This is a genomic window from Streptomyces sp. NPDC002788 (genome assembly GCF_053592115.1).
Genome location: NZ_JBSFVB010000002.1, coordinates 134,682 through 191,695, shown reverse-complemented (window position 1 = coordinate 191,695; position 57,014 = coordinate 134,682). Strand labels below are relative to the sequence as shown.

Annotated in this window: 51 protein-coding genes and 6 pseudogenes (1 of these 57 only partly in view); 28 read left to right on the top strand and 29 right to left on the bottom strand. The window is 68.3% G+C overall.

All coding sequences use genetic code 11. The annotated features are described in order from the left end of the window. Positions 1-17: the 3' portion of an XRE family transcriptional regulator gene (locus ACWD1U_RS04140; RefSeq protein WP_451104222.1), read on the top strand. 1,117 nt of this gene lie to the left of the window's left edge; the window shows 17 of its 1,134 coding nt (coding positions 1,118-1,134); its start codon lies off the left edge, out of view; its stop codon occupies positions 15-17. On the opposite strand, the gene ACWD1U_RS04135 is transcribed toward ACWD1U_RS04140, so the two are convergent. Continuing rightward, on the bottom strand, positions 1-795 hold the full coding sequence (locus tag ACWD1U_RS04135) for an NUDIX domain-containing protein (RefSeq protein WP_451104220.1): 795 nt from the start codon (positions 793-795) through the stop codon (positions 1-3). The two genes, ACWD1U_RS04140 and ACWD1U_RS04135, sit on opposite strands and share 17 nt — an antisense overlap. Positions 796-2,085: 1,290 nt before the next feature. Here ACWD1U_RS04135 and ACWD1U_RS04130 point away from each other — a divergent pair. After that, complete coding sequence (locus ACWD1U_RS04130) at positions 2,086-2,460, top strand: hypothetical protein (protein WP_451104218.1); 375 nt, start codon at positions 2,086-2,088, stop codon at positions 2,458-2,460. Between the two features lie 595 nt (positions 2,461-3,055). On the opposite strand, the gene ACWD1U_RS04125 is transcribed toward ACWD1U_RS04130, so the two are convergent. From ACWD1U_RS04125 to ACWD1U_RS04110, 4 genes are all read right to left on the bottom strand, one after another. Next, positions 3,056-3,430: a winged helix-turn-helix domain-containing protein gene (locus ACWD1U_RS04125; RefSeq protein ID WP_451104216.1), complete on the bottom strand. Its 375-nt coding sequence runs from the start codon at positions 3,428-3,430 to the stop codon at positions 3,056-3,058. Next, on the bottom strand, positions 3,427-4,155 hold the full coding sequence (locus ACWD1U_RS04120) for a hypothetical protein (protein ID WP_451104214.1): 729 nt from the start codon (positions 4,153-4,155) through the stop codon (positions 3,427-3,429). The genes ACWD1U_RS04125 and ACWD1U_RS04120 overlap by 4 nt, the downstream gene beginning before the upstream one ends. 488 nt (positions 4,156-4,643) lie before the next feature. Beyond that, the gene (locus ACWD1U_RS04115; RefSeq protein WP_451104212.1) at positions 4,644-5,144 is read right to left on the bottom strand and encodes a YfbM family protein; all 501 of its coding nucleotides are present in this window, start codon (positions 5,142-5,144) and stop codon (positions 4,644-4,646) included. 681 nt (positions 5,145-5,825) lie between these two features. Continuing rightward, entirely contained in the window at positions 5,826-6,581 is a 756-nt protein-coding gene (locus ACWD1U_RS04110) for a hypothetical protein (RefSeq protein ID WP_338779969.1), read from the bottom strand. Positions 6,582-7,021: 440 nt separating this feature from the next. Here ACWD1U_RS04110 and ACWD1U_RS04105 point away from each other — a divergent pair, with 440 nt between their 5' ends. Both ACWD1U_RS04105 and ACWD1U_RS04100 read left to right on the top strand, forming a co-directional pair. Beyond that, a complete protein-coding gene (locus tag ACWD1U_RS04105) occupies positions 7,022-7,543 on the top strand; it encodes a pyridoxamine 5'-phosphate oxidase family protein (protein ID WP_338781643.1) in 522 nt (173 codons plus the stop codon). A gap of 53 nt (positions 7,544-7,596) precedes the next feature. Beyond that, positions 7,597-7,818 carry a hypothetical protein gene (locus tag ACWD1U_RS04100; protein WP_338779972.1) on the top strand — a complete coding sequence of 74 codons (222 nt, stop codon included), beginning with the start codon at positions 7,597-7,599 and terminating at the stop codon, positions 7,816-7,818. Between the two features lie 797 nt (positions 7,819-8,615). On the opposite strand, the gene ACWD1U_RS04095 is transcribed toward ACWD1U_RS04100, so the two are convergent. After that, entirely contained in the window at positions 8,616-8,828 is a 213-nt protein-coding gene (locus ACWD1U_RS04095) for a hypothetical protein (RefSeq protein WP_451104210.1), read from the bottom strand. A gap of 429 nt (positions 8,829-9,257) precedes the next feature. Between ACWD1U_RS04095 and ACWD1U_RS04090 the strand changes: the two genes are divergently transcribed. Then, positions 9,258-10,457 carry an ImmA/IrrE family metallo-endopeptidase gene (locus tag ACWD1U_RS04090; protein WP_451104208.1) on the top strand — a complete coding sequence of 400 codons (1,200 nt, stop codon included), beginning with the start codon at positions 9,258-9,260 and terminating at the stop codon, positions 10,455-10,457. 933 nt (positions 10,458-11,390) lie between these two features. Here the strand turns inward: ACWD1U_RS04090 and ACWD1U_RS04085 are convergent. From ACWD1U_RS04085 to ACWD1U_RS04070, 4 genes are all read right to left on the bottom strand, one after another. Then, entirely contained in the window at positions 11,391-12,209 is an 819-nt protein-coding gene (locus ACWD1U_RS04085; protein ID WP_451104206.1) for a PD-(D/E)XK nuclease family protein, read from the bottom strand. A gap of 1,069 nt (positions 12,210-13,278) precedes the next feature. Continuing rightward, complete coding sequence (locus ACWD1U_RS04080) at positions 13,279-14,478, bottom strand: competence protein CoiA family protein (RefSeq protein ID WP_451104204.1); 1,200 nt, start codon at positions 14,476-14,478, stop codon at positions 13,279-13,281. Between the two features lie 165 nt (positions 14,479-14,643). After that, entirely contained in the window at positions 14,644-14,940 is a 297-nt protein-coding gene (locus ACWD1U_RS04075) for a hypothetical protein (protein WP_451104202.1), read from the bottom strand. 592 nt (positions 14,941-15,532) lie between these two features. After that, positions 15,533-15,811 (bottom strand): hypothetical protein, encoded by a 279-nt coding sequence (locus tag ACWD1U_RS04070; protein ID WP_451104200.1) that lies wholly within the window; start codon positions 15,809-15,811, stop codon positions 15,533-15,535. Between the two features lie 78 nt (positions 15,812-15,889). On the opposite strand from ACWD1U_RS04070, the gene ACWD1U_RS04065 reads away from it, so the two are divergent. Next, positions 15,890-16,645 carry a GntR family transcriptional regulator gene (locus ACWD1U_RS04065; RefSeq protein ID WP_451104198.1) on the top strand — a complete coding sequence of 252 codons (756 nt, stop codon included), beginning with the start codon at positions 15,890-15,892 and terminating at the stop codon, positions 16,643-16,645. A gap of 385 nt (positions 16,646-17,030) precedes the next feature. On the opposite strand, the gene ACWD1U_RS04060 is transcribed toward ACWD1U_RS04065, so the two are convergent. The 3 genes and pseudogenes from ACWD1U_RS04060 to ACWD1U_RS04050 all read right to left on the bottom strand — a co-directional run bounded on the left by ACWD1U_RS04060 (position 17,031) and on the right by ACWD1U_RS04050 (position 18,521). After that, complete coding sequence (locus ACWD1U_RS04060; protein WP_451104197.1) at positions 17,031-17,204, bottom strand: integrase; 174 nt, start codon at positions 17,202-17,204, stop codon at positions 17,031-17,033. A gap of 268 nt (positions 17,205-17,472) precedes the next feature. After that, a pseudogene (locus tag ACWD1U_RS04055) lies at positions 17,473-17,897 on the bottom strand (transposase); the annotation flags it as partial. 303 nt (positions 17,898-18,200) lie between these two features. Continuing rightward, entirely contained in the window at positions 18,201-18,521 is a 321-nt protein-coding gene (locus ACWD1U_RS04050) for a GYD domain-containing protein (RefSeq protein ID WP_184558278.1), read from the bottom strand. 279 nt (positions 18,522-18,800) lie between these two features. Here ACWD1U_RS04050 and ACWD1U_RS04045 point away from each other — a divergent pair. Further along, positions 18,801-18,884: pseudogene (locus tag ACWD1U_RS04045) on the top strand (GntR family transcriptional regulator); the annotation flags it as partial. Positions 18,885-19,035: 151 nt separating this feature from the next. Here ACWD1U_RS04045 and ACWD1U_RS04040 read toward each other — a convergent pair. Beyond that, on the bottom strand, positions 19,036-19,278 hold the full coding sequence (locus ACWD1U_RS04040) for a hypothetical protein (protein WP_451104195.1): 243 nt from the start codon (positions 19,276-19,278) through the stop codon (positions 19,036-19,038). A 419-nt stretch (positions 19,279-19,697) separates the two neighbouring features. Next, entirely contained in the window at positions 19,698-20,060 is a 363-nt protein-coding gene (locus tag ACWD1U_RS04035; RefSeq protein ID WP_451104193.1) for a tyrosine-type recombinase/integrase, read from the bottom strand. On the opposite strand from ACWD1U_RS04035, the gene ACWD1U_RS04030 reads away from it, so the two are divergent. Next, positions 20,045-20,275, top strand: coding sequence for a hypothetical protein (locus ACWD1U_RS04030; protein ID WP_451104191.1), 231 nt, complete (start codon positions 20,045-20,047; stop codon positions 20,273-20,275). The two genes, ACWD1U_RS04035 and ACWD1U_RS04030, sit on opposite strands and share 16 nt — an antisense overlap. Before the next feature lie 76 nt (positions 20,276-20,351). Here the strand turns inward: ACWD1U_RS04030 and ACWD1U_RS04025 are convergent, their stop codons facing one another. Together ACWD1U_RS04025 and ACWD1U_RS04020 are read right to left on the bottom strand one after the other, a co-directional pair. Continuing rightward, positions 20,352-21,068, bottom strand: coding sequence for an alpha/beta fold hydrolase (locus ACWD1U_RS04025; RefSeq protein WP_451105000.1), 717 nt, complete (start codon positions 21,066-21,068; stop codon positions 20,352-20,354). Positions 21,069-21,091: 23 nt separating this feature from the next. Next, entirely contained in the window at positions 21,092-22,063 is a 972-nt protein-coding gene (locus ACWD1U_RS04020) for an alpha/beta hydrolase (RefSeq protein WP_451104998.1), read from the bottom strand. A 327-nt stretch (positions 22,064-22,390) separates the two neighbouring features. Between ACWD1U_RS04020 and ACWD1U_RS04015 the strand changes: the two genes are divergently transcribed. The 4 genes from ACWD1U_RS04015 to ACWD1U_RS04000 all read left to right on the top strand — a co-directional run bounded on the left by ACWD1U_RS04015 (position 22,391) and on the right by ACWD1U_RS04000 (position 26,357). Next, on the top strand, positions 22,391-24,283 hold the full coding sequence (locus ACWD1U_RS04015; protein ID WP_451104189.1) for an amidohydrolase: 1,893 nt from the start codon (positions 22,391-22,393) through the stop codon (positions 24,281-24,283). A 127-nt stretch (positions 24,284-24,410) separates the two neighbouring features. Further along, positions 24,411-25,073 carry a hydrolase gene (locus tag ACWD1U_RS04010; RefSeq protein ID WP_451104187.1) on the top strand — a complete coding sequence of 221 codons (663 nt, stop codon included), beginning with the start codon at positions 24,411-24,413 and terminating at the stop codon, positions 25,071-25,073. Between the two features lie 38 nt (positions 25,074-25,111). After that, entirely contained in the window at positions 25,112-25,639 is a 528-nt protein-coding gene (locus ACWD1U_RS04005) for a DoxX family protein (protein WP_451104185.1), read from the top strand. Beyond that, positions 25,620-26,357: a YoaK family protein gene (locus ACWD1U_RS04000; RefSeq protein ID WP_451104184.1), complete on the top strand. Its 738-nt coding sequence runs from the start codon at positions 25,620-25,622 to the stop codon at positions 26,355-26,357. The genes ACWD1U_RS04005 and ACWD1U_RS04000 overlap by 20 nt, the downstream gene beginning before the upstream one ends. Positions 26,358-26,472: 115 nt before the next feature. Here ACWD1U_RS04000 and ACWD1U_RS03995 read toward each other — a convergent pair whose 3' ends face one another. From ACWD1U_RS03995 to ACWD1U_RS03970, 6 genes and pseudogenes are all read right to left on the bottom strand, one after another. Beyond that, positions 26,473-27,309, bottom strand: a complete 837-nt coding sequence (locus tag ACWD1U_RS03995; RefSeq protein ID WP_451104182.1) for a helix-turn-helix domain-containing protein — start codon at positions 27,307-27,309, stop codon at positions 26,473-26,475. 184 nt (positions 27,310-27,493) lie between these two features. Further along, a complete protein-coding gene (locus tag ACWD1U_RS03990; RefSeq protein ID WP_451104180.1) occupies positions 27,494-28,489 on the bottom strand; it encodes an alpha/beta hydrolase in 996 nt (331 codons plus the stop codon). An 89-nt stretch (positions 28,490-28,578) separates the two neighbouring features. Beyond that, positions 28,579-31,392: a helix-turn-helix transcriptional regulator gene (locus tag ACWD1U_RS03985; RefSeq protein ID WP_451104178.1), complete on the bottom strand. Its 2,814-nt coding sequence runs from the start codon at positions 31,390-31,392 to the stop codon at positions 28,579-28,581. A gap of 219 nt (positions 31,393-31,611) precedes the next feature. Beyond that, a pseudogene (locus ACWD1U_RS03980) lies at positions 31,612-31,794 on the bottom strand (oxidoreductase); the annotation flags it as partial. Continuing rightward, positions 31,790-32,250 (bottom strand): annotated as a pseudogene (locus ACWD1U_RS03975) (LLM class flavin-dependent oxidoreductase); the annotation flags it as partial. The pseudogenes ACWD1U_RS03980 and ACWD1U_RS03975, both read right to left, overlap by 5 nt. Positions 32,251-32,417: 167 nt before the next feature. Then, on the bottom strand, positions 32,418-33,254 hold the full coding sequence (locus ACWD1U_RS03970) for an alpha/beta fold hydrolase (protein ID WP_451104176.1): 837 nt from the start codon (positions 33,252-33,254) through the stop codon (positions 32,418-32,420). Between the two features lie 539 nt (positions 33,255-33,793). Here ACWD1U_RS03970 and ACWD1U_RS03965 point away from each other — a divergent pair. The 4 genes from ACWD1U_RS03965 to ACWD1U_RS03950 all read left to right on the top strand — a co-directional run bounded on the left by ACWD1U_RS03965 (position 33,794) and on the right by ACWD1U_RS03950 (position 37,224). Beyond that, positions 33,794-34,195 carry a hypothetical protein gene (locus ACWD1U_RS03965; protein WP_451104174.1) on the top strand — a complete coding sequence of 134 codons (402 nt, stop codon included), beginning with the start codon at positions 33,794-33,796 and terminating at the stop codon, positions 34,193-34,195. Between the two features lie 64 nt (positions 34,196-34,259). Beyond that, on the top strand, positions 34,260-34,946 hold the full coding sequence (locus tag ACWD1U_RS03960; protein WP_451104996.1) for an ABC transporter ATP-binding protein: 687 nt from the start codon (positions 34,260-34,262) through the stop codon (positions 34,944-34,946). Continuing rightward, the gene (locus ACWD1U_RS03955; protein ID WP_451104172.1) at positions 34,943-36,427 is read left to right on the top strand and encodes an FtsX-like permease family protein; all 1,485 of its coding nucleotides are present in this window, start codon (positions 34,943-34,945) and stop codon (positions 36,425-36,427) included. The genes ACWD1U_RS03960 and ACWD1U_RS03955 overlap by 4 nt, the downstream gene beginning before the upstream one ends. A 14-nt stretch (positions 36,428-36,441) precedes the next feature. Beyond that, complete coding sequence (locus tag ACWD1U_RS03950) at positions 36,442-37,224, top strand: hypothetical protein (RefSeq protein WP_451104170.1); 783 nt, start codon at positions 36,442-36,444, stop codon at positions 37,222-37,224. A gap of 318 nt (positions 37,225-37,542) precedes the next feature. Here ACWD1U_RS03950 and ACWD1U_RS03945 read toward each other — a convergent pair whose 3' ends face one another. Next, positions 37,543-38,514 carry a GNAT family N-acetyltransferase gene (locus ACWD1U_RS03945; protein ID WP_451104168.1) on the bottom strand — a complete coding sequence of 324 codons (972 nt, stop codon included), beginning with the start codon at positions 38,512-38,514 and terminating at the stop codon, positions 37,543-37,545. A gap of 642 nt (positions 38,515-39,156) precedes the next feature. On the opposite strand from ACWD1U_RS03945, the gene ACWD1U_RS03940 reads away from it, so the two are divergent. Then, positions 39,157-39,807, top strand: coding sequence for a DUF6082 family protein (locus ACWD1U_RS03940; protein ID WP_451104166.1), 651 nt, complete (start codon positions 39,157-39,159; stop codon positions 39,805-39,807). Positions 39,808-39,841: 34 nt separating this feature from the next. After that, complete coding sequence (locus tag ACWD1U_RS03935) at positions 39,842-40,609, top strand: transposase (protein ID WP_451104164.1); 768 nt, start codon at positions 39,842-39,844, stop codon at positions 40,607-40,609. Between the two features lie 297 nt (positions 40,610-40,906). Here ACWD1U_RS03935 and ACWD1U_RS03930 read toward each other — a convergent pair. Then, positions 40,907-41,389, bottom strand: a pseudogene (locus tag ACWD1U_RS03930) (SDR family oxidoreductase); the annotation flags it as partial. 312 nt (positions 41,390-41,701) lie between these two features. On the opposite strand from ACWD1U_RS03930, the gene ACWD1U_RS03925 reads away from it, so the two are divergent. Then, a complete protein-coding gene (locus tag ACWD1U_RS03925; RefSeq protein ID WP_451104162.1) occupies positions 41,702-42,667 on the top strand; it encodes a D-2-hydroxyacid dehydrogenase family protein in 966 nt (321 codons plus the stop codon). Positions 42,668-42,819: 152 nt separating this feature from the next. On the opposite strand, the gene ACWD1U_RS03920 is transcribed toward ACWD1U_RS03925, so the two are convergent. The 3 genes from ACWD1U_RS03920 to ACWD1U_RS03910 form a co-directional block, all read right to left on the bottom strand. Continuing rightward, on the bottom strand, positions 42,820-43,686 hold the full coding sequence (locus ACWD1U_RS03920) for a tyrosinase family protein (protein ID WP_451104160.1): 867 nt from the start codon (positions 43,684-43,686) through the stop codon (positions 42,820-42,822). Continuing rightward, positions 43,670-44,143, bottom strand: a complete 474-nt coding sequence (locus ACWD1U_RS03915) for a tyrosinase family oxidase copper chaperone (RefSeq protein WP_451104158.1) — start codon at positions 44,141-44,143, stop codon at positions 43,670-43,672. Before ACWD1U_RS03915 ends, ACWD1U_RS03920 begins: the two co-directional genes overlap by 17 nt. Before the next feature lie 328 nt (positions 44,144-44,471). Beyond that, positions 44,472-44,786: a hypothetical protein gene (locus ACWD1U_RS03910; RefSeq protein WP_451104156.1), complete on the bottom strand. Its 315-nt coding sequence runs from the start codon at positions 44,784-44,786 to the stop codon at positions 44,472-44,474. A 380-nt stretch (positions 44,787-45,166) separates the two neighbouring features. Here ACWD1U_RS03910 and ACWD1U_RS03905 point away from each other — a divergent pair, with 380 nt between their 5' ends. From ACWD1U_RS03905 to ACWD1U_RS03870, 8 genes are read left to right on the top strand one after another with little or no spacing between them, the layout of a single operon-like run. Then, positions 45,167-46,378 (top strand): glycosyltransferase, encoded by a 1,212-nt coding sequence (locus ACWD1U_RS03905; protein WP_451104154.1) that lies wholly within the window; start codon positions 45,167-45,169, stop codon positions 46,376-46,378. Then, positions 46,375-47,847 (top strand): exopolysaccharide biosynthesis polyprenyl glycosylphosphotransferase, encoded by a 1,473-nt coding sequence (locus tag ACWD1U_RS03900; RefSeq protein ID WP_451104152.1) that lies wholly within the window; start codon positions 46,375-46,377, stop codon positions 47,845-47,847. Before ACWD1U_RS03905 ends, ACWD1U_RS03900 begins: the two co-directional genes overlap by 4 nt. A gap of 6 nt (positions 47,848-47,853) precedes the next feature. After that, entirely contained in the window at positions 47,854-49,212 is a 1,359-nt protein-coding gene (locus tag ACWD1U_RS03895; protein WP_451104150.1) for an O-antigen ligase family protein, read from the top strand. Continuing rightward, positions 49,209-50,858, top strand: a complete 1,650-nt coding sequence (murJ, locus tag ACWD1U_RS03890) for a murein biosynthesis integral membrane protein MurJ (RefSeq protein ID WP_451104148.1) — start codon at positions 49,209-49,211, stop codon at positions 50,856-50,858. Before ACWD1U_RS03895 ends, murJ begins: the two co-directional genes overlap by 4 nt. Beyond that, positions 50,842-51,609 (top strand): polysaccharide deacetylase family protein, encoded by a 768-nt coding sequence (locus ACWD1U_RS03885; RefSeq protein ID WP_451104146.1) that lies wholly within the window; start codon positions 50,842-50,844, stop codon positions 51,607-51,609. The genes murJ and ACWD1U_RS03885 overlap by 17 nt, the downstream gene beginning before the upstream one ends. An 18-nt stretch (positions 51,610-51,627) precedes the next feature. Continuing rightward, positions 51,628-52,812 carry a glycosyltransferase gene (locus ACWD1U_RS03880; RefSeq protein WP_451104995.1) on the top strand — a complete coding sequence of 395 codons (1,185 nt, stop codon included), beginning with the start codon at positions 51,628-51,630 and terminating at the stop codon, positions 52,810-52,812. After that, positions 52,809-53,465: a lipopolysaccharide biosynthesis protein gene (locus ACWD1U_RS03875; protein WP_451104144.1), complete on the top strand. Its 657-nt coding sequence runs from the start codon at positions 52,809-52,811 to the stop codon at positions 53,463-53,465. Before ACWD1U_RS03880 ends, ACWD1U_RS03875 begins: the two co-directional genes overlap by 4 nt. Continuing rightward, a complete protein-coding gene (locus ACWD1U_RS03870; RefSeq protein ID WP_451104142.1) occupies positions 53,462-54,586 on the top strand; it encodes a GNAT family N-acetyltransferase in 1,125 nt (374 codons plus the stop codon). The genes ACWD1U_RS03875 and ACWD1U_RS03870 overlap by 4 nt, the downstream gene beginning before the upstream one ends. 30 nt (positions 54,587-54,616) lie before the next feature. Here ACWD1U_RS03870 and ACWD1U_RS03865 read toward each other — a convergent pair whose 3' ends face one another. Further along, a complete protein-coding gene (locus tag ACWD1U_RS03865; protein ID WP_451104140.1) occupies positions 54,617-55,828 on the bottom strand; it encodes a glycoside hydrolase family 26 protein in 1,212 nt (403 codons plus the stop codon). A 566-nt stretch (positions 55,829-56,394) separates the two neighbouring features. On the opposite strand from ACWD1U_RS03865, the pseudogene ACWD1U_RS03860 reads away from it, so the two are divergent. Further along, positions 56,395-57,014 (top strand): annotated as a pseudogene (locus ACWD1U_RS03860) (hypothetical protein); the annotation flags it as partial.

Below are 57,014 nucleotides of genomic sequence, written 5' to 3'. Positions count from 1 at the left end.
TCACACAGCGTTTGTAGACGGAGCTTTAGCACCGCGCACGGAGAGGACATGGAGGAGGGCGACGAGCGTGCCGGAGCCCATGAGTTCACCCCGAGCCATGAGGCCAGGAATGTCGGCGAGCGGCACCCAGGCGATGTGCCCGGCCTCCTCCAGATCGGACGGCTCACCGACGAGCTTGGCGCCCTTGCCTACGAAGATGTCGTGAGGTGAGTCGACCATGCCGACCATGGGCTGATACGTAACTATGTGCTCCAGGGAGTCAGGCCGCCAACCGGTCTCTTCCTCGACCTCACGCATCGCCGTCTGCAACGAGTCCTCCCCCTCGTCGACGATGCCGCCCGGGAGCTCCCATCCGAACGAGTTGGGCACGAAGCGGTAGCGCCACATCATCAGGACACGGTCCTGGTCGTCGATGACGGCCGCGATGGCCACGTGATGAAGCTTCACAACGTGGTGCTCGAAGCGCTCGACTCCTGGAGGCTCGACGTCGACGAGGCTGAGCTTCACCCAGCGGTTGTCATAGAGAGTTCGCTCGCCGTGGATCTGCCAGGGTTCGACGTCCGCCGGCGCCTGAGTCGTCACCGACCGATCCGGCACCCGGTAGGAGCTACGGCCGTGCACCTCAATGGCGCCCTCGGCGACGAGCTTGGCCAGCACCTGGCGGAGAGCCGTACGCCCGATGTCCAGCTCTTCAGACAGGGTTCGCTCTGACGGGATCTTGGAGCCAGGCAGGTACTTCCCCGTCGAGATCCACTCGCGGATCGTGCGGTAGACCCGCTCTGACTTCGGTCCCATCCGGCGAGCACGCTCCTAACCAACCCATAGCCCATGGCGTACCCCATAGCTTAGGGGGATGGTCCGACGGCCGTCAGGGGCTACCAGAGCGCGGTAGAACTTTCCCTACTTCATCAAGCCCCGGCTGCGCTCCGCTCCGCCGGGCGCGCTTCCCGGCTCCGCTCCGGGCGCCGCTCCTGCCTTCGGCCCGCTCCGCCCGGGCTGCGCCGACGCGCGCCCACATGAAACAGGCCGGGCCATGAGTCGAGAACCGCAGTGCGCGGCAACGCTCAAAGCATGCCTCCGGCGGGGGCGCTCAGGCTCCGAGATGGAGGGGGCGCCGTTCGCGAGTGCCGGCCGGAGTAGTGGCGTGCGCGGGGAGCTCCCATCCCGCCTGCCATCGCCCCAGGCAGAGCCGAGCAGACGCGGCCCCTGGCGTCCAGGTCGTTCGTAGAGTGGCGCGCTCCACCTGGACGCCAGGGACCACGCCCGCTCCACGTTGTGTGGGTCGACGGCAGACGGGATGGGAGCTGGGGATGGTGGTGGGTTACTGACGATCGGCAGTGCGGAGTGCGCCGCTGGCAGGCCAGAGGCGGACAGCCTGATGAGGTTGGCGCATGTGCCACCACTGACGTCTACGACCGCACTCGCCGACCCTTTGCCGCCTGCTGTCTTAAAACCATCAGGCGACTTTCAGTCAATTTCAAGCCGCGCCGACGCTAAACGCTGACTCAGAAGACGCATTGCTGCTAAATAGCGAAAGGGAAATTCCGGCATTGTGGACAGAACAACCGCCGAGGTTCCCCAAGCTCAAATCTACCTCAAACAATTCCCATTCAGTTGCGGCACGCATGACAAGTCGTCAGGATTGAGGGCGACCAGATGCACCTTCTGCTGAAGGCATCAGCTATAGGGAAGGGGGATTTACCTTGAAAGCTCTAATTAAGAGCGGTCGCGCTCATCGAACCAGCACCTCTGCGGCACTCGGAGTGATGCTGGCCGGCTTCTTCTTGCTCGGAACTGGGACGACCGCATCAGCTACCAGCGTCGGCATCATGGCACACCCCAGCGGTTGCCACTTCGAGATTGCCGGCAAGTGGGGCACCGTAGCCAATTGCCAAAAGCATAACGGCGGATCCTACCGCGCTTCCGGCACATGCAAATTCCCGGAAGGGAATTTGGTAGAAATCGCAGGCCCGTGGAAGCAGACAGGAACGTCCTACGCCTACTGCCCGGGAGACTCAAAGGCCATCAGCGCGGGCGTCACCACACGACCGTAAAAGAGCAAGATCGACGAAGGAGGGTACGACAATGAAGAAGACCTATTCGACGCTGCTCGCCGCCACCGGGATGGCAGCCTGCCTCACCCTTGGGCTCCAGGGCACGGCCACTGCTGCCCCCGCATCCCCCGCAGGCCATAAGATGGCCTCGGAAGACGTGTCCATCATGGGCTGGCCGGAGGGGTGCACCAACGGCAAGTACGGCAACGGATGGTATGCCCGTTGCACGAAGCCTAATGGCGGAAGCTTCAAGGCGTCCGTGACGTGCAAGCCTTACGACGGCGGCGCTCCCTTCGACCGCTGGGCGGGGCATTGGGAAACCAGCGCGGGCGGGCTTTCCGTCGTCAATTGCCCGCCGATGAGTAACGTCGTAACTGGCGGTTTCGTCACAAGGTCCACCCGCTAGCTTCGATCTTGCATGAGGGCCCGTCAGCATGCTGACGGGCCCTTTGTGGCGAGTGAGCCGTTTCCGTTGTCGGTCTGAGAACGCGCTTGAGATTGAACCGCTGCGCGTTCCGTAGGGATCTCAAATTATGGTTGCGTCCTGGGGTTTCGTGAATTCCATATACTGCTTGGCTTCGCACTAGGCTGAGGGGACGTGTCCTATCGCGTCGCGGGGTCTGCGGCGATTATACCAGTCGATTGATCAACCCGGTTCTGTACAGGCCGATCGTCGATTCCATCAGGGCGTTGTCCTACGCATCCCCGACTGATCCGAAACTCGCCGAAACGTCGTCCGAGTCGAGGTGTTTAGCGAGCTTGAACGACGTGTACTGCCATAGGCGGACGCGGGATGCCTATCTCCCCAGGATGCCGCGGGTGACACCCGTCGTGAAGCCGCTGCCCGAGCTCCGCCTGGAGCTGGTAACCGGACTCGCTGACATCCACGGCTGACATCAACGACAGCGCACACCTACGGTCCCCAGCAGTTTGCAGCGCCCTCGAATCCTCTACCACGGCAGGCCGTGGCACCCTGATTGATCGAACTCCTAAAGCGGTGATCACCCGTCGGGTGGGCCGGGCACGGGACGGGGGGTCTCCAAACGGACCACGAGTGCACGTAGGGCACGGAGTTCTGCGTCCAAGGCCTGCGCACCTTCGCGGGTGAGGGTAACCCACGTTCGGGGGCGCCGACCGGCGTAACCCTTCTCCACGACGATCATTCCCGACTCCTCCAGCACCTTCAGGTGCCGGGAGAGGTTTCCGTCGGTGACGGCCAGTTGCTTCTTCAGGAAGCTGAACTCGACCCGGTCGGCTTCGCGGGCAATGGTGAGGACGCCAAGCCGCACACGCTGGTGGACGGTGTCATCGAGGGCCTGGGTGGGATGCAGCCCCGCTTGGTCGTCCTGCGCAGCGATCGAGTCCTCGACGCTCATGAGACGACCGTACCCGCACCGGCGACACCGGGCGCACCCCGGCGGCGGATTACCGCCCACTCGCACAGACCGGCAAAGAGCAGGATGGTGGCGAGCAGGAGGGCCTTGGCCTGCGGTCCGTCGGCCCAGCCGGGGTCGACGGGGTGGTCCCAGGGGAGCCATCCGCTGCCCCAGGAGGCTCCCAGGTACCCAGTGAGCAGCAGGGCGTGAGCGGTACCGGCCACTGCGGCGAGCCAACTGCGTTCGGCGATGCCGAGGGCGAGAAGTCCGATGCCGACCAGGTACCACGGGGAGGCATAGCTGTTCTCCAGCAGCACGGCTTCCCACGGCTGGTTCCTGCCGAACAGCAGCGCCACGAGGGCTGTCGTGATCACTGTGGTGGCTGCGGCGGTCGCGCGGACCCACGCGCCGCGCCGGGGGACGATGCCCCGGGCCTCACCACGCCGGCGGTACCAGCGGGCGAAGACGAACCATGCGAGGGGAAGGAGCGCGAACCACACGCTCCAGGCCGCGAAGCGCAGGACGGCGCCGTCGAACTCACCCTTCAGGCAGGGGGTTCCCGGTTCGTGGACCACGCACAGACCGGTCAGCTCGGCGTAGGCGAAGGCCGGATAGGAATTGATGTTGCGCCCGTGGGCTCCGAAGTTAAAGGCGTACCGGGCGATCGGAACGGCCGCCAGTGCGAGGAGCCCGAAGCCGAGGAGGGGAGTCCATGCGCCGTTCATCTGCGTGCGGGCTCTGACTCGAAGGCCTTCCGTCGCAGCCAACAAGGCGGCCGCGGCCGCCCTCGGTTCCGATTCCGCGCTGCTCTGTGCGGATGTTCCCATCTTTCCCCCTTGTGATCGGTGCTTTGGCAACGCTCGTGAGCGGACCGCCAGACGGTCGCTCGCCGAAGGCCTAACTTTGCATTACAAAGTACATGGCGATCAAGAGTATGCCGTGCACGGACAGCACCAGAGGGTCCTTCCACGGTGGCAACCCCAGGCAGGCTGGCTGATAGCCCGGAGAGACATCAGCGACTGCTCCGCTCGCAGTTCAGAACGAAGGTTTCGTGCCAGAAACGTGCCAGGTCGTGCGGGGAGCCACGGGGAACAGCGGGGAATCAGGCGACCGTCCATCAAGCGTCTGCGCTCATCCGCCGCAGGTCAGGCCGGGAACAAGAGGTAGATGCCCTTAGCTTCCCAAGCTGAGGTCTCACGGCTGCCTTGGTCTGTCAGTCCAGCCAGACGAGCATCGCGTCGTCAGCCCTGGCAGCAGCGTCGAAGAACTGTGTGAGGCCGTCGTACCAGGGACGCCCCCACTCCAGCGAGTTGGCTTCACTCCATCCGAGCGGATACACCTCGGCGTTGCTCAGCTCAGCAGGATCCACGCCACTGATCAGCTCGGCATAGCTGGTAGCCCGCAGGGCTTCCGCCGCGAGCTGGACCCGCTCAGGTCGCAGGTACCTCGGAGGCCCGTACCCCCAGTCCTCCTCCTCGGCGAACGGTTCCTCACCGTTGATCACGTTCACGGGGAACTCGGCGCGCGCCAGCAAGAAGCGGAGCATGTCCCAGGTCTTGTACGTGCTGAAGTGACGCGCCTTGGCCGGCGCAGGCTCCGTCTCCTCCTCGGCGTCCTGAACCTCTTCGACGAAGTCCAGAGCCCAGTCGGGGTCTCGGATCGCCCGGTCAAGCTCAGCAGCCGTGACACGCAGGTACTCACCGATCATGCTCATGGCCGGAGACTAGGCGAGGCCACTGACAGCGGCCACTGGACGGGCCGTCTCAGTTTCCGTCTCATTCAGCACGGTTCACCGCCGTTCAGCCGAGACCTGGAGCGGATCACAGCCCGGTGACCAGCCGCCCATGAACGCAGGTGAACACCCCTGCACGCACCCCACCACCCCACCAACACAGTTGGAAAGCGTGCACATCCAGGAGATGCGCCGGATGTACTGACCGCGTGCTCGTAGGGCCCCGGGTGCCGCCTGCCATGCGCCCTCCCCTACGTCTGCACGGTCACGCACGCTGGTTGTCGACAGGTGAGCTGGACTGCAGGGGGGTGGACGGTGGGCGAGTGGAAGCAGGGGAAGTGCGGTTGGCCAACGGCGGCTGGCGGTCGCTGCCAGAACAAGACAGTCAAGGGCACGTCGCGCTGCTACCTCCACCAAGGTGACTGGACGAAGCGTGGCCAAGCCGAGCTGAAGAAGAGGGCGAGCAAGCGCCGCAGGAAGTGAGCCGGAGCCGCGGTGAGTGTCTAACTGCGTGACAACGTCGGCGAAGATCGGCGGACGAGCGCGAACGTCTGTGGACCATCTACGCAGGAGAGACGGGCAGTAGCCCAAGGCAGCACCCTCGTCCCAGTTGCTTCGGGACGAAGAGGTCCTGGCTTCAAACCCCACCGCCCCGCGCGGTTCTCAGCTGGAACCGGCGGCAATCTGCCCGACAACGGAAAAGCGCTGCTCACACTCCGGGCAAGTCGCCTCACCGAAGGCATAAGTCAGGGCGCGCACGACTTCCTCGTGGCCGTCAGCCAATGCGAGGTCATAGAGGCGGCGGCCCAGACCTTCCAGGGCGCGGGGGTCGGCCGGATGCAGAGGAACGGTTTCGATGTCATCAGAGAGGGCGTAGTCCTCTGCCGCACTGAAGAAGCCCCGCTCTCCGATGATCACCCATAGCGACGCGCACCCGTCGGGATCCGGGCACTCGAGCTCGTATTCCTCGCTGACGATGCCCCAGATCAAGTCCTCCGCCCAGTGGATGTCGCCCTCCAGGTTCAGGGCCGCCTCAACCAGATAGCAGTAGTCGTTCCGGTCGGCGGTGGCCTGCCTCCACCGGTTCGCAGCGCCCAGTAGGCGTGTGACTTCCGACGCGTACTGGTACCGCAGATTCCGGGTCTCGTAGCGCTGGTCGGCCTGGACGAGCAGGGCGCCGGCCAGGTGGAGGGCCGAAGCTGCCACGTCGGCTTTGTCGGCCTCCGCCATGTCGGCCAGCGTGGGCAGCACCAGCGGATGGGCGACGTCCAGAGAGCCGTTGTGGTAGAGCTCCGTCCAGAGGTCGCTCCAGGCCTGACTGTCCCGCCCCTTGGCGGCACGTTCCAGCAGGGCCCTCAGGCGGTCGGAATCGGCGCCGTCTGCGCGGGGAACAGGAGAACTCGTCGTCATCTCCGGCATCCAAGCAGACTGCCGCAACCGCACTTTCGCCGACCTGTCGATTGCTGTGGAAGTGTGCCGTTCGGCATGTCCGGTGAGGCTGGGCACGTTCCTGCAAGTCTGCCCGGTGCCGGTGCCGTTCCGCTGACATCCAACATTGACATCAACGACCACGGACAGCAGTGGCGTCTGGCAATCATGTGCGGCGCCCGTACGCACAGGGGGCCGCCACCACATGGGGCACTGATCGAACTCCTAAAGCGGGTGTCGCAGGTTCGAATCCCTAGAAACCGCCCGGAACTGCTTCCACTTGTTCACCGCGAACACATGAACATGCCCCGGCGTTCGTCCCCCACCTGTTGCCATCCCCGCAGCACCGAGCGTAACCCGCGCGGAGCAACCTCACCGCTGCTTCATCAATGACGACAGAGGGTGTCGGGTTTACGGCCGACGATGGACGTATGCGCGAAACCCCGGAAGAACTCGACAAGCTCCAGTCCCTCCTCGACTCCTCCCTCTCCGGCTCGACCGCACACCTCCGCTCGATCGTCGAGGGCCGCACCATCACGGCGGCGCAGCTCACCGGGGTCCTCACCGGCATGTGCACGCTTGCCCTCTCCACGGTGACCGCAAAGGGCGAACCGCGGATCAGCGGCGCCGACGGGCACTTCCTGCACGGCCGGTGGCACTTCGGCACGGCGCGCAACGCCGCCAAGGCCCGTCATCTCGCGGCCCGTCCGGCCGCCAGCGTCGCGTACATGCGCGGCGAGGACCTCGGCGTGTTCACCCACGGCACGGTGGAGGAGCTGAACCCCGAGGACGCCGAGACCACAGCCGACTGGCAGGAACTCCTCGCCTACTTGAAGGACTTCTACGGCGACGACGACGCCTTCGACTGGAACCGCGAGGTCGTCTACTACCGGCTGAACCCACACTGGATGACCGTCTACGCCCCCGACTTCGACAAGCTCACCGGCACGTGACGCCGGGCCCGTCGACGAGGGCCTGCACAACCGCCACACGAGGACCCAGCGTGGTGCGAGTCCGCGCATACGACCTGCGTTCCAACGCCCAAGAAGCTCTTTTCCGGGTGCAGATGCTCACCGATGACGATGCCTTGAGCGAGGCGGCAGAAGCCGTACTTGCGGACGTCACAGCCCTGCCCAAGACGGACAGCAGGCCCGAACTGGACCAGCGCAGGGTGAAGACCCGCGACGACATCAGTCGACTGGTCAGAGCGTCCAAGCGCCATCTCTGAGGCGCCTGCCAACGCGGCTGCACGCACGGTCAGTCCGTCAGAGCCGGGCGCCGGGCCGACCGCACCACAAGCGCACCAGATCAGGCGGGGAACAGCGGGGAATCACGGTGAAAGCGGCCCAGCCTGAGGAGGCGGCAACCAGGGGTGTTCCCCCAGGTCATTGCACGGACAGGCGCCAAATGCTCGCAGCTTCCCAAGCTGATGGCTCCGTTACGTAGGACTCCCCAACTCCCTACCCGGGCATCCCTTGCTGCTGAAAGGGTCGGGTCGGCCAGCCTTGACCACATCGGAGCGCCGCACTCGGTAATGCCGCACCTGCACCTCTGAGTTACCAACCAGTGTCGTGTCACCAACCAGCGTCCAATACCGCCAGTAGGCTGCTCCTCCGTGGTTCTCACCCATGCAGGAACAGACACAGTCGTCGCCGCGGGCATCCCGACACCTCACGTCGCACCGCTGCCTTGTTGAGAACTCCAGGTAGACATCGATCTCCCCGAACTTCATGGCCATGGACTCGACGAGTGTTCGAAGGTGCGGCCTGGCAATCTCCCAGCGCTTCGCGGTGGTGTTCCACTCCGGCCGCATCCGGTCGCCGAGCTCTGCCAGTATCCAGCGTCTATTCGAGCCGTCCTGGTAAGGCATCCAGGCCTGTAGCCGACTCGGGCCTACGGGGCGTCGCACCCAAGGAATCGTCACCAGCCGCCTCCTGTTCATGTGGATGACCAATTGTGACGCCTGCGCGGTACTGCGGGCCAGATGCCTCTGGCGGCCGCCACTGACAGCGCGGACCGATTGGGTCAGCTGCGGAAACGGGAGAGCCAGGTGCCGCCGGCCTTCTGCTCCGGCACAGCCTGGTCCTGCTCCTGACGCCCGCGCTCCTGCTCGGCTTGGCGTTCAGCGGTGATGGCCCGCTGCTTGCAGTCGTCGCACAGTTGCGGGTGGGTCTCCCGAGGAGGGCCCCACTCGGCGGGCTCGATGGTCTTCCAACGTCTGTGCCGTCCGCCGACCATGACGGTGTTGGCTGAGCCGTCTGTAGGCCGCCCGAGGCCGCTCGACAGCGACCACAACAACAACGACGACCATCCGGCCGCCCATGGGCACCGCTTTGAGCAGCAAAACCCAGCAAGACCCCCGATAAGACCCAGGGCAAGAAGGCAGGTCTTGACTCGCCCATTGAGACTCCGCCAACCGCGCTGCTCGGCGCACGCCATCTCTGGTCACCCTACGGCGGCACGGTCGCCCCAACCATCCCCAGACAGCACAGGTCAGGACGGCCCACACTGCTGCCACCACGTAGTTCCTTGCAGTCACAGCACGTCCACGACAGAGCCACTGTCAGTGGTGGGCACTAGTCTTAGCTGTATCAAGTCCGCAGACCAGCGCAGCTGCCTGTGCGAGTACAAGGCATCTGCCACACTGGGTGGTAGAGGTGGGCGGCTGTGGCTGAGGGCACGGCGGAAGGGGTGATGATGGCAGCGACCAGCACGCGCGAAGAGCGTTTCAAGCACACCCTAAATACGCTAGTCACGCGTGAAGGCGTAACACCGGAAACCCTGCTTGACCTGCTGGGTTCCAAGGAATCATATACAGCGTTGACGTCGGGTTCCCGCCTACCTTCCACATACGAAGCAACTTTGTTGAGCGCTTTTTTCAGAGTAGCTCCCGGCTTGCTACTCCAGGGTGACGAACCATCAATGGGAGTAAGCCTACGGCTTGGGACCGTTGAGGGAATTCATGACGTTAGTGACGTCGTTTCCCACGCTACTAAATTGCTAGCTACGGATCGTCTGACACGCGAGTGGGGTTGCACTCAACCGATCATAGACGTGGCAAGCTTCGCCCCATCGAAAGTTTGGCATGACCGTCATGCCGGCGAGAGAACTGCTGCACGCCTAAGGGCCTATCTAGACTTCAGCGAGACTGAGTCGGTAGAGGACCTAACGGGTCTAGTTGAGAGCCTCGGCGTCCCGGTCGAATACAGGAAACTGCCAGACCAGGTCCATGGGATCTCAATCCCTGAAAAGTGGGGAGATCGCATTTCCTGGGTCGTAGTAATCAACTCAAATGATGTTTGGTCGAGACAGCGCTTCACTTTGGCTCACGAGCTCTGTCACGTCCTGCAGAATGATCCGGGACAAGTGATCGTTGACCGCGCAAAAATGCAAGACTTGCGCCCCGAAAGGATCGCAAACTCCTTTGCACGGCACTTCCTGCTGCCGGAAGAAGCCCTTTTGGGCAAACTAGAGCAGTGCGGAGAAATTTCCACCAAGGCTCAAGCTGCCGCACTAGTTGCCGACATTGTTTTGACTTACGGGGTAAGTCGAGACGCCACGATGATTGCACTTGGCGAAGTCGCTGAAGATGACATCGAAGCCTCGCTCATAGAGTTTTGCCAGACAGCCCAAGTCGGCGAACTGATGCGCATTTCAGGGAACTCCGCCGTGTGGGATGAGTTGAATTCAACCCGAGGGGAGAGCTTCCCCTCGGAACGGCTATCCCAACAGGTCCTCGATGCTTACGCTGAGCAACTAGTAAGTCTGCAAGCTGTTGCAGACGTCATCGCCGATGGTTCTGTCGAGGACGCTCGTTTGCAGCTAAGCGAGGCCGGGTGGGATATGGATCAGCGAGTGCTCGGATAACCTGCTCAACCACAGAGTCGGCATGTATCGCTGCGCTTCAAACAGCGGAAAGCGGTCGCGTCAATCGGCTGACGATGCGCAGGCACAGTGGCGAACGTCCGTGTTACCTCGTTGAAGCTGTTGAACAGATCCGCAGCGTCCACCGGATCAGGCGTGCACCCGAGCTCGGCCAGGAGCTGTCCGAGGTCCTTGCAGGGGACGCCGTGGCTCTCCGCGACTGTGATCGCGCCACCGTCATTCGTAAGGAGCACGGTCTTACCCCCGAGCTCTACGATCCGCGCAGCACAGACGATGCTGTGCGTCTCCCCGGCATGCTTGTGCGCAGAGGCCACAGCGTCAATGGTCCTGCCGGCACGTTCAGCTGCGGCAGCATCGATTCCTCGCAACTGCCTTAGCACCTGGTCGAGTTTGTCGACCGTGTCGAACGTGTCCGACCCAGTCGGAAGGGGGCATTCCGCGATCTGCCCATCATCGAGGTATCGGACGACGGTATCGGCACCGCTGCACAGCAATCGTGTCTGGGGCGTACGGCACGCTTCGGATGTCCCCGAGAGCCGCCTGATCTCTGCGGCAACTGCCTGAGTTACCACGAGAGATGCCCCGTAGAGATCCAAGATCTTGTCGAGCAGGACCGGCCTGCGAGCGAGCGCGCAGAGCAACCCCGTGTCCGCCCATGCACGGTACACATCCACATGACGCCGCGGCAGAGCAGGGGAAGTTGAGGTACGGACACGCGCCGTCGTCCTCGGCTGGAGGCTTGGCCGCCGAAGGGCCATCCCCTTCGGAGAGGGGCGCTCCAGATCGTCCAACTCCCCCTCCGGCGACTTCCGATGTGCGCCGACGAGGCGTCAGAGCATCGTTCCTAGAGTAGCCGCAGCACCGAGTTGATGCACACGCCTCTGGCTTACCAGAAGCTCTGGACTGCTGAAGGAGTCACGGGATGCGAAACTGGTCATCATCGGCCTCGTCCGCGGTCGCATCGGAACACCAACCACGGACGGGACACCACCTGCAGTGCTCACCGGGAGCGCTATTCCAGGTCGTATCCCGGTGCCACTTCTTGGCGCGCAGGCGAACTTCGGCCTTTGCCATGCGCAGTAGTCGAGCATCGCCAAGGTCCCATGAGAACAGGCGGCTATCCTCTGAAGCCAGAACTTCCAGCTCAAGCCGCGCATTGTCGCTCTTGTAGGGTCCCCGATACCCACTGCCGATCAGATTAAGAAGCCAAGGTACCGCAAAGAACCTGTCAAATGCTTCCTGTTCATCCCCTGGAAGACTCAAGGTAGTCGTCTTGGTTTCTCTGATCACGAAGGTGTCATCAGAATCCACATAGAGCAAGTCGGGCTTGCTGACCACTACAACATCCGCTTGCGCGTCATATCCGTATACCGACACCTCACTCCCGATCACTCGCGCCCCTTCTCCAAGCGGGCATATAGCAGCATGCTGCGTAACGTAGGCACGCGAATCCAGGTAATCACTCTCATCGAGGCCAGGAGGAAAGTTGCCATCAATCGCATCGAGATCACTTGGATCACACTTATGACTGCTCATATGAGCTCGAGCCAGCCACTCATGAATAACTCTGCCCCGCTCCGAGGAGGGAGGCGCATCCGATCCCGACGGCAAGTTATTCGAAATCAGGTACCACTGGGCAGGGCATTTTTCGTAAACCTCTAGGTCTCGCGCACTGACTGAGCGGGTAGCCAGACCTTTACGAGACTGCCCGAGAAACCCGTCAAGCTTCTCCACAGAGGAGCAGCACCCTGCAATTTTGCATCGCCCGCAGCTATTTCCCGGAGTTGGCCTATTCGACGTGACGATCTTACTCACGATCGGAAACACTTTAGCGGCATACAGTGACTCTGCCATAGCAGGGCTGCCGTCGAATAGGGTCTCCATGGATCCGTCACCAAGACCGACTTCCACAACGCGAATCCGCTCCAGATGCCCTCGCGGCCGAAACAGCCCCGCGATGTGCGCCGCCGTAATCGCCCAGTTTTCAACATCCTTTGCAACTGGGCGAGCCTGGCCGAAGCGGAGCTTACGGACTTCTCGGACACCAGATTCATTATCGTAGACGGGCGCCCAGACCGTGAGCTGATTTGACGGGACAGTGGGGTCTGGGACAACCATTGGGTCACACACGCGGAGCCTGAGAGTCCCCAGTTCAGATTCTGACACCTCGTGACAATTGAGGTAATTCTCGACAGCTCGGACTATGTAATTTCTGTCTCCTGCGTGCAACTGATACTGGGATAACTCGATCTGCACCAGCCTATTAAGCGCTTCCCAGTCGGGGGATCTCAGAGCATCGTGCAGCCTCAGGCTTACGTCGCGGACAATGCCGAGAACAAATGTCTGCGCGTCGTCCCGTCTGCGTTCCCAGTCTGTTGGCTTGAGCTTGGGACGTACCTTCAGCGCTCCATGCAAGCCACATCCATGAGGCAGCCCTTGCACATCTGACGCACTCACGCGAAGTAGGTCAGGCTGCCCGCTGAACCTCGACCCCACACCCGGCGCTGCCATCCAGCCCCCCTAGCTGCGCAATGTCACGATGAATGCCACAGAGTAAGCAAGTATGGCAGGGGAGAACCCCATCGGCCTGCCGAGCCGGGTGCGGGGGTTCGAACCCTGCCGGGGGCGCACTTCCATGCCGAGCCCCGGCAGGCCGTTCGGCGGGGCCCACGGGGCCACACCTGGCGGGCGCCCCAGCCGGCCGACTGCCGCAACGCTGGGCCGCCTCTGACCATCCGAGGCCGCTCGACAGTGGCCAATGACGACCACTTGGCGTAGCAGCTTTCTCGCCTCCCCAGCCGGCTTAGCCTGCTGCTTCCTCCTGGCAAACCTTGTGGCTGGGCCTCCCGTAGTCATCTACCAGGCTCGCTGGCTTGCCGCAGTACTGGCATGGCTGAGGCTGCGGAAGCCAGTGCGACTTGGCGCTCCAGTCCAAAAGAGCAGGGGCTCCACCATCTGGCTTCTGGGGTTGGGGTATCCGTTGTGTAGGGATGGTTACCGCGGAGGCGTCAAACCGCTGGCCCCGGTCGAACACCTCACGCTGCGGCGATCGGTGGTCGCTCTGCTGCCCATACCGGCAGATGCGCTCTATCTCCTGCTCGCTGATGGAGGACGGGGCGGCCCGGTGCCTGTTCCCCTGTGCGAGGTCGTCCTCGGTTGGCAGCCCGCCGACACTCGCCGCGTAGAGGTCCCGGTCGGCCGGCCTAGTCCAGAATCGGTTCATCCAGCGGCTCTGCGGAACGATGACCGGCACCCAGTTCCCGGCCGCTGAACCGCGGACCAAGTCGTCCAGGGTCGGGTTATACACCTCCCAGGTGCCGTGGAAGTTGCTGCACTTGCCAGTCCTCTTCACGGGGCATGGGCCTGGAATGCGGGAGCAGTGCAGCATCTCGAGAACGCGTACGCCACCAGCTACGCGGATCTCGCGTCCGGCTCGGATCTCCTGCCACGGACGGGGAACGATCAAGGACCAGGGGGCGCCGCGTAGCACCTCAGACAGCTTTTTTGCTGAAGTCGTCCAGGAAGGGACGAGACCGTCCCGACGAGCAAGCGCTGCCCGTTGCTTCACGGCGGGCTCGGAGATGTTCGATACCTGGATCTCCCATCCGACGGCGACGTCCCCAATCACGGTGACGTCGGTGCGTCGGGCACCGTCGTTGGCGCGGTCTTCGGTGACGACGCGGAACCCTTCCCGATCGCCCGTCGTGGCGATGCGCTCCTTCAGGGCCTTATGCTCATCGCTTTCCGACTTGGCGGGGTGCTCCCCGATGGACGAGTTGAAGTGCACGGCCTCTCGCTGCCCGTTGCGAATACGAAGGAACATCCACTCTGGGCAGTGGGGCCGCTCTTCGCGGCACTCCAGGCATTGCAGCCCACGCTGAACTACCGGCCGCTTGTCCCTGTAGATCAGCTCCCACAGACCGGGCATCTCGGGGTGCCCGAGGTCCTCAAGCGTGAGGTCAATTTCGATTCCCAGTTTCACGTGCCAGACGCCGTTCGCCACAGATGTCCCCCCACCCGACAGCAATACGAGGAAAGCGCTGTACTCAAGGTACGGCCCACCACTGACAGCAGGGCAGGGCTCGGCCCGGCCGTCACAAGAGAAGAGGAGCCCCGGACCGTCCCCGGGGCCCCCTGCTGCACTACACAGGCTGCCGTTCAGTTCTCCTCAGGGGCGCCCGGGCGCGATCGGACCGCGTCCGCGGCTGGTCGCTACGCGCAGCACGTCCCGCAAGGCGCTGGCCAACTGGGCGGCGAGAAGGTGCAACGCCTCCAGGTCTTCGGTGTCGTCGTCGAGTACCTGACGTGCGTGCTCCAGCAGTTGGGACGCCATTCCGAGTTGGAACGCCTCGATGTGGTCCGCCAGGCGGGACACGTAGCCCCCATGGTCCCCAGTGCTCAGGTAGCACGGCTTACCGTCCGGCCCCGCCCATGGGAGAAGCCTCAGTTCGTCCCGTGCCGTCATCCCTGCGCTCGCCTCTCGCTAGCTTCGACGTTGGGCGCCGGCGTGCCGGTGGATGTCGAGCCCCCCGTTGCTCCACCTCCACGCCGAGACTGGACAGAAGTCGAGTGGCACATGCAACCGCAGGCCTCGTAGATCAAGGGGAGGCCGACCGGCGCCGAATCCGGAGTGGACTCCGCGCAGTCCTGGTGCGTGCCGATCTGGCAAGCGGCCGAGCGGTACGAGGTCGCCGAGGTGTCCGGGTCGAGAGTCCGCCGCCGCGAGGACGTCACTGAACCCCCAGGAGCGTCGACCAGGCGTCGGTCGACAGGTAGGGAGCAATGACGACCGTTGGGTGCCGTTGGGTGCGCTCGTCTTGCAACAGCACATACGGACGGACGAGTGCAGTGTCTTCTCCCCTGAGCATGTGCCGATGACTCGGCTTGTCGACGGCCTGCCCCAGGACGAGCGTCGGCTCGTCAACCGACACCGAGGCAGCTGGGGCGATCGGTGGGCAGGAGGGCCTTAAGGAGCGGCGGTGCCTGCCCCTGGGGAAGTACCGCGCTCTGGTGAGAGCCACGGCACGGCGGATACGGTTGAGCACGCTGGTCAGCTCCTATCGCTGATGGCTCGGTCCCCCGACATCGCCCGTCGTGGGGACCGCTTTGCGTACGACCGCCCAGAGGGTGCGGCCGTTCAGGCTGGTGGCAAGAAGCCCGAATTGATCGGCTTCAGCCACCGCTTCCAGGACCTCCCGCCATAAGTCGGCGGTGAGTGAGTCCGGTACCTCCGCCGCGACCGACGTGTGCCGGTCGTGCTCCTCCACGCGCGCGGGAAGCCCTAGGTCGGACAGTCGGGCAGCGATGGCTGCCGCGCGTACTCCCGAAGCGGGCACAGGACAGCCTCCGTCACCGGCGATCACTTTGCGTAAAGCTAGTTAACTAGATTAGAGCTAGTGGACTAGATTTTCCATATGCCTGAGCAGCCGCCCTACCTCCGCATCGCCGACGAACTCCGGCGGCGGATCGCGGAGCACGTGTGGGAGCCGGGGGACCGACTGCCCTCCCGCGCCCAGATCGGCCAGGAGTGCGGCGTTGGGGAGAACGTGGTCCGCCGGGCGCAGGAGCTGCTGATCTCCCAGGGCGTGCTGGAAGGCCGCGCCGGATCGGGGACCTACGTCGCCGAGCCCCGGCAGCGGGTACGGGTTGTCCGCTCGTCGGCTCGCGAGCAGCCCGACCGGTCGCCGTTCCGTGCGGACATGAGGGCCATGGGCAAGCAAGGCGACTGGGAGAGTAGGACCGACGCCAAGGTTCCCGCCCCGGCCGACATCGCGGCCCGGCTGGGCATCGCCGAGGGCGACCTGTGCGTCAGGACGTCGTACGAGTTCCTGGCCGACGGCAGGCCGGTGCAGCTGTCGACGAGTTGGGAGCCGTACGACCTCACCGCAGGCACTCTCGTCGTTCTCCCCGAGGGAGGTCCGCATGCCGGAGCCGGAGTCGTGAACCGCATGGCCGCGATCGGCGTCACCGTCAGCCATGCCGTGGAACAGCCGGAGCCACGACAGGCAACCGCCGAGGAGGCCTCACTTCTGGGCATTCAGAAGGCGGCACTCGTCACGCACATCCGGCGGACGTACTACAGCGACGACGGGCGGCCCGTGGAGACGGCGGACATCGTGGTGCCCGCGGCTCACTGCGAGATCGTCTACGAGATCCCAATCAACCGATAGGCGCAGGTCTTTCGAGGGCTCGCGAGGTCATCTGCCGACGTCGCAGCCGACGGCAGTGACGGCAGCGCTGACGGCAACGACGGCAGACGGCAGTGGGATTCAGCGGCTCGGGACGGTGGCGGGACGAGGCGATCCGACCGGCCCACCACGCGGTGCCCGCATCTTCTAAGCGCTTGGCCGCAGGTTCGAGTCCTGCCGGGGGCGCAAGTCTCCGCCCTCCCTTTGGGGAGGGCTTTTTGCTGGTCAGGGTGGGTGTGGGCCGACCCGCCGAAGCCCCGGGCGCCCTCTTGATGATCAAGGGCGGGCTCCGGGGCTGTCCGGCTGTTACCGGGTTTTTGCGGGTGGCCGTGTCGAATACGTGTCGAAGTTTCTGCGGGCCAAGAGGTCAGTCGGCGGACGACCGCTCGGGGAGATCTCCGGCAGCTTCGAGCCGCCGCTTCAGGTCAGGCAGCTGGCCCTCGACGCAGCGGGCGTAGGTCGCCAGGAGCACGGCAACGCTGTTCCCGGCCCACTCGGCCACCTGGGCGGGTGGGATTCCGTCGTTCAGCCACTTCGTCAAGCGCGTGTTCCGGTTGTCGTAGAGACGTGCGGGGGCAGTACGGCCTTACGGGCGTTGCGCCACGCCCGACGGATGACGGAACCGGCGAGGATCCCTCCAGACTCGCCTTGGAACAGCAGGTCACCCGGCTTGAGCTCTTCGTCCTCGATGTGCTGTCGGAGGATGCGCGTGAGGGCGGGATGCCCCGGGACAGTGCGGGTCTCACCCTCCGCACGGCCTTTCAGGTCGTGCTGTTCGTGGATCTCCCCGTGTCGGTCCACTGCTTTCCGACCTCGGGGGCGCCCGCGTCCGGCGCCGCATCACCGGCAACCGCCACACCCGTTCGCGTACTTCGGCGCGGGCGGTGCGCAGCGCGGTCAGGACCCGATGCCCGCCCGACGCCAGCTTGCTGATCAGCGGGGGGCCGTGGGGTCGGAGGCCAGGCCCGAACACGGCCGGCTCGGCGCGCACCATGGCCACATCGGCCGGGCAGTCCCCGCCCAGCGCCACCGCGAGCGCGACATCCAGCAGGATCTTGCCCGGATCGTGCATCGTCCGCGGCTTGCGCCACGGTACAAGCGCCGCCGATATCGCCCATCCATACCGGACTTGCAAACCGTCTCGACGAGCAGCACGGCCCCGGCCTGCGAGACGACTCCGCGAACCGGCGCCCTCGACGCGGACACGGGGGTAGGACCCGATACGCTTCTTCACCTGGAAAGCGCCTCCGGCGGTGGCGGGAACAAGAACCTCAGCAATCCCCATTCTCGCTGGTCAGAAGCACTTTCTGCTTTCTTGATCACCAGCCGGACAGTCCGCCTCATGGAAGCGCGAGGCCAAAGCCGAGACCGACCCGGCGAACGCCTGATCTCAACCGTAGGGGGTCGGTCAGCCAGGACCGGTCCCCTCACGGGGCGGTCACCGCGTGGGGCCCATACGGCTCTGATGTGGCCTTCGGCCACGTGAGCGCTCTTCGAACCGGCCGCAGCGGCTCGGTGATGCCCACCGGGTGACGGCTCAGGCGCCGGGCGCCCGGTAATCCACCTCCTGACGGACCGCCTCGTCGATCTCCTCGGCCGTCAGCAGCGCAACCGTGTTGGTGCGCACGCCACCGGCCGCCGACGTGACCAGCCCCAGAGCCGCGGCGGAGGTGTTGCCTGGCAGGTCCGCCGTGAGGTAGAAGTCCTCCTCGCCGAGTGCCCAGTACGCCGATTCGAGCCGGCCACCCATGCTCTGGACCAACCGCTCGACGACCTCACGGCGCGCGGTGCCGCCCTCTTCGAGCAGGCCCTTCAGTCCGTCCACGGTCAATTTGACCTTGAAGAGGTACTTCGGCATGGGTTCCGCCTTTCACGTCTCGCGCGGCTCTTGCGTCTGTCACATATGCCTCGGTAATCACCCTCAATCCGCATTCTCCCTACTCCTCCGCGTCCGCGTCGCGAGGTCCGCCGCCATACGGCTTACGCCCCGGCCAAGGCGCGGGTCAGCCCACCGACGCGCACGACCACCAGAACAAGATCGTCGGGGGGATACGTCAGGGACTCTGTCCAGCCGTCGCAGGAGTCGACGGCCACAGTCGGAGCGGGCCCGGATCGAACTCCTAATGCGGTGTCACCAGGACGGCCCGTGGAGACAGCGGACATCGTGGTGCCCGCCGCTCATTGCGAGATCGTCTACGAAATCCCGATCAACGGTCACTAGTGCCGCATCAGGCGACGTTTGCCCTGTCGCGACGTGACGTGCCGTTCGGATGCTGGCTCAGGCGGCGAGGTGTTGCAGGCAATGCGGGTGGTAGAAGGAGTACGCGCCACGCGAGATCGATAACGCTGAAGCGTGACGCCCGCTGGTTCCACTACCGACGGGCGGTCTCCTGCACGCTGAGCAACAACCCGTCCTCCATCACGGCAGTCACCACCCGCACGCTCACGACGGAGCCGTCCACGATGTGGCGCTCCAGGAACCGGTACACCTCGGGGGTGATGCTGGTGATTTCCTCGACCTGGATCGACAAGCCAGCCTGACTGCCGCCCGCACCACGCAGGGATTCTCGCAGCGTCTCAAGGTCGAGGATCGCTCCATCTGTCGTCACGAGCACGAAGGACTCGTGGTGTGCGGCCAGGAATGCGTCGAGGCTTTCGGCCTATCCGTCCCTCAGCCACGCAGTCAGATGGTCATGGTGTCGGGCCAAGAAGTTTCCGTTCATCCCCCAACTGTGGCAGTTGATGCCTACCGACCGACGGGTGGTGAGCGATCGCACCAGGGCGAACGATGGCTGATGCGGCACTGGCCCTGACCTGCCCCGTGTCGAATGCGTGCCGAAGGCCGGTCGATGAGGCACCCAGTGCGGGAAAAGAACCAGGTCAGCAAGGGTGCGGCACGAGATACACCAAGCGCCTTCTAGGCGCTTGGCCGCAGGTTCGAGTCCTGCCGGGGGCGCCACCTCCTACCAGCACAAACGCCCCAGAGGGGATCTCCCCTCCAGGGCGTTTCGTGTGTCTGACGGCAACGGCCCCGTCACTCGCCGGACAGCAGGTCTCCCAGCTTGTCCAGAGCGGCCCGCTTCCCCGTCATGTCGGCGTGCGCGTAGATGTTCATGGTCACGTCCAGGGCGCTGTGCCCGACGACGTCCCGGACGGTGTGCGGCGGGATGCCCAGACCCAGCAGCAGGGTCACGCAGGTGTGGCGGAGGCCATGGAAGCGGACGTCCAGGCCGAGCCGCTCGCGGATCGGAGAGAAGTGCCGGTTCAGCTTCCGGGGCTCGATCGGGGTCCCCCGCCTGGTGATGAAGACCAGGCCGCTCTCCTGCCACTGCTCCCCCGCGGCTTCGCACTCTTCCGCCTGGCGCTCACGGTGCCGGCGGAGTGCGTCGACACACACGGCTGCCGGTGGCGATCTTCCTGATCACCACGTGGGCCGTACACATTCGGCCGCACCGGCAGAGCAGGATCGAGCAGTTCGCGTATCCCTCTGTCGCGGTCGCTGTCCTGGTGCCCGCTCACTCGCCGGCGCCGGCCCTGATCGCCGGTCTGTCGGTGGCGGCTCTGGTCGCCGTGGTCACGGTCGCCGACCGGACCGGACGAGAGCGGCACTGAGGTGAAAACGGCACTGGGGTGAGAACACAGCTGCGCGGACGATACGAGTTCGTCCGCGCAGCTGGTCCACCTCTGGTCAGCTCGTGGCCCGTACCGCGTCGCGGATCAAGTCGGCGACCGCCTTCGGCTGGGAGACGGCGACCGCGTGCGACGCCTCCGCGATCTCGACGACGGTCGCCCCGGCGCGCTTGGCCCCGAACCGCTCGACCTCGGGGTTGATCGCCTGGTCCGCTCCGGCCACCAGAGCCCAGGACGGCTTGGTCTTCCACGCGGCCGCGGCAGCCGTCTCCTCGAACGCCGCGGCTGCCAGCGGCCGTTGGGCCACGGCCAGGACCTTGGTGAGGTCGGCGGGCACGTCGGCGGCGAAGACGGACGGGAACGCGTCGGCGGCGATGGTGACCTCGACCGCGGGGTCACCGCCCTCGACGGGATACGTCCACTCCTTCAGGTTGCTCACGAGCGGGGAAAGGGGGAAGCAGCCCTGCAGCTCCCCGAGGCTCTCGCCCTCCTCAAGGACGTAGGCGGCCACATAGACGAGCCCGACGACGTTCTCGGTGGTGCCGGCCACCGTGATCAGCGCGCCGCCGTAGGAGTGTCCGACCAGGATGACGGGGCCCTCGATCTGGGAGGCCACGGATGCGATGTAGGCGGCGTCAGCGGCAAGTCCCCGCAGCGGGTTGGGCGGTGCGATCACCGGGATGCCGTGATTCTGCAGTTCCCTGATGACTCCGGACCAGCTGGCCGCGTCGGCGAACGCGCCGTGGACGAGGACGACAGTGGGGGTAGATGTGATCATGTCAGGTTCCTCCTTGAGGCTCAGGCGGCGTGCAGGGCGGAGCGCAGGGTGTCGGCGGCCAGCGCGATCGCGGCCTCGGCGGCGTGCGTCTCTCGCAGGGCGTTGAGCATCACGAAGTCGTGAATGATGCCTTGGAAGCGCACGGCGACGACCGGAACCCCGGCTTCGCGGAGCTTGCCGGCGTACGCCTCGCCCTCGTCGCGCAGCACGTCGGCCTCGGCCGTAATGACCAGGGCCGGGGGCAGACCGGTGAGTTGCTCGGTGGTGGTGCGCAGTGGTGAGGCGGTGATCTTCGCGCGCTCGGCTTCGTCGGTCGTGTACTGGTCCCAGAACCACTTCATGCCGTCACGGCGCAAGAAGTAACCGGTGGCGAACTGGTGGTAGGAGCCGGTGTCGAAGCTCGCGTCGGTGACCGGGTAGAACAGCACCTGCTGCACCAGCGGGACCCCACCGCGCTCCTTGGCCATCAGCGTCAGCGCGGCGGTCATGTTGCCGCCGACCGAGTCACCGGCGACGGCGATGCGGGCGGGGTCCAGGCCCTTGGCCGCGCCCTGCTGGACGACCCACTGCGCGACCGTGAAGTTCTGCTCGATGGCGACCGGGTAGCGGGCCTCGGGCGACAGGTCGTACTCGGGGAAGACCACGGCGGCGTCCGCGCCGACGGCCAGTTCACGCACCAGACGGTCGTGCGTGTGGGCGTTGCCGAAGACCCAGCCCGCACCGTGGATGTAGATGATGACCGGAAGCGTGCCGGTGGCGCCGGCGGGCTTGACGATCCGCGCACGGACGCTGCCCGTGGGCCCGCCCGGGACGGTGATCCACTCCTCGTCGACCGCGGGCTTGACGATCTCGCCCGACTGCACCCCGTCGACGGCCTTGCGCCCTTCCTCCGGGGGCAGGTCGAACAGGTACGGCGGATTGTCGGTCGCCTCCGCGAAGGCGGCTGCCGCGGGTTCCAGCACCGGCTGAACCGGCTCGTTGGCATCGGACATGGAGATCTCCTGGGTGTTCATGGCACGCCGGCTCTTTCCGGCAATGGCACGTTAAAACCTTCGGCCACGCGGCAATTTCCCTTGAGCGCACTGCTTCTGTCCTCACAGTGCAGGGCTGTCTTCGGGCCTCCGCCGTGACATTCGGAGAAGGGTTCGTCAGTGCGCGGTGAGGCAAATCGCTGTGCACTCGCAGGACATGGGGATGTGTCTGTCGTGTCTATCGTGATGGCGAAGCAACAGCGGTCCCCCCTCCCCCACGGGGCTCGGCTCGATGCGAGCAGGCGGGCATTCGAGTGGGACTGCGTTTTCCCAGAGGGGTTTCAAGAGATGTCAACAATGCCCGTCGGCGGGCTGGTTCCGCGCGCCATCGACAAAGCCGCGGATCTCGTCGTCCGCAACGCGAAGATCCACACGGGGGACCCGGCCCGCCCGCAGGCGGAGGCCCTTGCCATCTGCGACGGCGTCATCACCGTCGTAGGTGACGACAAGGACGTGGCTCCCCACGTCGGCACCGGCACGAAGGTGGTCGACGCGCTGGGGCGGCGGGTGATACCCGGCCTCAACGACTCACACCTGCACGTGATCCGCGGGGGCCTGAACTACGTACTGGAGCTGCGGTGGGACGGTGTGCGCAGTCTGCGTCAGGGTCTGGCGATGCTGCGTGAGCAGGCCGCTCGTACCCCGAAGGGCCAGTGGGTGCGCGTGGTGGGGGGCTGGTCGGCCGAGCAGTTCGCCGAACGCCGGCTGCCGACCGTCGCCGAACTGAACGCCGCCGCGCCGGACACCCCGGTGTTCGTCCTGCACTTGTACCAGTCGGCCGTGCTCAACCGCGCGGCGCTCAAGGCCGTCGGCTTCACCCGGGACACGCCCGACCCCAAGGGCGGCCAGATCGTGCGCGGCCGGGACGGAGAGCCGACCGGCATGCTGCTGGCCGCTCCCAGCGCCCTCATCCTCTACTCGACCTTGGCCAAGGCGCCGGTGCTGCAGAGCGAGGAGGACAAGAAAACCTCCACCCGGCATTTCCTGCGCGAACTGAACAGATTCGGACTGACGTCGGCTATAGACGCCGCAGGTGGATTCCAGAATTTCCCCGACAACTACGCCACCGTCATCGAACTGGCCAGGTCCGGCCAGCTGTCGTTGCGCATCGCCTATCATCTCTTCCCCCAGACGCCCGGCCAGGAGATCGACGACCTGGCCCGCTGGATCGAAATGGTCCGCCCCGGGGACGGGGACGCATGGCTGCGCCTGAACGGCGCCGGTGAGAACCTCACCTGGTCGTCCGCCGATTTCGAGAACTTCACACAGCCGCGTCCGGAACTCACCCCTGACTACGAGGCGGAATTCGAGAAGGCCGTACGCCTCCTCATGGAGAACGGGTGGGGATTCCGGCTGCACGCCACCTACGACGAAACCATCCGCCGTGACCTCGCGGTGTTCGAGAAACTCGCCGCGGAAGGGCTCTTCCCCGCCGAAAACCGGTGGCTGTTCGACCACGCGGAGACCGTCTCCACCGAAAGCCTCGACCGCATCGCCGCCCTCGGCGGCGGCATGTCCGTGCAGAACCGCCTGTCCTTCCAGGGCGAGGCGTTCGTACGGCGCTACGGCCCCGGAGCCGCCGCGGACGCCCCGCCGATCCGGGCCATGCTGGACCGCGGCCTGACCGTGGGCGCCGGCACCGACGCCACCCGGGTCTCCACCTACAACCCCTGGGTCGCCCTGCACTGGCTCGTCAGCGGCCGCACCGTCGGCGATCTGGCACTGCGCCCGCCGGCGAACCGCGTCGACCGGCGGACGGCACTGGCGATGTTCACGCGCGCCGGCGCGGCTCTGACCGGCGAGGACAAGGTCAAGGGCGTGCTGCAGCCGGGTCGTTACGCGGACCTGGCGGTCCTCTCCGAGGACTACTTCACCGTGCCCGAGCCGGACATCGCCCACATCGAGTCGCTGCTGACGGTGACCGGCGGCCGGATCGTGTACGCCACCGCCGAATACGAAGAGCTCGACGAGGAACTTCCCCCCGTCAGCCCGGCCTGGAGCCCGGTGGCGCACTTCGGCGGCTACCAGCCGTTTCACCGGCCGGCCCTTGCAGGCGCCCGCCAGGCGGAGCTGCTCGGCCAGGCCGTCGCCGAGTCGGAGCAGCACCGCCAGTGGCGCATCGGGCGCGGCCTCGCCGTGGACTCCGCGAGCACCCCCTTCGATCCCTGCTTCGACCTCTGAACCCGGAAGGGGCCTGGCCCTGGGCCGCCCTTTCCGGGACACCCCACGAGCTCCGTCCAACAGGGCGGTTTCTTTCCCACGGCACGGACAACAGGCCGCGCCACCACTTGCCGAGAAAGGCTCACTCATGGTCAACATCGCCGAGGTCACCGCTGCCCCCAGCCCCGACCTGCTCACTCCGGACAACTGCGCGGTTCTCTTCGTGGACCACCAGCCGCAGATGTTCTTCGGCACCGGCAGCGGCGACCGCACCGCCATCATCAACTCCACCGTGGGCCTGGCGAAGTCCGCGAAGGTGTTCGACGTGCCCGTCGTGCTGAGCACCGTGGCGTCCGAGTCCTTCTCCGGCCCGCTCATGCCGCAGCTCGCGGACGTCTTCCCCGAGCAGAAGATCATCGACCGCACCACGATGAACGCCTGGGAGGACGTGAACTTCGTCGAGGCCGTCAAGGCCACCGGCCGCAAGAAGCTCGTCATCGCCGGCCTGTGGACCGAGGTCTGTGTCGTCCTGCCGGTGCTGTCCGCCATCGCCCAGGGCTACGAGGTCTACGTGGTCACCGACGCGTCCGGCGGTGTCAGCCCGCAGGCGCACGAGCACGCCGTCCAGCGCATGGTGCAGGGCGGCGCGGTCCCGGTGACCTGGGTGCAGGTGCTCCTGGAGCTCCAGCGCGACTGGGCCCGCACGGAGACGTACGCCGCCGTGGGCGACGTGGTAAAGGAGCACGGCGGCACCTACGGCCTCGGACTGGTCTACGCGCAGGCCGTCATCGGCGCCCACGCCGCCGGCTGACCCAGGGCACGGATACGTCGGGAACAGGCAGGTACACGATGGACGCGGGACTGTTGATCCTCCGGCTGGTGGTGGGGCTGCTCATCGCCGCGCACGGTGTGCAGAAGGTGAGCTTCCGGCTCGGAGGCAACGGATTCGCCGGCGGGGCCGAGGAGTTCCGCCGGGACGGATTCCGCGGCGGCCGGCTGACCGCGCTCGTCGCGGGAGCCAGTCAGATCGGTTCGGGCCTGTTCCTGGGGGCCGGGCTGCTCACGCCCTTGGCCTCGATGGCAGCGATGGGTGTGATGACGGTTGCGGGCACCGTGAAGTGGCCCAAGGGGCTGTGGGTCCAGAACGACGGCTACGAATACCCCCTCGTCCTGGTCGTCGTCTCTGCCGTACTGGCCCTGACCGGGCCCGGACGGTGGTCCGTGGATCACGCGCTGGCGATCACGCCCTGGCCGGTATGGGTCTCGGTCGCCGCGATCGTGACGGGTCCGGCGAGCGGCTTGTTCACGCGCCTGGTACTGCACCGGCCGGCCACCGCGGCACCGGAGAGGACGCGGCATGCGCCGGCTGCTGAGTGACGCGTGGCGCACCCTGGTACCGCGCGGCGAGGAACGGCACGGCCCGCTGCCTCCCCTGATGCTGGTCCTGACGGTGGTCACCGGTCTGGTCGACGCCGTGAGCTACCTGGCGCTCGGGCACGTCTTCGTCGCCAACATGACCGGCAACGTGGTCTTCCTCGGGTTCGCCCTGGCAGGCGCCGACAGCCTGTCCGCGCTCGCGTCCGTCGTCTCGATGGCCGCGTTCCTCGTCGGCGCGCTCACGGGGGGCAGGCTTGCCACGCGGTTCGCCACGCACCGGGGGCACCTGCTGAGTTCGGCCACGGCTGTTCAGGCGCTCCTGGTCGCGGTCACCGTGGCCGCGGCCGCCGTGTCGGGCGGCCGGGTCACCCCTGGCGTCCAGTACACGCTGATCGTGTTCCTGGGGCTCGCCATGGGTCTGCAGAACGCGGTCGCCCGGCGCCTGGGCGTCCCGGACCTCACCACGACCGTCCTGACCCTGACCCTGACGGGCCTGGCAGCGGACTCCACACCGGCGGGAGGCGAGGCGCCGCGCCCCGGCCGCCGGATCCTCTCCGTGCTCGCCATGTTCCTCGGCGCGCTCGCAGGAGCCCACCTCATCCTGCACGGCCATCTCGTCCTCGCCCTGGTTCTGACGCTGGCGTTGCTCGCGGTCACCTCCGTGATCACTCATCGTCTCTCCTCGGCCGATGCGAGCTGGGTTCGGCCGGCGTCCTGACCGACGCCCTTGCCGTGTCCGCTCGGAGCAACCATCGTGCGGTGTGAATGGGCCCGGCAGCGTCGGCTGCCGGGCCCTGCGCATATGCGGATGGTTCTCACCGGATGGTCGGAGATCAGCCGGCGACCCGTGCGTCATGGATCGGCGAGCCGACGCCCGACGCTGCCAGTGCCTGCCATTCAGTGGGGGACATGCCGTACGCCTCTCGGAAGGTGCGGCTGAAGTGCGCTGGGCTGGTGAAACCCCAGCGGTGCGCCACAGCGGCCACAGTGACCCTTCGGTTCGGCGTCCGGCTCAGCTCGTGCCTGCTGGAGTCGAGTCTGCGCTGCCTCACCCACTGGCTCACTGTGGTGTCGTCGTTCTGGAAGAGCTTGTGCAGGTAGCGGACGGAGATGTGGTGCGCACGTGCGATCGTTTCCGGTGACAGGTCCGGCTCCATCAGATGCTCTCCGATATAGGTCCGGATCCGGGACAGCATCTCGTTGCCGGCCTTCGACACGCTCGACGCCTTCTCCGCGGTCTCCGTCTCGAGGAGTTCCATGACAAGGACGGCGACGAGATCCATGGCACTGCGGGCGAGCCGGTCACCGATCATCGACCGGTGGAGCTGCGCCTCGGCGGCGAGCGTGGAGAGGAAGTCCGACACCAGCGCGCCCAAGCCCCCACCGCCTCGCACGGTCACCCCCACGACGCGGTCCAGGTCCCGTTCCGAAACACCCAGGTACCAGCGGGGTATACGGAAAACCGTCATCTCGCAGTCGCCGTCGAACCGCAGGTAATGACGCCGAGCCGGATCGCAGAAAACGAGGTCACCCGGCTCCAGGAGGACCTTGTCCCCGTCCCGGTTGGTCGCGTCCGACCGACGGGCGATCATCCCCAGGTGGAGGAATTCGTCATCCCTCTCGTCCGGCACAGCGGAAACGATCTGGATGTACCCGGATGGCATGGTCATATGAGCTTCTCCAGTACAGCAGGGAAGACAGCAGGACTTTCAAGGAAGTTCCGCCGTGGGCGGCCTCGCGTCCTTCAGCCTGGCAAGAGCCTGTTCCGCAGGCATCAGTAAGTTGACGGTCGATTCCTGACGGCACCGCGGACAGGCGTGTCTCCACGGCCTGTGCCGTACGCGGAGCCCGCTGTCAGCGCCGGTCGGCCAGGGCATCTCCGAGGAAGCGTCCGCCCTGCCTGATCGCAGCCCGCGTGGGCGGGCTGTTCCGCAAAGGGTTCAGGGAGACGAAGTCGTGCACCGTCCCCAGGTAACGAACGGCGGTCACCGGCACGCCCGCCTGCCGCAGCAGGCGAGCGTACTGTTCGCCCTCATCCCGTACAACGTCCGCCTCAGCCGACACGACCAGGGCAGGAGGCAGTCCGGCGAGGTCCTCGGGGGTGGCCCGCAGCGGCGCGGCAGCGGGCTCGGCGAGCTCACGCTCGTCGTCGATGTACTGCCGCCAGTACGACTCGACAGCCGCGCGCGTCAGGAGGTAGCCGTACTCGAACTGTTCCACCGACTCGGTGTCGCAGTTCGGGTCGGTCATCGGGTAGTAGAGCAACTGCGCGCGGATGCGGGGGCCGCCGCGCTGCTTGGACAGCATGGTGAGGGCCGTGGCCATGGTCGCGCCGGCGCAGTCGCCGGACACCGCCAGTCTCCGGTCGTCCACGGCCAGTTCTTCCGCATGCTCGGTCACCCAGGTCAGTACCGCGTACGACTCCTCCACCGGAACCGGATAGCGGGCCTCTGGAGTGCGTGTGTACTCAGGCACGACGAAGGCGGCGCCGCTGATGGCCGCCAGCTCGCTGATCACGCGCGCGTGGGTCCGGGCGTCGCCGAGCATCCACCGGCCGCCATGGAGGTACACGACCACGGGAAGGACGCCGGTCGGCCGCTTCGGCCGGAACACCCAGAAGCCGACGAGCCCGGAGGGACCTACGGGCGCCACGCTGAACTCGGCGTCCACGGCGAATTCGTCAAGCGTGTGGCCCTGCATCTCCAGCAGTGCTTGCCGCCCATCGACGGGACCGAGCTGGTGCAGATACGGCGGTGCGGCCGAGGCGTCGACGAGCCGCTGAACGAGGGGATCGAGGACGACAGCAGGGCGGTCGGATCCGTCGGCGTCCGTGGAGGGATCGAAGTTCACACGTCTTCCTGTAAGTCACGGGTGATCGCTCTTTCGCCTCACGCCGATGGCCATGGCGGGTGAGGCCACGCCGCGGAAGTTCCTCCGCCCTACTGCTCACCGTGGCGGCCTCCCAGATCCTCGACGAAACCGCGGAGCTGGTTGCGGCTGCTGACACCCAGCCTCGGATACACGTTGTAGAGGTGGGAACTGACCGTGCGAGGGGACAGCATCAGTTGCTCCGCGATCTCCCGATTACGCAACCCCTGTGCCGCCAGCCGTACGATCTCCCGCTGCTGGGCGGTCAGCTCCGCCAGCGGGTCGGCCGGGGCGGGCGCGGTGCCCACGCCGCTGGCCCGCAGCTCCACGCGTGCCTCCTCTACCAGGCCCGCCGCACCGAGCCGGGTGAACGACTCCAGCGCCGTGGCCAGGAGCGGGCGGGCGTCCAGGGGGCGCCGTCGCCTGCGCAGCCACTGCGCGTAGTGCAGCCTTGCCTGCGCCCGCGCCAACGGCCACTGGTCGCCCGCCGGGTTCACCGTGGCGAGCCGGAAGTGGTGTTCGGCGTCCTTCGGGTCGCCGGCCAGCGCGGCGGCATGGTGCAACAGCAGGGTCATCCGCATCGTCGGCTGCGGCCCCATCGCGGCACGCACCACCTCGACGATGCGCGCTGCCTCCTGCTGCCGGCCCATCCGCTGGGCGGCAGCGGCGAGATCCGCGACCGACCGGGGGGACAGGAAGTAGTGCACAGACGTGCCGTCCTCGGCGAACAGCGACCGGAAGTGCCGGAACGCGCCGTCGAAGTCGCCGGCCGCCGCAGCGGCGGTGCCAGCGGCCCGCAGCAGGCGGGCGTGTGTGGCGCGGTTCTCCTCAAGGCCGACTGCCGTCCAGGACGGGTCCGCCGGGATGTCGGCGGGCTCCCCGCGCAGGGCGCGCAGGGTCACCCGCAGCGCCTCCGCGTCGATCTGAAGGTGCCTGAGCTTCTGGACGGCCGCCAGTGTCGCGATCTCCTCCAGATGTTCGTCGGCCTCCACCCACCGTCCTGTGTCGATCAGTGCCGAGCCCATCGCCGCGAGCGTGGGAGCGGCAGGGCCCATCGAGCCGTACGCCCTGAGCATGGCGTACGCCTGCCGGAAGGACTCCACGCACAGGTCGGACTCGTCGGCGTACCAGGCGACACCGCCGAGGGAGTGCACCCGGGTCATCTCCGCGACACCGGCCGTTCCCTCCGGCATGCCCGGTCGCCGGCGTATGCGCCGCAGCAATTCGGGGGCGTTGGCCGGTTCGGTCCCGGCCAGGGCCACGGCCCGCACCGCGTCGGAGGCTTCGTTCGTCGTCAGCTCCGAGTAAGGGGTGTCGCGGTTCCCGGCCTCGCCTCCGTCGAGCAGGGCGGCGATCGGGTGCCTGACCTCGGGCAAGCCTGACTGGAACGCGACTGCCTGGAGCACTGCGGCCAGGGCGAGCACTGTCATGCCGTCCCTGGGTGGATCCGGCTCCAGCGCGTTCATCAGCACCTGAAATCCCTGCCGCTGGTGGCCGAACGACGACAGGGCGATTCCGGCGCCGCAGGCCGCGACGCCCAGCAGGTCCCGGTCCTCGGTCAACGCGGTGACCTTGTCGTACAACTCACGTACCCACGATGGGTCGCCGGCGTTCTGGGCGGCTCTGAGGGCCTTGGCGTACCGACGCGCCCGGTCGGCGGTGGCGGGGCTGCACTCCGCCGACCGTTCCAGCGCCCGTGCCGCCGCGAAGAAACCACCGCGCCGCTCGGCCAGCTCGGCGGTGTCCTCCAGGGCCGCCGCCACGGACTCGTCCCGGCCGAGGCACGCGGCGGCCAGATGCCAGGCGCGGCGGGCAGGATCGGCCGTGAGGACAGCCGCCAGGTCCCGGTGCGCCTGCTGCCGGAGGTAGGCCGGGGCTCCGTTGTAGGAACCCGCGCGTGCCAGCGGATGCCGGAAGATCACACGTCCGTCCACGACGGCCACGAGACCGGCCTCCTCGGCCGAAGCCCATGCCCCGAGATCCGGCTCCGCCCCGGCGGCGGCCATGATCGTGGCGACGTCTTCGTACTCCGACGCCGCGGCGTACAGGATGAGCCGCTGGGTCATCTCCGGGAGGCCGCGCAGGCGGGCGGCGTACAACTCCTGGATACGCTCCGTCTGCGGCAGCCCGCCGCCGGGTAGTGCTCCCGCACCGTCCCTTCCGGCGGCGCGGCACAGCTCGATGACGGCCAGCGGGTTTCCGTGGGCCTGCCGCAGCAGCTCGCGCCGCGTCCGGCCGGTGGGCGCGTGGGGCTGGGCGTCCATGAGTTCGGCCGCCGCCTGTTCGCTCAGCGGGCCCAGCAGCAGAGTGCCCAGGTCCACCGGGACACCGTCCGGGGGCGTCTGCCCGCGTGCCGTCAGCAGCACCGGCACGGCCTCCGCCGTGATCCGGCGTATCACGAAGCTCAGGACGTCGAGAGAGTCGCGATCGAAGTGCTGGACGTCATCGACGGCCAGCAGGACGCGCTGCCGGCGGGAGACCTCGGCGAGCAGCCTCAAGACCGCCATACGCAGTGGCATGGGATCGGCCGCCCCCTCGGCGGGAGCGAGGCCGAACGCTGTCTCGAGGGCCGTCCGCAGATGGTCGGGCAGCGCGGCGGTATCGGACAGGACGGGGAGGAGTAACTGGTGCAGGGACGCGAAGGACAATCGCGACTCGGCCTCGATGCCCTGGGACGCCAGGACGAGCATTCCGCTGTCCCGTGCGTGGTCGACGGTGGCCGCCAGGAGCCTCGACTTGCCCGTGCCGGCGTCGCCGAGCAGGAGCAGCATCCGCGGCTCGGTCCGCCCCTCGACGATGTCGAGGATCTGAGCGATCTCGGCCTGTCGGCCCAACAGCGGTATGCCGGACAAGGGGCGGTGCGGGGTGCAGCTCCTGACTTCCATGCTGGACCTCGCTCGGTTCGGCCACGGCGGCTCCTTCTGTGTACGTTCCCAGAGCCTACGACGGCGCGGCCGACCAGCCAGGGCATTCGAGCAGATTGCCACCACGAGCGATGCCAGTTCCCGGCCCCGGCCAAGCACCGGTTCCTTGCAGGCAGGACCGCGCCCGAGACGTTGATCACGCTCCAGCCCTCGGAGTGGTGTGGCCCGCCAGCGTCGGCCTCAGTGGAACCGCAGGTCGGATAGCTGCCGTTCGAGCACGGTGATGTCGTCCTCCCCCGACTCCTGCCCCACCGCGCGGGCGGCCATCAGGGCGGCCAGCTCGCCGCCCGCCCGCCGTATGCGCGCGGGCAGACCCTCGGTGTACTCGTCGCCGCCGGATCCCCAGTCCTCGGACGCCGCGTACGACCGCGAACTCCTTCCGCAGCACGGGCACGACCTCTTCGCCGAGGATGTCGAGCTGCTCCAGGACGGTCTTCAGCGGCAGCCCCGCGTAATCCATCAGGAACAACTGACGCTGGTAGTCGCCGACGGCCTCGCGGAAGGACAGCGTCCGCTCAATGACCTCCTGGGGAGAACCCACCGTCAGCGGAGTCTGCTCGGTGAACTCCTCCAGCGACGGACCGTGCCCGTAGACGGGCGCGTTGTCGAAGTACGGGCGGAACTCCCGTACGGCGTCCTGGAAGTTCCTCCGCATGAACACCTGCCCCCGAGGCCGACGATGGCCTCCTCGGGCCGGCCGTGACCGTGGAAGGCGTACCGCCGCCGGTACAGCTGGACCATCTGCCTCGTGTGGTCGGCGGGCCAGAAGATGTTGTTGTGGAAGAAGCCGTCGCCGTGGAAGGCCGCCTGCTCGGCGATGTAGGCATCGGTGGGACAGCGGCCATGTCTGAGCGTGCAGAGGTACTTGCCTGTCAGTGCCCTTTTCATCCAACCGAGGCGCTGCAATCCGGTAAGCAGACGGCCCGGAGCCGGCGCGTGGGTCGACGCCTGTCGCAGGTGTGGCGCGACAACGGTCCGGTGCCGGGTCACTTCGCCAGGAAGGCCAGGAGTGCAGCGTTGACCTCCTCCGCGTGGGTCCAGAGCAGGCCGTGCGGGGCGCCCTCGATCTCCACGTAGCCGGCGGACGGGAGGGCCTTGTGGAACGGCCGCGCGGTTCCCTCGACGGGCAGGATGCGGTCGCCCGTGCCGTGCAGGATCAGGGCCGGTACGTCGATGGCCGGGATGTCGGCCCGGAAGTCGGTGTACCAGGTCGACGGCGCAGCGGCGGCGGCGAAGAAGCCGCCGCCCGCGGCGACGTTCCAGCTGTTGCGGACGGCCTCTTCGCTGATCCGGGTGCCGAGGTTCTCGTCCAGGTTGTAGAAGTCCCGGTAGAAGTTCGTGTAGTACGCGTAGCGGTCAGCCTTGACGGCCGCGACGACGCCGTCGAAGAACTCCTTCTCGGCGACGCCGTCCGGGTTGTCGTCGCTCTTGAGCAGGCAGGGCTCCAGCGAAGCCAGGAAGGCGACCTTGGCGACTCGGGCGGAGCCGTAGCGGGACACGTACCGGGCGACCTCTCCGGTGCCCATGGAGAATCCGACCAGGACGGCGTCCCGCAGGTCGAGAGTCTCCATCACGGTGTTCAGGTCGGCCGCGAAGGTGTCGTAGTCGTAACCGGTCGTCGGCTGGCTGGACTGCCCGAAACCGCGGCGGTCATAAGTAATGACGCGATAACCGGCGTCGAGCAGCACAGCACTCTGCCGCTCCCAGGAGTGGCCGTCGAGCGGGAAGCCGTGAATGAGGACGACCGGCTGCCCGGTTCCGTGGTCCTCGTAGTAGAGGTCGATGGTGGTGGAGTTCTCTTGGCCTACGGTGATGAACGGCATGCGTCGCTTCCTCGTGTGGGATGAATGCGCGTGGACAGGGACTCGGTCACGCTAGGACGGACGCCGCACCGCCAGTTGTCGCACAGTGCACCACTCCTTGCCCGCAGACGCAGGGATGGCGGGCACGGACAGGCCATCGACCCGACGCTGACGGGCAAGGCCCCTGTCTTCGCGCTGCGCAGGTTCAGCTCGCCTCTGGAGAAATCCCTCGCGGACACCGTGGGCGCGCCGCCCGGGGGGCGACTCGAAGACGTGCGGGGGCAGCACGGCCTTACGGGGGTTGCGCCACGCCCGACGGATGTCGGAACCGGCCAGGATGCCGCCAGACTCACCTTGGAACAGCAGGTCAAATCATGCGCACGCATGGAAAAGCTAACGATCTCGCAAAAGGCTCCCACCGAGAGGCCGGACAGACCGGGTAACGCGGGACAGACCACCCCGCCCCGCCCCGCCCTTTACTTGATGGTAACTTTCACCAGCCGCTCTGACTTGACCATCAGAGCCACACAACAGAAAACAAACGGGAGAAATTGCGCAAGTTGGCTGTAGGCGCTCTCGCTGCCGGCCTCTTCGCCATGGGGGCGGGCACGGCGTTCGCTGCCTCGTGGCATGACATTCCGACACTCTCGACCGGTGGTGCAAAATTCCACCACGGTCAGTACAAGTGGCACCCTGCAGGCCAGAACCACGGGGCCTTCGAGTGGAAGGGCCCGCTTCAGGACGCCGACCACGGCGACGGCCACAACGTGTACATGCAGGTGAAGGTCGAGGGCTACGACTGGAACCGCTACAACGGCAAGCAGAAGAAGACCGTTCCGGTGGGGGCCTCCAACTGGGCGCCCCCGCAGCGGTACACCGACGACGCGTACATCCGCGTCTGCCGTGACAAGGGTTCGCTCAACCCGGACAACTGCTCGGCCACCAAGCACTACCAGAGGTAAACAACAGCACACCGCCAAGTACCGGGCCCAGGCTGACCCCCTGGGCCCGGTCGCTTCTTTGGGGATAGCCATCAGTACGTCAGAAGTCCTTTCCGCCGAAGGCGTTGACCTTTCCTACGGCAAGCAACTGGCTGTCAGCGACGCCCACCTCTCGATCTCCCGAGGGGAGGTCGCGGTCATCACCGGACAGAGCGGTTCGGGAAAGTCATCGCTGCTGTACTGCCTCGCGGGGGTGCTGCCTCCCGCGCGCGGACGCGTGCGGTTCGAAGGACAGCCGCTCGGCGATCTCACCGACGACGAGATCAGTACGCTGCGCCGTGAACCCTTCGGGTTCGTCTTCCAGTACGGCGAACTGCTCCCCGAGTTGACCATCGAGGAGAACACCGCCCTGCCACTGCGCTTGGCCGGGCAGCGCAAGCGGCCCGCGCTCGCGGCCGCCGGCGAGGTCCTCACCCGGCTGGGACTCGGCGAACTGCGCGAGCGCCGCCCGTCGCAGGTGTCAGGCGGTCAGAGCCAACGCGTTGCCGTCGCTCGGGCCCTGGTCCACCGCCCGGCCGTCGTGTTCGCCGACGAGCCGACCGGGTCGCTGGACAGTGCCAACGCATCCACCGTACTGAAGGAGTTCCTCGGCCTGGCGCGCTCGCAGGGCACTGCCGTCATCCTGGTCACCCATGACCCCGCCGTCGCCGCACAGGCCGACAGCCATTACACGATGTCCGACGGAGTCCTCACCCCCCGGGGGGCGGCGTGAGGGAGTTCCTGCTCGGTCTGCGCCTGCTGTTCGGCGCCGGCCGCGGCAACCGCATACGTTTCTTCCTCATGGCGGCCGGCGGCTCCCTCGGGGTCTGCTGCCTCGCCCTCGTCCTCACCATCCCTCAGATCCTCGACGCACACGACGGCCGGGCAGCCGCACGACAGCCACGGTCCGCTTCGGTGAAGCCCGCGGGTTCCACGCTGGTCCTCCAGCGCACCGACCCCTACGGCTCCAAAGCCTTCACCCGGGTGTTCATCGCCAAGGGGGCCAAGGACGCCGACGAGCTCCCGCCAGGGCTGAAGGAACTTCCGGACCCGGGCGAGGTGTTCCTCTCCCCCCGCGCAGCCGACCTGCTCCGTGACCAGCCCGCGGTCGCGGGACTCCTGCCCGGCGACGAGAAGGGTCTGATCGGCGCGACAGGGCTCGCCCACCCGGACGAACTGTTCGCCTACATCGGCACAACACGCGACAAGATCGCAGACGAAGGTCGCGCCCTGAAGGGCTGGGGATACAGTTACGCCCCCTTCCCCGCCGTCGAACCCTCGACCCTGACCTACATCCGCTTCGCCCTGGGGTCACTCGTCCTGCTGCCCCTCGGCATCTTCCTCTCCGTCTGTGCCCGGCTCTCCGCCGCCAGCCGGAACCGCCGCCTCGCGTCCCTGCGTCTGCTGGGCCTGAGTACCAAGGGCACCCAGCGGGTCAACGCTGCCGAAACCGTCGTCGCGGCGCTGTTCGGCGCGATTCTCGGCCTCGGCGAGTACTGGGTCCTGAACCAGGTGATGACCCGGACCGGACTGCCCAGTCTGCGGTGGTACCCGGCCGATGGCGCGTTGTCCGCGACGACCATCGCCGTCTGTCTGATCGGCGCCCCGCTCCTCGCCTGGTTCGTCGGCCGGGCCAGCGCACGCGATGCCGCCGCCAATCCACTGGCGGTACGCCGCACCGCCGCACCCAGGCACCCCGCCAAGTGGGGCGGCCTGCTCCTGGTGGCCGGCCTCGGCATCGTCGTCGGCTACTGCGCCACCGGCTTCACCGACCACCCCGCCGACACCCTCGGCCCGAACGCGTTCCTGATGCCCGCAGGCATCCTGCTGACCGGCCTGGGGCTGGTGCTGACGCTGCCCCTGATCTCCTACGCCCTCGCCCGCCGGCTGGCGCGAACCACCCAGTCCCTCACCCTGAATCTGGCGATGCGCCGCAACGAGGTCGAGCCGGGCAGCACCATGCGGGTCGTCACCGGCCTCGTGCTGCTCGTCTTCTCCGCCTCCCTCGCCCAAGGCGTCCTCATCCAACTGGAGCAGGTAACCCGGCCGTCCGCTCCCGTACAGGACTACTCCATCTCCCTGTCATCGCTCACCTCACGGCAGCAGCAGGAAGTCGCCGGCGTACCGGGGGTCCGCGCGCACGCGGTGACGATGGAGTCCTGGACCGACCCCGATGGTTCCGCTGACCAGCCCTGGGGCAGCGCGCCCTCGTAGCCACCTGCGATCAGTTGGCCAAGCTGGTACGGCACTCCGAGGGCTGCGTGGACGGCAAGGTGATGCGGCTCAGTGACCCGAACGCCGGCACCGGACAGGGCGCGCGTCCCGGTGACACCCTTTCCTTCCGCATACCGGAGGGTGGACGTGGCAAGACCCTGGACATCACACTTCCGCACGACGTGATCGCCTACAGCTCGTACGACCCGTCGGCGGTCCACGGAGCGGACGTGCTCATCCCGCCGTCGGCGCTGCCCGACACGGCAGGCCCGGAGGGTGCGCGGTACGTCCTCACCAGCGGCTCCGACCACGCTGAGGTCCGCAAGGTCCTCGACGGCATCGCCGCCGTCGCCCCGACCACCGCTGTCGAACCCGTCGGCGTGAACGTCGAGGGACTTCAGCAGATCGCAGTCCTCGAGACCCTCCTCGCCGTCGGCATGATCATGGGGCTGGTCATCGGGACCGCAGCCTTCGTCGTCTCGGCGACCGACCGGGCGGTGGAGCGGCGCGCACAGGTCACCGCCATCACGCTGATCGGAGCACGGGCGCGGACGATGCGGGCCGTGCAGTGCGTACAGGTCGTGCTCCCCTTGAGTGTCGGGCTCGCGCTGGCACTCGTGACGGGCAAGCTCGCCGAGTCCTGCTATCTCATCACCGGCGGCAGCGAGGTCTACTGGGACTTCGCCGGTGTCCCGGTGCTCGCGCTCGCGGCAGTGGGCGTGGCGGGTGTGTCCGCCGTCGGCACGCTCCCGCTCGTAGGACGGCGCATCGACCCGGAACTGATCCGCCGCGACTGACCACGTGCACTCGACTGCTCCCAGGTTGCCTCCTCCCCGACGGCCCGGCCCCTCCCCCAGGCAGCACGAAGAGACTCGTGCGGGTGGGGGGCATGTCCTTCAAGACGCTGTGGGCCGTTTGTGGCTCGGCCGTAGAGCAGGGAGGTACAGCAACCACGGCAACCGACCCCGTCCGGCAGCATGCGAGGTGGCTTTATCCGCAGGAACGGACAGCGCTTCGACAGTGGTCCAGGAGGTGTCTTGCCGTCGGCACCGGCTCGGAAATTCACGCCTTCCTACAGCACCGGGCCTTCCTGGCTGACCGAGCGCCTCGGCTGGTCAACGCCAGTCGTCGATCACATACGCGTCGGGGTGGCTGTACCCGGGTTCGTTGGGCCTGTGCATCGTCACACCCTGCAACCAGGTGCGGAAACCGCGGTCGATCATGCGCCGGTAGGCATCCGGGTGGCCCAGGTTCATGCCGGCGTCCAGTTGCCTCAGCCCGCGCTCGGCGGCCAGCCGCTCGCACGCGTCGAGCAGTCGCTCGAACCGGTCGGCGGCCTCCGGACCAGGACGTACGGCGCCGAATTTGACGAAGCACACGTCCGCGCCGGCCTCCGACCCGGCTCCGCAGTGGCAGACGGCCAGGCCGTCGAGCTCGGAGCCGGCGCCATGGAGCAGGATGGTGTCACCGAGTCCCTGTGCGTGCGCGGCCACGATCTCGCGTTCCAGACTCAGCCCCTCGTACACGGCTTGGGTCAGTGCGCGACAGAGGCTCAGCGCGTCGAGCCGCTCGGCGGCGGGCAGTTCGCCGTAGAGCACCCGGCCGGGGACTGCGGCACCGTCTGTGACCTGCTTCTTCATGATGGCTGTGAGGAATCGAGGCCAGAAGCCGTACCGGCGGTAGAGCTCAAGATGCTTGGGGCTGTGCGCGAAGGTGAACAGGCCGAGGTGGCGGTTCCCCCAGGCGTCGAAGCAGTCGATGACCGGCTCCATCAGACGCCTGCCGATGCCCTGGTCCCACAGATCCGGACGTACGGTCAGCGGTCCGAAGAACCCGACGCTGCCCCAGTTGGCGGCGAAGTTCGATCCAACCACTTCGCCCCCGACCGTGGCCGCGAACGCCGCCTGTGGATCGGCCGCCCAGCGGGTGCGGACGTAGTCGACGGTCCCGAACGGATCAGGTGCCCCCAGGAAGGTCCCGAAGGCGACACTGCAGATCTCATCGGCCCGATCCAGGTCCGCCTCATCCAGCGGGCGGACTGATACCGGGGCCGCGCCACTCTTGCGCTCCGCTGCTGGTGAAACCATCACTCTCTCCTTCCTGCCCCTGTTCCATCGCACCACGGAGGTGCGCCGCAGGCGAGGTGAACGGTCCGGCGACACCGCGCCCGGGTCGACTACGACGGGTGCCGAGGCTCAGGACAGCCACCCCTACCCTGGACGGGGAGTCAGCCGAAGAGGTGCTGTCCGCTCTCGTGAACATCATTTTCGCCCCGGGCGGGCGCCTTCCAGAGTGCTGAACACCGCTGTCGTGATCCGAGAACAAGACCGCTGGGGGGGGAGGATGCACCTGTCCAGCCATCGGGTCGATTACCAACCTGACCGGTTCCGTACCGGCAGCGCACACACTGGGGGATTCTCATGATCGAGCTAAAGGCTGTCCCGTAAATGATCTTCGGATTGACGCGGCTGTGGTCGGTCCGGCAGGGGACCGCCCACCTATCCGGGGAGGGTGAGGCAGCGGAGGCGGGCGATGTCGAGCACGTCGGCTGGAAGTAGGCTGCCCCAGGCTCGGCCTAGTCACTGGGGCAGGCTCGCCTGGGGGTGATTGACCTGATACGTCGTCATGGGACTGCGAATGCAGCATCGTTGGCTCGCCAAGTAGGCAGAGTCCTGGGGCTGGTCGCCGCTGCGGCGGTTGCGCTGACGGTGGTCCTGTTGTCGCCTCTCGTGCTGGAGGAGATCTCGGGCTCCGAGGGCGTGGACTGGAACAGGCTGAGTCAGATCGGCGCGGCGTACGGATTCACGTCGGCGATCGTCTCGGCATTGGCGTTGGCTGGCGTCGCCGTTTCCCTGATCGTGCAGAACCGGCAGGCCAGGGCGGACCAGGTCCAGGGGATCCGCAGCTACTACCTTGAGTTGGTCCGCCTGGAACTTGACGACATGGCGCTCTTCCAGCCTGTTTGGGGCGCCACGGGCATTGCCGATCCTCACGAGCAGAAGCGGCATGTCTATGCCGACCTCATGATGAACTACGCGTGGATGGGCTTCGAGATCGGGACCATTCGCGAGAGTTTGCTGCGGGACATGCTTGCCGGGATGTTCACCGGAGAGGCTGGGCGGCACTACTGGAGCAGGGCTCAGACCTCGTGGATCGCCAGTTCGTCCGGAAGCCGTGTCGGTCGTCGCTTCCTGGCCATCGTGGGCGAGGAGCACGCTCGCGCGGTCGCTTCCGGACCGCCGACTCGCTCGCCCATTGCTCCCAGCCCGCCTACTGTGCCCGTCGCGGGGGCGTCGCCCGCCTGGCGGACCTCGGTCGGCGCTCTGATCGGTTTGGGCACCGGCTTGGCGCTCGGATCGCTGCTGCGCAGCCGACGCTAGGGGCTGCGTCGACCGCGGGCGAGATGATCACGGTGTGGCTGGTGTGATTACGGCGTCGGAGCCGTCTCGGATAACCCCGTTCTCCGGATTGAGTACGCGTCAGTTCAGCAATTTGGTGGCCGCGCTGCGGCGTCAGGGCGCCGACACGGTTCGCCGGGGACGACCTTGGAGTCTGGCCCTGGAGGACCGGGTGCTGCTGGTCGCGGCCTACTGGCGTACGAACTTGACGATGCGCCAGCTGGCTCCGCTGTTCGGCGTCTCGAAGTCGGCGGCGGACCGGATCATCGTCCAGCTCGGCCCGCTGATGTCCTTTCAGCCGCGGCGCCGGTTCGCCAAGGACACCGTGCTGATCGTGGACGGCACTCTGGTGCCCACCCGCGACCACGAGGTAGCCGAGCAGTCGAAGAATTACCGATACTCCACCAACCATCAGGTCGTCATCGACGCCGATACCCGACGGGTGGTCGTGGTGGGCCGACCACTGCCGGGCAACCGCAACGACTGCAAGGCGTGGGAGGAATCCGGCGCCCGGGCTGCAGTTGGGCGCACCACCACGATCGCCGACGGCGGTTATCCGGGCACCGGACTCGTCATGCCCCACCGGCGCCGCAGAGGCGAAGACCTGCCCGACTGGAAAGCAGCGCACAACAAGTCCCACAAACAGGTCCGCGCCCGCGTGGAGCACGTCTTCGCCCGGATGAAGACCTGGAAGATCCTCCGCGATTGCCGCCTCAAAGGCGACGGCGTCCACCACGCCATGCTCGGCATCGCCCGCTTGCACAACCTCACCCTCGTCAGATAGACGGCGGCTGACAGTCGCACCGACCCGAAGATCATTTACGGGACAGCCTTTAGGCGTCCTGTTCGGCCTGCTGCTGGTGACACCGTTGGCTTTGATCTTCGTACTCCTGCGACGGAACAACAGCAAGACGGAGAACGTCGACGGACTCCTCATCGAGCAAGCGCGGCGGACACAGGTACAGAGCGATCGCGCGACCTGGAGAGCTGGCATACGTGGACGGCCACATGCCAACCAGGCGCGACCACTACCGCCCCTAGCTGTCTCCGGACCGGGAGGCGCGAGGCGCTCACTGCTCGCGTGAGGGAGGCCGATGTCCGCATAGGGCACGCGGACCGTTTCGTGCTCGCGGATCGTTCCCGCCCACCACAGGGCATTCGAGGCGAACTGCGTCGGCCGCAGGATCGTCCACGTCATGCCGCTGTCCTTGAGTAGCTGCTCCACAGTCAGGTTCTCGCCGGCGGCGGGGCCCAGGTGCGGATGGGTCTGGACGGTAATGGACGAGACCAGCACTACGTGTTCCACGCCTGCCCGCTGGGCTGCCTCGATGATCTCGCCGTCCGAACCCACCCGTGACACAAGGAACAGCGATCGGACCCCCTCCAATGCGGGCTTCAGTGAACCCGTCTTATCGACGTCACCCGCAACGGCTTCGACCCCTGCCGGGAACGCGGCCCGTGCAATGTCACGGGTGAGCCCCCTCAATGGTCCGGCGTCGAACGCCTGGAGCTCTTGTAAGAGGGCACTTCCTATATTTCCGGTGGCTCCGGTAACGAGGATCATGAGGTCTTCTCCTGACGTCAGGCGGTGATCGACATGCCGTGACGCTAAGACGTCGACCAAACTCGAGGTCAAGAAGATCGGCACGTGTCGCGAGCTGGGCACCCTCATCCGCGTACCTCTCCGGGCACGCAGACGACAACCAACACGTGCCGACGGCAGGCCGGTGCAGCTTTCGACGAGTGGGGAGCCGTACGACGTCACCGCCGGCCTGGCCCCCTGCCCCCCTCCACGCCGCCGGAGGCCTTCCCGCCGCTCCGCTCCTCCCCGATCATGGTCCCGTGGACCCGGATCAGGCCGTGGGAGAGGTGTGACGTGCGACTGCGCTGTGCTGTGCTGGACGACTTCCAGAAGGTGGCGACCGAGGTGGCCGACTGGTCGGTGGTCGCGGACAACGTGGAGGTCGTGTCCTTCGACAGTCACCTCGCCGACGAGGACGCCCTGACCGCGGCGCTGGCAGACTTCGACATCGTGGTGACCCTGCGCGAGCGCGTGTCGTTCCCCGGGTCGCTGTTCGCCCGGCTGCCCCGGCTGAAACTGCTCGTCGCCTCCGGCATGCGCAACTCGGTCATCGACTACGCGGCCGCCGAGGCGCACGGCGTCGCGGTGTGCGGCACGGCCAGTTCCTCGACTCCGCCCGTCGAACTGACCTGGGCCCTGCTGCTCGGCCTCGCCCGCGGCATCGTCGAGGAGAGCGGCGCCCTGCGCTCCGGCGGCCCTTGGCAGAGCACGGTCGGCGCCGACCTGCACGGCCGGCGCCTCGGACTTCTCGGCCTGGGGAAGATCGGCAGCCGTGTCGCCCAGGTCGGCCTCGCCTTCGGCATGGAAGTCCACGCCTGGAGCCAGAACCTCACCCGCGAGCGCGCCGGCGAGGTCGGCGTCGAACTCGCTCCCTCCAAGGAAGACCTGCTCGCGAACAGCGACTTCGTCTCGGTCCACCTCGCGTTGAGCGACCGCACCCGCGGCCTGCTCGGCCCCGCGGAACTCGCCCTGATGAAGCCGACCGCGTACCTGGTCAACACCTCACGGGCGGCCATCGTCGACCAGGACGCGCTCCTCGCCGCCCTGCACGAGGGCCGTATCGCCGGTGCCGGCGTCGACGTCTTCGACGTCGAGCCCCTTCCCGCCGGCCACCCGATGCGCACGGCCCCCCGCCTCCTCGCCACCCCGCACCTCGGCTACGTCTCCCGGGCCAACTACGCCACGTACTACGGCCAGGCGGTCGAGAACATTCGAGCCTTTCTGGCCGGTTCGCCCGTACGGCTCCTGGCGCCCCATTGAGGTGCGCGGCCTGGTGACGCCCCGCCCGGCGGTCACGGCGCCTGCGTCGGCGGCTGCAACCGGACCGTCCCCGCGGCACGCGCCACGGGCCTCGCCGTGCCCGTTCGCGTGCCGCGCGTTTCGCAGCCTCACCCGTACACGGCTCGTCCCTGCTACGCGTACCGGTAGATCTGGCTCTGGTCCTCCAACTCGTCCGGTGTGACGCCCCATGGCGGCATTTTCTCGTGCCGCGCGACGACTCGGCCGCGTTGTGCGTCCCCTCGGGCGAGCGGCTTCGCGGGGAGATAGCGGGCGCCCGGGTGCCGTCGCTGCCAGCGGAACCAGAGAAGATCCACGAACGCGTGGTGCATCCAGAAGACGGGGTCGTTGACGGATGCCCCGCCCGTCATGTGGCCCCCGACCCAACGGTGGACCCGGTTGTGGGTGCGCCACGAAGTGGGTCCTCGTCCGGGCCCCCACCCCTCCAGCTTGTTGCGGAACCCTTTGGTCGATTGGGAGTTCCAGGGTGCCGTGTCGTAGACGGGATCGTTGAGGGCCCCTTCGAGATCCCCGGCCCTGGGCAGCGCGATCGGGTCCCGGGGGCGGCCCAGCTCGCGCGTGAGGTACTCCGTGTCGGTGATCCCCACCTTGATCGTCCAGCTGCCGTGGCGGTAGGCGAAGGGGCCGGACATCACCTGCCGGTCGGAACGCCGCCCGGTGCCGCCGAGCAGGTCATCGGTCCACGGCACGGCCGTCGGCGTGCGGTTGCGCGTCCAGTCCCAGTACGGCACGGTCACCGACTCGTCCACGCGGCGCAGCGCGTTCTCCAGGTCCAGCAGGAATTTGCGGTGCCAGGGCAGGAAGGAAGGTGCCATGTGGGCGGCGCGCAGGCCGCCCTCACCGTCGGGGGCGTAGTACTCGATGTGCATACGCACGAACTCGTCGTACTCACCGCGTCGTTTGAGCTCCAGCAGCGCGTTGACGAGCCGCCGCCGTTCGGACCGGGTGAGCGTGCTGACGTCCTTACGCGTGTACACCATGGCGGTGCTCCCCCTCGGCGCCCTTGTTCCCGTTCGCCGTACGGCTGTCCTCCGTGCGACCGCTCCGCTCTCCCGGCGTGCCCAGCCGTGCGACGGGGCCGAGTTCGTCGACCGCGGCGCGCGCGGCGGCGAGCGGGGTCGCGTACGACTGGTAGTGGTCGACCATGCTCATCCAGCTGCCGTCCGCCCGGCGCATCAGATGCAACGGCCGCCCGTCCACGGTGACGTGCCACACGCTCAGGCCGTCCTCCCCGGGCCGCCCGGCGCCGTATCTGACACCTGCGATGCGGCGCCCGCGGTAGGTCTCGTCGAACCGTTCCTCGTCTCCGGACCGTCCCGGCGTCTTCCCCTCCGGTCCCGACGCCCTCGGGGACGTCGTCCCCAGCGCCACCAGGGCCGGGGCGAAAGCCACCGTGAACGCCGATGCGGACAGCCCCCACAGCACACGGCGTCGCACCGTGGTCCTGGCGTGGTGGACGGCGGGCGACTGTGCCCGCTGCGCGGAGTCGGCAGCCGCGGGGGTGACCGTCGTGGGCGCCGGGGGGCGCGCTGGTTGCGGCTGCGGTGGTTTGCCGGTTCGCACTGTCTGTCTCCTCCTCGCCCTGAAAAAGGCGGTCCAGTGGCACACGCTCGACGGGACTCGGCGGCAGTTCGAAAAGTCACCAGCGCCAATTACTTCACGGCCTTCAACGAGCCTTGGACCGAGCGGAAACCCCGCACGCGGAAAAGTACGGGGGCCCACACCGAAGGTCACCCGAATGAAGGGCATGTCTTATCCGCCTTTCTCATCCTCGTATCAGCACCAGGGAGCCGCGGGAGTGGTTGGGAGCCGTCGAGTGCGTCAGTGCGGCGGTGACGGCGATGCCGGCGGTGTCGCCGAGCCCGGCAGCCTCCGGGGCCGGAAGCTGACCTTTTTCGGCCTTGGCCGAGGCGTCCATCAGCGCGGTGACCGGCGGCACCACGGTGCCGATGCAGCCCGGCCGCTGGACGTGGGTCTGGAGGGTGACCGCGTCGGTGGCGGGGGCCGCCTCGCGCGCGGCCGCACATCGTGTCGGCAGCCAGGGCAGCGGAAGCCGCGACGCCGGCGCGGGGTGGCGCACGGTGCGGACGACGCAATGCGCTGGGCCGAGGCAGCGGGCATAGGAGTTCCTTTCACTGGTCAGACGTGCGGCCGGGGACGCCCGCCGCCCCCTCCCCATTCGGCGCACGACCCGGGAACCAGGCCGGGCGTCGCCAGGACCGGACGGACATCTGACGAAAGGATGGCATTTCCGTATACGCGCATGTCTTATTCCGTATTTCCTTAATGCCGGGATAGATTGACGCGTCGAACGAGCCGACAAACCTGTGTTTCCCGTGAAGGAGCAACGCCGGCCATGCGTCACTCCCAAGGTCTTCCCACCAGGGCATACGGGGAGAGCCTCTTGCCTGACGACCCGTCAAAGCAGGACGGTCGTCCTCAAGGCTGTCCCCCGCGGTGATGGCCGGCCGACTTTCCGGGCCGTCAGGCACGACGCGGCTGGGGACCTCACTCCGCGTTCTGCACGTCACCCAGCCGGTTGACGGCGGCGTCGCCGGCGTGGTCGCCGAACTGGCGCGCAACCAGCGTGCGGCCGGATTCGACGTCACGGTCGCTTGCCCCGACGGGGGCCTGCGACAGGCACTGCGGGAACTCGGCGCGGACGTACGGCACTGGCCCGCCACACGTGCGCCGGGACCGCCGCTCGCCGGTGAGGTGCTCCGGCTCGCTCGTGTCGTCGAACAGGTGCGGCCCGATGTGCTGCACGCGCACAGCGCCAAGGCCGGACTCGCGGCCCGACTGGCGGTGCGAGGGCGGATCCCGACGGTGTTCCAGCCGCACGCCTGGTCGTTCGAGGCGGTCGGCGGGGTCACCGCGGCGATCGCCACGGCGTGGGAACGGTGGGCGGCGCGCTGGACCACCCGCGTGGTGTGCGTCAGCAAGGCCGAGCGCACGAGAGGCCAACGCGCGGGGGTGCGCGCCCAGTGGCGGGTGATCCCCAACGGCATCGATCCGGTGCGTTTCCACCCCGCCGCCGTCGCCGCCGTACGCACGGCCCTGGCACCGCTCGCCGAGCTTGATCCGGCCGCTTTGCTAGTGGTCTGTGTGGGGCGGCTGTGCCGGCAGAAAGGGCAGGACGTGCTGCTCGAGGCGTGGCCCTCGGTATTGCGAGGGGTGCCCGGAGCCCGGCTGGCGCTCGTCGGGGACGGGCCGCAGGAGCGGTCCCTGCGGCACCGCGCGGACGAGGGCGTGCTGTTCACCGGGGCCGTCGCCGATGTCGTCCCCTGGTACCAGGCCGCCGACCTCGTGGTACTGCCGTCCCGTTGGGAAGGCATGGCGCTCGCCCCGCTGGAGGCGATGGCGTGCGAGCGTCCCGTGGTGGTCACGGACGTGGCCGGAGCACGCGAGAGTCTGCCGCCCGGTCACACGGCGCACTGTCTGGTGCCACCGGGCCGGCCGGGCCCGTTGGCCGACGCGCTCACCAGGACGCTGCTCGACCCGCTGCTGCGCGAGTCGCTCGGAGCCCAGGGCCGCCGCCATGTACTGGCCGCGCACGACGTGCGGCGCTCGGCCGAGGCGGTCGCGGATCTCTACCGCGAACTGCTCGACGTCCGGCGCACGCCGGCCCACCGCGCGGGACCCACCGAGTGCAGGGAGTCGATCCGCTCGTGACCGCCGAACGTACCGTCCCTCCCCCTGGTGGCCCGCCACCCGAGCGGGGACTCCCTCCCGTCTCGGTCATCCACCCGCGCGTCGTCGTCGGCGACTTGCGGCTTCCCGCCGGGCGGCGCACCGCGAAGCGGCGCACCACCGTGCTGCCCCTGCTCGTCGCGGACGCGGTCGCCGCGCTCACCGCTGCCCCCGCCCTCCCGCATCCCCTGGTGACCGCGTCCCTGCTGCTCGCCGTCCTCTGTCTGAACGCCCGGGCGGCTTTGTACCGCCCCGCGGCCGTACCCGCCGTCCTCGACGAACTCCCCGCCGTCTGCGCACGGATCGCGGTGAGCTGGTGCGCGCTCGCGGCCATGGTCGCGTCGCTCTCCCCCGCACACGCCCTGTCCGTCCGTACGCTGCTGACCGGCTGCGTCCTGCAGTCGGCAGCGAGTTGGGCGGGCCGCGGCGCGGCGCACTGGCACCGCCGCCGGGCGCTGGCCCGCCATCCCGCCGCGACCCTCGTCGTCGGCCCGGCCGCCACCGCCCCGCGCGTGGCCGCCGCCTTCCTGCGCCACCCCGGGTCCGGTCTCAGGCCGGTCGGTGTCCTGTCCGACGGCGGGGCCGACGGCGAGGGGCTGCCGGTGCTCAGCACGGACGAGGAGGCGCAGCGGGCCGTCATCCAGAACAATGTGCGGGCCGTGCTCATCGTGGGCCCCGCAGGCGAACGCGCCGAGCTGCTGCGGAAGTTGGCCGAGGCGGGCTGCGTGCTCTGGGAGGTCGACGCGGGCCTGCCGGCACCCGACCGGACCGGGGCCACGGCGTACGACGAGGCCGGACGCACTCCCCGCCGCCGGTCCCAGCGCGAGCGGATCGCGGGCTTCTCCTGCTGTCGCCTGGATGTCGGCCGACGCCCCGACAGCCCCGCCAAGCGAGGCCTCGACGTCCTTGTCTCCGGGATCCTGCTCCTCCTCGCCGGCCCGGTGCTGCTGGTCTGCGCGCTCGTGCTGCGGATCAGCGACGGGCCCCAGGTCCTCTTCCGCCAGGAGCGCGTCGGCAGGGACGGCCGCACCTTCACTCTGCTGAAGTTCCGCACCCATCGCCCGGCCGACCCGCACGAGGCGGCGACCCGCTGGAGCGTGGCGGGCGAACGGAAAATGAGCCGCTTCTGCCGCTTCCTGCGCCGCACCTCGCTCGACGAGCTGCCCCAGTTGTGGAACGTCTTCCGGGGCGACATGACCCTGGTCGGGCCGCGCCCCGAACGGCCGTACTTCGTCGACGTGTTCAGCCAGACCTACCCCGGTTACGCCGCCCGCCACCGCGTACGGACCGGCCTCACCGGGTTCGCCCAGATCCACGGGCTGCGCGGCGACACCTCCATCGAGGACCGCGCCCGGTTCGACAACGCGTACATCGACGACTGGTCGCTGTGGCAGGACGTCTGCATCCTGCTGCGCACCGCCGCCGTGCTGGTACGGCCGACGGGGAGCTGAACACCGGTGAGCCACGCATGCGTCCTGCCCGCCGCCCGCCGGCTGACCCCCGTCCTGCCGGTGGTCGCGGTGATCGCCCTGCTCGCGCTGCCCGCCGCACGGGGCGGGGAGGGCGGCGCGACGCCCGCCGACGCCGCCTCCGGTGCCGTCGTCCTGTGCTGCGCCGTACGTCTTCTGTACCAGCGGCGACGTCCCCTGTCGCCCACCGCCGCCGTGGTCCTGGGCCTGCCCGTGGTGGGGCTCGCGGTCGCGGCGGCGGGGGCCGAAGTGGCGGGCACGGCGGCCGGGGGCTTCGTGCGCTATCTGCAGATCTTCGTCCTCGTCCCGGCCGCCGTCCTGCTGCTCGTCCGCGATCGGCGAGACGTCCGCCTGCTGGCCTGGTCGGTGGTGGCGCTCGCGGTGTGGCAGGGAGCCGTCGGGGTGCACCAGTACGCGACCGGGACCGGCGCCTCGTACATGGGCCGCGAGATCCGCGCCGTCGGCACCTTCGGCCCCGGCGACGTCATGGGGATGGCGACCGTGGTCGCCTTCGGGCTGGTGTGCGCGGTGGGGCTGGCGCTGGGCTCCGCACCGGTACGGAGAGGGCACCTCCCTGCTCGGGCGGAGCCGAGAGCTTGGGGGCGGCTGTGGGCCCTGGTGTGCGCGCTGCTGCTGGTGGTGCCGCTGGCGGTGTCCTTCAGCCGGGGCGCGTGGATCGCGACGGTCCTCGCCTGTACGGCGCAACTGGTCCTGGCGGGTCTGCGACGCGCGGTCGGGGTGGGCGCGGTCGGGGCCGCCGTCGCCGTAATCCTCGTCGGCGGGTTCGGTGTCGGCTCCACGCTGCTGCACGAGAGGCTCAGCAGCATCGGGCAGGTCGCCGACGCTCCCGACCAGTCGGTCTCCGACCGGTACGCCCTGTGGGCGGCAGCCGCCGGCATGTGGCGCGAGCGACCGCTGACGGGCGTCGGCCTCAAGGGCTTCCCCGAGCACCGCGACGGGCACGCCTCGCTGGCGCTGTCGTCGGGCAGCGACACGGAGGGCGCGGGCGCGGCGTACCGGAAGCAGCCGCTGCTGTCACCGCACAGCATGTACCTGCTGGTGCTCGGCGAACAGGGGCTGATCGGGCTGCTGACGCTGGCGGGGAGCTGGCTGGCGCTGCTGGTGCTGGGGCTGCGCAGGCTGGCGCGGGTCCGGCGAGCGAGGGATCCCGGGCTCGACTGCGCGCTCGTCGCCTGCGGCCTGCTGGTCTGGCACCTGGTCAACTTCGCGTACGCCGACATCGGCGGCCCCTCGACCGTACTCACCGCCGTCTGCCTCGGCCTGTCGGCGTGGTGGGCGCTGGCAGGTCCCGCCCCGACCGTCCCCAGGGAGGCCGCGGCACGATGACCGTCACCCCGCCACGGGCCGAGGACGTCACCGTCCCCCTGGCGCACGCCGGAACCGAGGGCCCCGAGACCAGCGGCGCCGGGACCGTCTCGCAGGGTTTCCTCGCCAGGGCCGCCCTCGTCACCGTCGCTCTCTCCCTGGCCGGTGCTCTGCTGGGCCTCGGCCGGGACCAGGTGCTGGCCCACCTCTTCGGAGCGGGGAGCGAGACCGACGCCTTCCTGGTCGCCTGGACCGTGCCGGAGTTCGCGGCGACGCTGCTGATCGAGGACGGGCTGGCCTTCGCGCTCGTACCGGCGTTCAGCGCGGTCCTGGCCCGCCGCGCCCGGGACGGCACGGGCGACCCGGTGCGCGCACTGGTCCGCGGCACGCTGCCCCGCCTGGCACTGGCGTTCTCCGTGGCGTCGGCCCTGGTCGTCTGGGGGGCGCCGTACCTGGTCCGGCTGCTGGCGCCAGGGCTCCCGGACCCCGGGCTCGCTGTGGACTGCACCCGGCTGACCGGCACCTGCGTCCTTACCTTCGGCCTCGCCGGCTACTGCAGCGCGGCCCTGCGCGCGCACCGCCGGTTCGTCGCGCCCGCGGCCATCTACGTCGCCTACAACGCGGCCATCATCACGGCGATGTTCGTCCTCGCCGCACGCTGGGGCGTACGGGCGGCGGCGATCGGCGTCGCGGTGGGCGGCGCACTCATGGTCGTCACCCAGCTTCCGTCGCTGCTACGGCGGTTGCGCCGCGTGCCGACAGCCGCAGAGACAGCCGCGGCAGCCAGGGGAGTATCGCGGCACTCCATGAGCCTCGCCCTCATCGTCACCGTCCTGCTCTTCGCCCTGTGCCGCCAGTCGCAGGTCCTCATCGAGCGTTTCCTGGCCTCCTCGCTCCCCGCCGGCGCCATCTCGCATCTGAACTACGCCCAGAAGGTGGCCCAACTGCCGATGATGCTCGCCCTGATGCTGTGCACGGTCACCTTCCCGGTCGTGTCGCAGGCGCTGGCCCAGGGCGACGCCGAGCGGGCCCGCGACCGCGTCGAGCGCGACGTCCGGGCGGTGTCGTCCTTCGTGCTGCTGGGCACCGCGGCCGTCGTCGCCTGTGCCTCGCAGCTCGTCCACATCCTGTTCCAGCGGGGCGCGTTCACCGCGCAGGACACCGCGGCCACCGCCGCCGTCATGCGCGTGTACGCGCTCGGGCTGCTCGGCCACGCCCTGGTGGGCGCGCTCGTCCGGTCGTATTTCGCGGCCGGGCGGCCCACCTGGTACCCGGTGGCCGCGATGACCGCCGGGATCGTCGCCACCTCGTGGATCGGCGCGGTGACGGTCGGCTCGTGGGGCGTCCTGGGGATCACCGCGGCCAACGCGGCCGGCATCACCCTCACCGCCCTGATCCTGCTGTACGGCATGGAGACGCACGGCGTGCCGATCCGCGTCCGGCCGCTGCTGGCCGCGATGGGCAGGCCGCTGCGCGCGGCGGTGGTCGCCTGTGGCGTGGGCTGGTTCTGCGCGAGCCTCGTCGACTCCCCCACTCTCGGGTTCGCGGCCGGCGGCACGGCCGTGACCGTCGTCTTCTTCCTGCTCGCCAGGATGCCGGGCGAGCAGCCCCTCGCATCCGCACTCCGCACCGTCACCCGGAGGCTTCCACATGCTCGTTTCCGCTGACCACGGCCCTTCCACCGCCCCCTGCCCCGACAGGCCCCGGCGCAGACCGGGCCCGCCCCCCTGGGTGGCGATGTACCACTCCGTCGGCGACTGCTCCGACGACCCGTACCGCGTCACCGTCTCACCCGGCCGCCTGGACCGGCAGCTCGGCTGGCTCCGCCGCCGGGGCCTGCGCGGCGTCGGTGTGCACGAGCTGCTCGCCGCGCGCGCCCGGGGGGAGGGACAGGACCTGGTGGGGCTGACCTTCGACGACGGGTACGCCGACTTCCTCACGCACGCCCTGCCGCTGCTGCGCCGCCACGCCTGCGGCGCCACCCTGTTCGTGCTGCCGGGCAGGCTGGGCGGCGAGAACGCCTGGGACCCGGACGGTCCGCGCAAGCCACTGCTGTCGGCGGAGGGCATCCGGCGCGCCGCCGCCGAGGGCGTCGAGATCGGCTCGCACGGCCTCACGCACGTGGACCTGACCCGGGCCGACGACGCCCTGCTCCGCGCCGAGGTGAGGGACAGCAGAGCAGCGCTCCGCGAGGTGACCGGGGCGGACGTCCCCGGCTTCTGCTACCCGTACGGACGGCTGGACCGCCGCGCCGTCGACGCCGTACGGGACGCGGGCTACAGCTACGCCTGCGCCACCGGCCCCGGTGACCTGTCCGGCCTTCTCGCCCTCCCCCGCGTCCACATCGGCGAACGGGACACTGCCTGGCGGCTGCGCCTGAAGCACCTGCTGCGTCGCCATCCCGTCGAGGGAGTGTGAGCCTCAGCCATGCCCGGGCTGAGGGCCCTGCACATCATCACCGGTCTCGGCGTCGGCGGTGCCGAACAGCAACTCCGGCTGCTGCTGCGCCACCTGCCCGCCGACTGCGACGTCGTCACGCTCACCAACCCCGGCCCGGTCGCCGAGGGCCTGACGGCGGACGGTGTCCGCGTCATCCACCTCGGCATGTCCGGCAACCATGACCTGTCCGCCCTGCCCCGTCTGGTCCGCCTGATCCGGTCCGGCCGCTACGACCTCGTGCACACCCACCTCTACCGGGCCTGCGTGTACGGCAGGATCGCCGCGCGCCTGGCGGGCGTCCGGGCGGTGGTGGCCACCGAACACTCACTCGGCGGCACGCAACTGGAGGGCCGCTCCCTGACCGCCGGCGTGCGCGCGCTGTACCTGGCCAGCGAGCGGCTGGGCCACGCCACGGTCGCGGTCTCGCCCACGGTGGCCGACCGGCTCCGGCGCTGGGGTGTGCCCGAGCCGCGAATCGAAGTCGTGCCCAACGGCATCGACGTGGCCCGCTTCCGCTTCGACCCGGTCAGCCGCGAGCGCACCCGCAGCCGTCTCGGACTGCCACAGGACGCGTACGTCGTCGGCGGCATCGGCCGGTTGACCGCGGGCAAGCGGTTCGGCGTCCTGATCGGCGCCCTGGCTCAGCTCCCCCGCGACTACCGGCTCCTGCTGGTCGGCGGTGGCCCGGAGGAGAACATGCTGCGGCGCACCGCCGCGCGGGCCGGGGTGACCGACCGGGTGCTGTTCACCGGCGAACAGCCGTACGACGCCGACGGCACCCGCGGAGTCGATCTGCCGTCGTTGACCTCGGCGATGGACGTGCTCGCCTCGCCGAGCCCGGAGGAGGCCTTCGGCCTCGCCGTCGTGGAGGGCTTGGCGGCGGGGCTGCCGGTGCTGTACGCCTCCTGTCCGGCCGTCGAGGACCTCCCGCCGCGCCTCGCCGCCGGAGCGCGCAGGGTGCGGGGCGGCGCGGACGCGTTCGCCCGCGCCCTGGTCGAGAGCCGCGCCCTGGTCGAGAGCCGCTCCCTGACCGAGGCAGGGCGGTCTCGTCCGCCGAGCCGCCCCGTCTCCGCCGCCGCCCGCCACTACTGCATCACGCGCACCGCCGCACGGCTCATGGACGTGTACGCGGCCGCTGTTCCCCGCTCGTCACCGTCACCTCTGGAAGTGTCCCTCTCATGACCTCCACTACCGAATCTCCGACAACCGAGAACCCTCCGGCACCCCCCGCGCCCCCGACAGCCCCGGCCCGCCGGCACCCCGTACTGAGGCGCCCGAGAGCGCTGCCGCCGTGGTCCCTGCTCGCGGCCGGCGCCCTCGCCGGTGCTCTGGCCGGCGGCGCCTATGGCGCCCTCACACCGCCCGCGTACTCGGCCACGGCATACGTCCTCGCCGTACCGACCGCGAAGGCGGACCCGCAGGCGGCCCTCGGCTTCGCCCAGGCATACGGCCGCGTCGCCACGCAGCTCGCGGTGCTCGGGGACGCCCAGGTGGGGGCGGGCGTGCCCGCGCGGACGCTACGCGAGAGCGTGCGGTCGGCGACCTCCCCGGACGCGCCGATGGTCGCAGTAACGGCCACCGCAGCACGCCCCGATCTCGCCGTCGACATGGCCAACGCGGTCACCCGTGCCCTGACCCGGCACGCCCACCACGCCAAGGACGCCACACACGTCGAACTCCAGCAGTTCTCCCGGGCGGTCAGGCCCACCGAACCGTCCTCGGCGTCCCCCGTGCTGACCGGCCTGGTGGGCGCGAGCGCGGGCGGCCTGCTGGGCGGCCTCGCGCTGCTGGTCCGTCCGCGCCGCGCCGCCGCCGATGGGCACGGACAGCGGTGAGCGCGACGTTGCAGGCCTGCGGCGGCACCCTACGGGCCGAACTGTGCACGGACGAGCGGGAATTCGCCGCACTGGCCCCCGCCTGGGAACGCCTGTACCGCAGGTGCGGTGCGGCGACGCCGTTCCAGAGTCACGCCTGGCTGCACTCGTGGTGGACGTCGTACGGCAGGCCCGGCCGGCTGCGGCTGCTGCTGGTGCGCGACGGGAACGAACTGCGGGCGGTCGCGCCGCTGATGCTCCTCGGGCCTCCACTGCCCCGGCTGGTCCCACTGGGCGGGGCCATCTCCGACTTCGGGGACGTGCTGCTCGACGACGAACACGCCGACCGGGCGGCTGCCCCACTCACCGAGGCCCTGTCGGCTGCCGCCCGCACCGCACTGATCGACTTCCGCGAAGTACGGCCGGGCGGCGCGGTCGAGCGCATCTACGACCACTGGCGCGGACCGCGCCGCCGGGTGCGCGACTCGCTCTGCATGGAGTTGCCCGCCGTACCTCTGGAGGAGCTGGCGGCCCAGTTGCCCACCTCGAAGGCCCGCCGGGCGCGGGCCAAGCTGCGCAAGCTGACCACGCTGGGCGTGGTGGACCGGACCGTGTCCCCCGACGAGGCGGACGCGGCCCTGGGACGCCTCCTCGCGCTGCACCGGCTGCAGTGGCAGGGCCGACGAGTGACACCGGAGCACCTCCGGGAGCGGTTCGCCGAGCACCTGGTGCGCGCGGTCGGCCCGATGGTGCGCACCGGCGACGCCATGATCACCGAGTTCGTGCTGGACGGTGAGGTGGTGGCCGTCGACCTGACACTGTTGTCCCCGCACCTGGCGGGCTGCTATCTGTCCGGCGTCCATCCGGTGCTGCGCGAGCGGAAGGCGGACATCGCCGTGATGCTGATGGAGGCCTGCGCCCGGTACACCGCCACTGGTGAGCGGGGCACGCTCAGCCTGCTGCGCGGCAGCGAGCCGTACAAGCGCCAGTGGGCCCCCCAACCCGTCGCGAACCAGCGGTTGCTGATGGCCCGGCGGCGTACCGCCCCGCTGCTGTCGGCGGTCGTCTGCGAGGTCGCCGCACGCGGCCGTGTCCGAGAACTCGTGCGCCGATGGAAGGAGCAGGGCGGCGGCAGGACCTGAGCCTCCCGCCGCCCCCTCGGACCAGAGGGGTCACCAGATGCGCGACCACAAGTTGAAGCGGACGCAGATCCTCCCACCGAGCCAGTACTCGGCCCAGTTGCCCAGATCGAGTGGCGAGCAGTTCGGGGGCGGCGGAGGTACCGGTGCGGGCTGCGGCGTCTGCGGGGGCGGCAGGGGCCCCGTAGGGTCGGAGAGCGCGGACCGGTACACCTCGGCCGCCCGCGGGTTCCGCCGGCACTGCCACACGCCGTGCGGGCAGTAGTCGGTGATCGTGTGGTACAGCGGCTTGTGCTCGTCGATCCAGGCAAGCATGCGCCGCATGTAATCCGCGTTGTCGCCGTTGCGGAACAGGCCCCATTCCGGATACGAAATGGGCTTGCCGTGTTCCTTCGCGAAGTCCACGTGTTCCTGCAGCCCGTACGGCTCGGTCACCTGTCCCTCGAAGGACAGCCCCTGCGGCTGGTCGTACGTGTCCATGCCGATGATGTCGACCGTGGCGTCCCCCGGATAGCACTCCGTCCAGGGAATGGCGTCACGCCCACGACTCGGCGCGAAGTCGAATCGGAACCGCTGCCCCGTCACCGAACGCATGGTGGTGACGATTCTGTTCCAGTACGTCTTCCAGGCCTCCGGGTCCGGCCCGCACCGATGGGTGTACGTCGTGCCGTTCATCTCCCACCCGAGCACGAGCACGGTGTCCGGCACCCCCAACGCGACGAGCCGCTCGGCCAGACGGCGGTAGTGCCCGTCGAACTCCCCGGCCGCACCCCGCCGCAGCAGCGCACGCACCTCGGCGTCGGACACGCCCTCCTCATTGCGCTCCATCATGGGCACGTTGAGGACGAGCATCCGGTCCTCCCTCTCCCGACGCCAGGCCGCCCAGGCATCGAGGAAGCGGGGCCGGCCCTCGATGTTGCTCCAGAGGTCACCCGGCAGATAGGTGCGGCCCACGCGCAGTTGGGCCCCGTTCAGCCACCGGCTGAGCCCGGCCGTACGATCCACTCCGAGCGAGCCGTAGTGGAGGTAGGCGCCGAAGGCGGTTTGCGGGGCGAGCGGTGCGGGTGGCGCGGACGGGACGACGGTGGCTGTCGGCACAGGCACTGTGGGTACAGGCGCCTGGGCGGCCTTTTGTGCCCCGGGGTCCACGGCGTGTCCCAGTCCCGGTACCAGGGCGGCCGACGCGAGAAACCCGGCCGCGACGTACAGAGGCCATTTTCTGCTCCCCCGTTGCTGACCGGCCATGACTGTCCCTTTCTCCGCCCATCGGCAGCAACCGAACCGCGCAAAATGTGCGTGCCCGTATTGCCGACTGAACCCTGAGCCGTGACCGAGGAAAACGAAGTGAATTCGCCGCGCCCGACCCCCTTCCCCACGGAGGGGCCGACGGCCGTACGGTCCCTGCCGCGGGCCGGAATCGCGACCTGAGCATGGTGGGGCCGCCTTGGGGACCGGGAAAGCACTCGGGTGCCGGACGCGGCACGTCAGGCACCCGGAGCAGAGCACTACCGACGGGACACGGCCCTGCCTCGTCGGTACAGGACCACGCCGCTCGTCAGCAGCAGCGCCGCGGCCCCCGAGGCCACGATGGCCTCCTCGCCGAGACCGGTCTCGGGGAGGTGGGGCGGTTCCGCCGGCGGCTTCGCCGAGGGCTCGGGGTGCCGTGGCGGCTCCTTGACCGGCGGAGTGGTGGCGGGAGGCGTCGATGCGGGTGGCTCCGTCGTCGGCGGCCTGTGGGTGGGCGGCGGGGACGTCGGCGGCTTGGTGGGCGGTGTGTCGCCATAGCCGGTGTCGTCGCCGTAGTCACCGTCATGACCGTAGCCGGCATCCTCGCCGTAACCACCGTCATCACCGGAGCCGGCATCCTCGCCGTAACCACCGTCATCACCGGAGCCGGCATCCTCGCCGTAACCACCGTCATCACCGGAGCCGATGTCCTCGCCGTAACCACCGTCATCCTCGGCGACTACGTCCTCACCACTGCCGGCGTCCTCACCGTCGCCACCGGCATCCTCGCCGTAACCACCGTCGTCCTCGGCGACTACTTCCTCACCGCTGCCGGCGTCTCCGCCGTCCCCACCGGTGTCCTCGCCGTAACCACCGTCGTCCTCGGCGACTACTTCCTCACCACTGCCGGCGTCGTCACCGTCGCCACCGTCGACCTCGGCGACTACTTCCTCACCACTGTCGGCATCCTCACCGTCGACCTCGACGCCATACCCGCCGGCACTGCTGGGGGCACTGCTGGGGGCACTGGTGGGGCCGCTGTCGCCGTACCCACTGTCACTACTGGGAGGTGTACTGGGACCGCTGTCGCCGTACCCACTGTCACTAGTGGGAGGTGTACTGGGACCGCTGTCGCCGTACCCACTGTCACTAGTGGGAGGTGTGCTGGGACCGCTGTCGCCGTACCCACTGTCACTAGTGGGAG

Bases quoted from the DNA above. Each gene is read 5' to 3' on its own strand.
- ACWD1U_RS04135 (WP_451104220.1), bottom strand. From the start codon at position 795: ATGGGACCGAAGTCAGAGCGGGTCTACCGCACGATCCGCGAGTGGATC.
- ACWD1U_RS04130 (WP_451104218.1), top strand. From the start codon at position 2,086: ATGAAGAAGACCTATTCGACGCTGCTCGCCGCCACCGGGATGGCAGCC.
- ACWD1U_RS04125 (WP_451104216.1), bottom strand. From the start codon at position 3,430: ATGAGCGTCGAGGACTCGATCGCTGCGCAGGACGACCAAGCGGGGCTG.
- ACWD1U_RS04120 (WP_451104214.1), bottom strand. From the start codon at position 4,155: ATGAACGGCGCATGGACTCCCCTCCTCGGCTTCGGGCTCCTCGCACTG.
- ACWD1U_RS04115 (WP_451104212.1), bottom strand. From the start codon at position 5,144: ATGAGCATGATCGGTGAGTACCTGCGTGTCACGGCTGCTGAGCTTGAC.
- ACWD1U_RS04110 (WP_338779969.1), bottom strand. From the start codon at position 6,581: ATGCCGGAGATGACGACGAGTTCTCCTGTTCCCCGCGCAGACGGCGCC.
- ACWD1U_RS04105 (WP_338781643.1), top strand. From the start codon at position 7,022: ATGCGCGAAACCCCGGAAGAACTCGACAAGCTCCAGTCCCTCCTCGAC.
- ACWD1U_RS04095 (WP_451104210.1), bottom strand. From the start codon at position 8,828: ATGGTCGGCGGACGGCACAGACGTTGGAAGACCATCGAGCCCGCCGAG.
- ACWD1U_RS04075 (WP_451104202.1), bottom strand. From the start codon at position 14,940: ATGACGGCACGGGACGAACTGAGGCTTCTCCCATGGGCGGGGCCGGAC.
- ACWD1U_RS04065 (WP_451104198.1), top strand. From the start codon at position 15,890: ATGCCTGAGCAGCCGCCCTACCTCCGCATCGCCGACGAACTCCGGCGG.
- ACWD1U_RS04050 (WP_184558278.1), bottom strand. From the start codon at position 18,521: ATGCCGAAGTACCTCTTCAAGGTCAAATTGACCGTGGACGGACTGAAG.
- ACWD1U_RS04020 (WP_451104998.1), bottom strand. From the start codon at position 22,063: ATGTCCGATGCCAACGAGCCGGTTCAGCCGGTGCTGGAACCCGCGGCA.
- ACWD1U_RS04015 (WP_451104189.1), top strand. From the start codon at position 22,391: ATGTCAACAATGCCCGTCGGCGGGCTGGTTCCGCGCGCCATCGACAAA.
- ACWD1U_RS04010 (WP_451104187.1), top strand. From the start codon at position 24,411: ATGGTCAACATCGCCGAGGTCACCGCTGCCCCCAGCCCCGACCTGCTC.
- ACWD1U_RS04005 (WP_451104185.1), top strand. From the start codon at position 25,112: ATGGACGCGGGACTGTTGATCCTCCGGCTGGTGGTGGGGCTGCTCATC.
- ACWD1U_RS04000 (WP_451104184.1), top strand. From the start codon at position 25,620: ATGCGCCGGCTGCTGAGTGACGCGTGGCGCACCCTGGTACCGCGCGGC.
- ACWD1U_RS03995 (WP_451104182.1), bottom strand. From the start codon at position 27,309: ATGACCATGCCATCCGGGTACATCCAGATCGTTTCCGCTGTGCCGGAC.
- ACWD1U_RS03985 (WP_451104178.1), bottom strand. From the start codon at position 31,392: ATGGAAGTCAGGAGCTGCACCCCGCACCGCCCCTTGTCCGGCATACCG.
- ACWD1U_RS03970 (WP_451104176.1), bottom strand. From the start codon at position 33,254: ATGCCGTTCATCACCGTAGGCCAAGAGAACTCCACCACCATCGACCTC.
- ACWD1U_RS03945 (WP_451104168.1), bottom strand. From the start codon at position 38,514: ATGGTTTCACCAGCAGCGGAGCGCAAGAGTGGCGCGGCCCCGGTATCA.
- ACWD1U_RS03920 (WP_451104160.1), bottom strand. From the start codon at position 43,686: ATGGTGTACACGCGTAAGGACGTCAGCACGCTCACCCGGTCCGAACGG.
- ACWD1U_RS03905 (WP_451104154.1), top strand. From the start codon at position 45,167: ATGGCCGGCCGACTTTCCGGGCCGTCAGGCACGACGCGGCTGGGGACC.
- murJ (WP_451104148.1), top strand. From the start codon at position 49,209: ATGACCGTCACCCCGCCACGGGCCGAGGACGTCACCGTCCCCCTGGCG.
- ACWD1U_RS03885 (WP_451104146.1), top strand. From the start codon at position 50,842: ATGCTCGTTTCCGCTGACCACGGCCCTTCCACCGCCCCCTGCCCCGAC.
- ACWD1U_RS03875 (WP_451104144.1), top strand. From the start codon at position 52,809: ATGACCTCCACTACCGAATCTCCGACAACCGAGAACCCTCCGGCACCC.
- ACWD1U_RS03865 (WP_451104140.1), bottom strand. From the start codon at position 55,828: ATGGCCGGTCAGCAACGGGGGAGCAGAAAATGGCCTCTGTACGTCGCG.